50 protein-coding genes and 1 pseudogene (1 of these 51 running past the window's edge) are annotated in these 57,671 nt (G+C 38.5%); 13 read left to right on the plus strand and 38 right to left on the minus strand.

Annotated features, from left to right (window positions below):
* Window positions 1-112: 112 nt before the first annotated feature.
* Both TR08_RS17000 and TR08_RS17005 read right to left on the minus strand, forming a co-directional pair.
* The gene (locus TR08_RS17000; RefSeq protein ID WP_045520141.1) at window positions 113-427 is read right to left on the minus strand and encodes a DMT family transporter; all 315 of its coding nucleotides are present in this window, start codon (window positions 425-427) and stop codon (window positions 113-115) included.
* Window positions 427-789, minus strand: a complete 363-nt coding sequence (locus TR08_RS17005; protein WP_045520142.1) for a DMT family transporter — start codon at window positions 787-789, stop codon at window positions 427-429. The genes TR08_RS17000 and TR08_RS17005 overlap by 1 nt, the downstream gene beginning before the upstream one ends.
* 127 nt (window positions 790-916) lie before the next feature.
* Here TR08_RS17005 and TR08_RS17010 point away from each other — a divergent pair, with 127 nt between their 5' ends.
* Window positions 917-2,677, plus strand: coding sequence for an ABC transporter ATP-binding protein (locus tag TR08_RS17010; protein ID WP_045520145.1), 1,761 nt, complete (start codon window positions 917-919; stop codon window positions 2,675-2,677).
* Between the two features lie 26 nt (window positions 2,678-2,703).
* On the opposite strand, the gene TR08_RS17015 is transcribed toward TR08_RS17010, so the two are convergent.
* Entirely contained in the window at window positions 2,704-3,972 is a 1,269-nt protein-coding gene (locus tag TR08_RS17015) for an MFS transporter (RefSeq protein WP_081954528.1), read from the minus strand.
* A gap of 197 nt (window positions 3,973-4,169) precedes the next feature.
* Between TR08_RS17015 and TR08_RS17020 the strand changes: the two genes are divergently transcribed.
* Window positions 4,170-6,008: an LTA synthase family protein gene (locus TR08_RS17020; protein WP_045520147.1), complete on the plus strand. Its 1,839-nt coding sequence runs from the start codon at window positions 4,170-4,172 to the stop codon at window positions 6,006-6,008.
* A gap of 35 nt (window positions 6,009-6,043) precedes the next feature.
* Here TR08_RS17020 and TR08_RS17025 read toward each other — a convergent pair whose 3' ends face one another.
* The 6 genes from TR08_RS17025 to TR08_RS17050 all read right to left on the minus strand — a co-directional run bounded on the left by TR08_RS17025 (window position 6,044) and on the right by TR08_RS17050 (window position 13,236).
* On the minus strand, window positions 6,044-7,069 hold the full coding sequence (locus tag TR08_RS17025; protein WP_045520149.1) for a DUF418 domain-containing protein: 1,026 nt from the start codon (window positions 7,067-7,069) through the stop codon (window positions 6,044-6,046).
* 119 nt (window positions 7,070-7,188) lie between these two features.
* A complete protein-coding gene (gene sdhB, locus TR08_RS17030; protein ID WP_045520151.1) occupies window positions 7,189-7,941 on the minus strand; it encodes a succinate dehydrogenase iron-sulfur subunit in 753 nt (250 codons plus the stop codon).
* Window positions 7,942-7,943: 2 nt separating this feature from the next.
* A complete protein-coding gene (sdhA, locus tag TR08_RS17035; protein WP_045520152.1) occupies window positions 7,944-9,707 on the minus strand; it encodes a succinate dehydrogenase flavoprotein subunit in 1,764 nt (587 codons plus the stop codon).
* Between the two features lie 24 nt (window positions 9,708-9,731).
* Window positions 9,732-10,346, minus strand: coding sequence for a succinate dehydrogenase cytochrome b558 subunit (locus TR08_RS17040; protein WP_045520155.1), 615 nt, complete (start codon window positions 10,344-10,346; stop codon window positions 9,732-9,734).
* Between the two features lie 76 nt (window positions 10,347-10,422).
* The gene (aspA, locus tag TR08_RS17045) at window positions 10,423-11,883 is read right to left on the minus strand and encodes an aspartate ammonia-lyase (protein ID WP_045520156.1); all 1,461 of its coding nucleotides are present in this window, start codon (window positions 11,881-11,883) and stop codon (window positions 10,423-10,425) included.
* Window positions 11,884-11,922: 39 nt separating this feature from the next.
* Window positions 11,923-13,236: an anaerobic C4-dicarboxylate transporter family protein gene (locus tag TR08_RS17050; protein WP_045520157.1), complete on the minus strand. Its 1,314-nt coding sequence runs from the start codon at window positions 13,234-13,236 to the stop codon at window positions 11,923-11,925.
* Window positions 13,237-13,597: 361 nt separating this feature from the next.
* Here TR08_RS17050 and TR08_RS17055 point away from each other — a divergent pair, with 361 nt between their 5' ends.
* Both TR08_RS17055 and TR08_RS17060 read left to right on the plus strand, forming a co-directional pair.
* Window positions 13,598-14,860, plus strand: coding sequence for a sensor histidine kinase (locus TR08_RS17055; RefSeq protein WP_045520159.1), 1,263 nt, complete (start codon window positions 13,598-13,600; stop codon window positions 14,858-14,860).
* 5 nt (window positions 14,861-14,865) lie between these two features.
* Complete coding sequence (locus tag TR08_RS17060) at window positions 14,866-15,777, plus strand: response regulator (protein ID WP_045520448.1); 912 nt, start codon at window positions 14,866-14,868, stop codon at window positions 15,775-15,777.
* 355 nt (window positions 15,778-16,132) lie between these two features.
* Here TR08_RS17060 and aroD read toward each other — a convergent pair whose 3' ends face one another.
* From aroD to TR08_RS17075, 3 genes are all read right to left on the minus strand, one after another.
* The gene (gene aroD, locus TR08_RS17065) at window positions 16,133-16,897 is read right to left on the minus strand and encodes a type I 3-dehydroquinate dehydratase (RefSeq protein ID WP_045520160.1); all 765 of its coding nucleotides are present in this window, start codon (window positions 16,895-16,897) and stop codon (window positions 16,133-16,135) included.
* Between the two features lie 27 nt (window positions 16,898-16,924).
* Window positions 16,925-17,428 (minus strand): shikimate kinase, encoded by a 504-nt coding sequence (locus TR08_RS17070; protein WP_045520450.1) that lies wholly within the window; start codon window positions 17,426-17,428, stop codon window positions 16,925-16,927.
* Window positions 17,429-17,604: 176 nt separating this feature from the next.
* Complete coding sequence (locus TR08_RS17075; protein ID WP_045520161.1) at window positions 17,605-17,829, minus strand: hypothetical protein; 225 nt, start codon at window positions 17,827-17,829, stop codon at window positions 17,605-17,607.
* Window positions 17,830-18,132: 303 nt separating this feature from the next.
* On the opposite strand from TR08_RS17075, the gene TR08_RS17080 reads away from it, so the two are divergent.
* Window positions 18,133-19,323 (plus strand): MFS transporter, encoded by a 1,191-nt coding sequence (locus TR08_RS17080; protein ID WP_045520162.1) that lies wholly within the window; start codon window positions 18,133-18,135, stop codon window positions 19,321-19,323.
* A 42-nt stretch (window positions 19,324-19,365) separates the two neighbouring features.
* Here TR08_RS17080 and TR08_RS17085 read toward each other — a convergent pair whose 3' ends face one another.
* Window positions 19,366-19,794, minus strand: coding sequence for a DUF4395 domain-containing protein (locus tag TR08_RS17085; RefSeq protein ID WP_045520163.1), 429 nt, complete (start codon window positions 19,792-19,794; stop codon window positions 19,366-19,368).
* A gap of 155 nt (window positions 19,795-19,949) precedes the next feature.
* Here TR08_RS17085 and TR08_RS17090 point away from each other — a divergent pair, with 155 nt between their 5' ends.
* A complete protein-coding gene (locus tag TR08_RS17090; RefSeq protein WP_081954529.1) occupies window positions 19,950-20,768 on the plus strand; it encodes a PRD domain-containing protein in 819 nt (272 codons plus the stop codon).
* Between the two features lie 68 nt (window positions 20,769-20,836).
* Here TR08_RS17090 and nagE read toward each other — a convergent pair whose 3' ends face one another.
* Both nagE and TR08_RS17100 read right to left on the minus strand, forming a co-directional pair.
* Window positions 20,837-22,282, minus strand: coding sequence for an N-acetylglucosamine-specific PTS transporter subunit IIBC (nagE, locus tag TR08_RS17095; protein WP_045520166.1), 1,446 nt, complete (start codon window positions 22,280-22,282; stop codon window positions 20,837-20,839).
* 263 nt (window positions 22,283-22,545) lie between these two features.
* Entirely contained in the window at window positions 22,546-23,028 is a 483-nt protein-coding gene (locus TR08_RS17100) for a PTS sugar transporter subunit IIA (protein ID WP_045520168.1), read from the minus strand.
* Window positions 23,029-23,426: 398 nt separating this feature from the next.
* On the opposite strand from TR08_RS17100, the gene TR08_RS17105 reads away from it, so the two are divergent.
* The 6 genes from TR08_RS17105 (at window position 23,427) to TR08_RS17130 (ending at window position 30,007) form a co-directional block, all read left to right on the plus strand.
* The gene (locus TR08_RS17105; protein ID WP_045520171.1) at window positions 23,427-24,917 is read left to right on the plus strand and encodes a peptide MFS transporter; all 1,491 of its coding nucleotides are present in this window, start codon (window positions 23,427-23,429) and stop codon (window positions 24,915-24,917) included.
* Window positions 24,918-25,189: 272 nt separating this feature from the next.
* Window positions 25,190-25,669, plus strand: coding sequence for a glutathione peroxidase (locus TR08_RS17110; protein WP_045520172.1), 480 nt, complete (start codon window positions 25,190-25,192; stop codon window positions 25,667-25,669).
* Between the two features lie 12 nt (window positions 25,670-25,681).
* Window positions 25,682-26,122, plus strand: a complete 441-nt coding sequence (locus TR08_RS17115) for a MarR family winged helix-turn-helix transcriptional regulator (protein WP_045520174.1) — start codon at window positions 25,682-25,684, stop codon at window positions 26,120-26,122.
* A gap of 229 nt (window positions 26,123-26,351) precedes the next feature.
* Window positions 26,352-27,836 carry a spore germination protein gene (locus TR08_RS17120; RefSeq protein ID WP_045520175.1) on the plus strand — a complete coding sequence of 495 codons (1,485 nt, stop codon included), beginning with the start codon at window positions 26,352-26,354 and terminating at the stop codon, window positions 27,834-27,836.
* A 10-nt stretch (window positions 27,837-27,846) separates the two neighbouring features.
* Window positions 27,847-28,947 carry a GerAB/ArcD/ProY family transporter gene (locus tag TR08_RS17125; RefSeq protein ID WP_045520176.1) on the plus strand — a complete coding sequence of 367 codons (1,101 nt, stop codon included), beginning with the start codon at window positions 27,847-27,849 and terminating at the stop codon, window positions 28,945-28,947.
* On the plus strand, window positions 28,931-30,007 hold the full coding sequence (locus TR08_RS17130) for a Ger(x)C family spore germination protein (protein ID WP_052427494.1): 1,077 nt from the start codon (window positions 28,931-28,933) through the stop codon (window positions 30,005-30,007). The genes TR08_RS17125 and TR08_RS17130 overlap by 17 nt, the downstream gene beginning before the upstream one ends.
* Window positions 30,008-30,076: 69 nt before the next feature.
* On the opposite strand, the pseudogene TR08_RS17135 reads toward TR08_RS17130, so the two are convergent.
* The 6 genes and pseudogenes from TR08_RS17135 to TR08_RS17160 form a co-directional block, all read right to left on the minus strand.
* A pseudogene (locus tag TR08_RS17135) lies at window positions 30,077-30,352 on the minus strand (GntP family permease); the annotation flags it as partial.
* A gap of 12 nt (window positions 30,353-30,364) precedes the next feature.
* The gene (gene dmpG / locus TR08_RS17140; RefSeq protein WP_045520178.1) at window positions 30,365-31,381 is read right to left on the minus strand and encodes a 4-hydroxy-2-oxovalerate aldolase; all 1,017 of its coding nucleotides are present in this window, start codon (window positions 31,379-31,381) and stop codon (window positions 30,365-30,367) included.
* 22 nt (window positions 31,382-31,403) lie between these two features.
* Window positions 31,404-32,291, minus strand: a complete 888-nt coding sequence (locus tag TR08_RS17145; RefSeq protein ID WP_045520180.1) for an acetaldehyde dehydrogenase (acetylating) — start codon at window positions 32,289-32,291, stop codon at window positions 31,404-31,406.
* A gap of 59 nt (window positions 32,292-32,350) precedes the next feature.
* Window positions 32,351-33,124: an IclR family transcriptional regulator gene (locus tag TR08_RS17150; RefSeq protein WP_045520185.1), complete on the minus strand. Its 774-nt coding sequence runs from the start codon at window positions 33,122-33,124 to the stop codon at window positions 32,351-32,353.
* Between the two features lie 193 nt (window positions 33,125-33,317).
* Window positions 33,318-33,587 carry an iron-sulfur cluster biosynthesis gene (locus TR08_RS17155; RefSeq protein WP_045520187.1) on the minus strand — a complete coding sequence of 90 codons (270 nt, stop codon included), beginning with the start codon at window positions 33,585-33,587 and terminating at the stop codon, window positions 33,318-33,320.
* 45 nt (window positions 33,588-33,632) lie between these two features.
* Entirely contained in the window at window positions 33,633-34,469 is an 837-nt protein-coding gene (locus TR08_RS17160; RefSeq protein ID WP_045520189.1) for a TetR/AcrR family transcriptional regulator, read from the minus strand.
* 95 nt (window positions 34,470-34,564) lie between these two features.
* Here TR08_RS17160 and TR08_RS17165 point away from each other — a divergent pair, with 95 nt between their 5' ends.
* Window positions 34,565-37,648, plus strand: coding sequence for an efflux RND transporter permease subunit (locus TR08_RS17165; RefSeq protein ID WP_045520191.1), 3,084 nt, complete (start codon window positions 34,565-34,567; stop codon window positions 37,646-37,648).
* A gap of 66 nt (window positions 37,649-37,714) precedes the next feature.
* Here the strand turns inward: TR08_RS17165 and TR08_RS17170 are convergent, their stop codons facing one another.
* The 17 genes from TR08_RS17170 to TR08_RS17250 all read right to left on the minus strand — a co-directional run.
* The gene (locus TR08_RS17170; protein ID WP_045520193.1) at window positions 37,715-38,908 is read right to left on the minus strand and encodes a nucleoside transporter C-terminal domain-containing protein; all 1,194 of its coding nucleotides are present in this window, start codon (window positions 38,906-38,908) and stop codon (window positions 37,715-37,717) included.
* Window positions 38,909-39,009: 101 nt separating this feature from the next.
* A complete protein-coding gene (locus TR08_RS17175) occupies window positions 39,010-39,975 on the minus strand; it encodes a quinone oxidoreductase family protein (RefSeq protein WP_045520194.1) in 966 nt (321 codons plus the stop codon).
* Between the two features lie 387 nt (window positions 39,976-40,362).
* Window positions 40,363-41,064, minus strand: a complete 702-nt coding sequence (locus TR08_RS17180) for an ABC transporter ATP-binding protein (protein ID WP_045520196.1) — start codon at window positions 41,062-41,064, stop codon at window positions 40,363-40,365.
* Window position 41,065: 1 nt separating this feature from the next.
* The gene (locus TR08_RS17185) at window positions 41,066-42,100 is read right to left on the minus strand and encodes an ABC transporter permease (RefSeq protein WP_045520454.1); all 1,035 of its coding nucleotides are present in this window, start codon (window positions 42,098-42,100) and stop codon (window positions 41,066-41,068) included.
* Window positions 42,101-42,299: 199 nt separating this feature from the next.
* Window positions 42,300-42,686: a hypothetical protein gene (locus TR08_RS17190; RefSeq protein ID WP_081954531.1), complete on the minus strand. Its 387-nt coding sequence runs from the start codon at window positions 42,684-42,686 to the stop codon at window positions 42,300-42,302.
* Between the two features lie 110 nt (window positions 42,687-42,796).
* Entirely contained in the window at window positions 42,797-44,197 is a 1,401-nt protein-coding gene (locus TR08_RS17195) for a sensor histidine kinase (protein ID WP_045520198.1), read from the minus strand.
* Entirely contained in the window at window positions 44,198-44,869 is a 672-nt protein-coding gene (locus tag TR08_RS17200; RefSeq protein WP_045520200.1) for a response regulator transcription factor, read from the minus strand.
* A 5-nt stretch (window positions 44,870-44,874) separates the two neighbouring features.
* On the minus strand, window positions 44,875-45,393 hold the full coding sequence (locus tag TR08_RS17205; RefSeq protein WP_045520201.1) for a DUF1456 family protein: 519 nt from the start codon (window positions 45,391-45,393) through the stop codon (window positions 44,875-44,877).
* A 57-nt stretch (window positions 45,394-45,450) separates the two neighbouring features.
* Entirely contained in the window at window positions 45,451-46,158 is a 708-nt protein-coding gene (locus TR08_RS17210) for a M48 family metallopeptidase (RefSeq protein WP_045520202.1), read from the minus strand.
* A 252-nt stretch (window positions 46,159-46,410) separates the two neighbouring features.
* A complete protein-coding gene (locus tag TR08_RS17215) occupies window positions 46,411-48,048 on the minus strand; it encodes a glycerol-3-phosphate dehydrogenase/oxidase (RefSeq protein WP_045520204.1) in 1,638 nt (545 codons plus the stop codon).
* 156 nt (window positions 48,049-48,204) lie between these two features.
* A complete protein-coding gene (gene glpK, locus TR08_RS17220) occupies window positions 48,205-49,695 on the minus strand; it encodes a glycerol kinase GlpK (protein WP_045520207.1) in 1,491 nt (496 codons plus the stop codon).
* Window positions 49,696-50,086: 391 nt separating this feature from the next.
* Window positions 50,087-50,716: a YesL family protein gene (locus tag TR08_RS17225; protein ID WP_052427495.1), complete on the minus strand. Its 630-nt coding sequence runs from the start codon at window positions 50,714-50,716 to the stop codon at window positions 50,087-50,089.
* A gap of 467 nt (window positions 50,717-51,183) precedes the next feature.
* A complete protein-coding gene (locus TR08_RS17230; protein ID WP_081954532.1) occupies window positions 51,184-52,101 on the minus strand; it encodes an ROK family protein in 918 nt (305 codons plus the stop codon).
* Window positions 52,088-53,887, minus strand: a complete 1,800-nt coding sequence (locus TR08_RS17235) for a class I mannose-6-phosphate isomerase (RefSeq protein ID WP_045520208.1) — start codon at window positions 53,885-53,887, stop codon at window positions 52,088-52,090. Before TR08_RS17235 ends, TR08_RS17230 begins: the two co-directional genes overlap by 14 nt.
* 262 nt (window positions 53,888-54,149) lie before the next feature.
* Window positions 54,150-56,027, minus strand: a complete 1,878-nt coding sequence (locus TR08_RS17240; protein WP_238579166.1) for a DUF5054 domain-containing protein — start codon at window positions 56,025-56,027, stop codon at window positions 54,150-54,152.
* A 160-nt stretch (window positions 56,028-56,187) separates the two neighbouring features.
* Window positions 56,188-57,402: a Gfo/Idh/MocA family protein gene (locus tag TR08_RS17245; protein WP_052427497.1), complete on the minus strand. Its 1,215-nt coding sequence runs from the start codon at window positions 57,400-57,402 to the stop codon at window positions 56,188-56,190.
* A gap of 15 nt (window positions 57,403-57,417) precedes the next feature.
* Window positions 57,418-57,671, minus strand: the end of a protein-coding gene (locus TR08_RS17250) for a hypothetical protein (protein ID WP_045520211.1). The gene runs 1,969 nt beyond the window's last position; only the last 254 of its 2,223 coding nucleotides appear in the window; its start codon lies off the right edge, out of view; it ends in the stop codon at window positions 57,418-57,420.

Here is a 57,671-nt window from a genome sequence, read left to right on the forward strand (position 1 = left end):
ATAAAGCAAAAGGGGGTCAATCGCTCGACTAATATCGAGCAATTTACCCCCTGATTGTTAAAAGCGGACTTTTTCAGTGCCCTCATTGTTCGAGAGATGTTTTTTCCTCTTTTTAATGAACGAGCTTTAAACCAACTACTGAAAAAATAATACCTAGAATACACGCTAAGCGAAGCCAGCTCTTCGATTCTTTAAAGAAAACCATCCCAACTACCGCTGCCCCTACTGTTCCGATACCTGTCCATACCGCATAGGCGGTTGATAATGGAATCGTCTCCATAGCCCGAACGAGCAGCTGAAAGCTCATTACAAAGCCAGCTATTAAAATTAAATTATTTATCAAGTTATTCTTTTCCGCTGTCCTTTTTATACCGATAACTCCAACCACTTCAAATAATCCGCCTATAATGAGTAATAGCCAATCCATTAACTCTCACTCTCCTTACTTGTTAATTTCAAGCCAATGATACACACCAACAATAGTAAAATAAGAGCAATCCTTAATGGACTGACCGAACCATTCTCAAAAACCATTTCAACAATGACTGTCCCAATCGTACCCATTCCTGCAAATACAGCATACACGGTGCCCACAGGTATAACTTTTGCCGCTCTAACAATTAAATCAAAACTTAATAAGATTGCAATTAAAACAACAAGGGACGGAACTTCTTCATATTTAAACCCACTTGCCCAGACTACTTCAAGAATTCCAGCAAGAATAACGTACAACCACGCTCTTGTTTCATTCGTCGCTTTCGATTCAGTTATCGCTTTTGATTCATTCATCGTTTTGTTAATTCCTCTCTTTATTTTCCTTGCTCCATCTTATCAGAATTTCATTTGCATATCATTCAATATGAAAGTATCATTTCTAATTGAAAACATCCTTTTCTAAAGATTGGAGTTATACCTAATGAACCAAAACAAAGATGGCTTAAAGCCATTTGTTTCCCTTATTTTATCTACTAAAATCCCAAAGCTTGCGTTAATTATAGGATTAACCGCAAGTCTTATTACAACTCTTGCGGGCCTTCTTGTTCCAGTCCTAACGAAAAACTTAGTAGATGGTTTCTCAGTGTCCTCCTTAAGTGTTCCGCTCATGATTGGGATCGGGGCTGCTTTTCTTTTTCAAGCCATCATCAGCGGCATTTCTATTTATCTGTTAAGTTTTGTCGGGCAAAAAATTGTCGCCCGGCTGCGTGAACGTATGTGGGTAAAATTAATCCGTTTACCCGTCAGTTATTTCGATAAACAATCGAGTGGTGAAACAGTCAGTCGGATTGTTAACGATACAAGTGTTGTCCGCGACTTAATTTCGAATCATTTCCCACAATTTATTTCAGGGATTATTTCGATTATCGGAGCCATCGTAATTCTACTTATAATGGATTGGAAAATGACACTATTAATGTTAATATCCGTTCCTCTTACATTAATTCTTATGATGCCACTCGGAAGGAAAATGGCAAAAATCTCCCGTGGTTTACAAGATGAAACAGCTGCCTTTACTGGACATATCCAACAGACACTTAGTGAGATTCGCTTAATGAAATCGTCAACAGCAGAGCAGCATGAAGAAACAAAAGGATTATCAGGAATCGGAAATTTGCTGGGATTTGGTTTAAAAGAAGCACGAATTACTGCCTTAATTGCTCCGATTATGTACCTAGTTGTCATGATTGTAATCGTGATGATTATTGGGTACGGCGGTATGCGAGTTGCCAATGGATCCATGTCGACAGGTTCCCTTGTTGCCTTCTTACTCTACCTATTTCAAATTATTTTTCCGATTACAAGTTTCGCGATGTTCTTTACCCAATTACAAAAAGCAAAAGGTGCAACAGAGAGGATTATTGATATTCTCGAACTGCCATTAGAGGAAGGACAGGATGGTATTGAAATCGATATTACCAATAAACCCATTCATGTACAGAACGTTTCCTTTGCTTATAGTGAAGAAGAACCGGTAATTGAGAATGTTTCGTTTGAGGCACAGCCTGGGGAAATGATTGCTTTTGCTGGTCCAAGCGGCGGTGGGAAAACCACGATGTTCGGATTGATTGAGCGGTTTTACGAACCCACTGCAGGCAGCATATTGGTGGGTGATACCCCGATAACCGAGTTATCTGTAGAAGCATGGCGTAGTCAAATAGGCTATGTTTCACAGGAAAGTGCGATGATGGCCGGTACGGTTCGCGAGAATTTATGTTACGGCTTACCTGATGGAATCTCAGATGAACGTCTTTGGGAAGTTGCAGATATGGCGTATGCGAGTGAATTTATTAAATCCTTTGCGGATGGATTAGACACAGAGGTTGGTGAGCGCGGAGTAAAACTTTCTGGCGGACAGAGACAGCGTATTGCCATTGCGCGTGCTTTTCTGCGCGATCCCAAAATTTTAATGATGGACGAAGCGACTGCAAGCTTGGACAGCCAATCCGAAGGGATTGTTCAGCAAGCTTTATCCCGACTAATGGAAGGCCGTACTACCTTTGTAATTGCTCATCGCTTATCAACCATCGTCGAAGCGGATAAAATTATTTTCATTGAAAAAGGCCGAGTCACTGGAATCGGCACCCATCACGAGTTAACACAATCACATAATTTATACCGTGAATTTGCTGAGCAGCAATTAGCAAGTGGAGATCAAGAAATAATAAAAAAGGTGCATTAAGCTGAGCTTGATGCACCTTTTTTACTCTAATGCTGAGGTTGCTTATCAGAAATTGAGACATTCGGTCTTTCCTCTTTTACTTTGAAAAGCGGAACAACTAGTAAGGAACCAATCAGAAATAATATACCGGAAACAGTATAAACACCGGATAAAGTCAGAGGGATTTTCAGAATACCTGCCACCGACATTCCTATCACCATCATCCCCATAAACAATGGACTAAGTACTCCATTTACACGACCAATAAATGCTTCTTCTGAATATTTTAGAATGATCGTGTTAATTCCAATATGAATACATGGGAAGAAAATACCGTTCAATACTTGTAATACGAGCGTTACCACAAAGCTTGTCGACCAGCCAACCCCAACTGTAAACACCATGCTTGCAAAAATCCCGATTGCAAGAAGCTTTTGAGGTGAGATTTTCTTTGAGAAAGCCATGACGACCCCACCGCCAACTAGCATACCAATACCATTTGCCATTAACAGCCACTGCAGAGATTCCTTTGGCATTCCGAGTTTTTCAATGGTTATGAAAATCATTAACGGTGAAATTAACCCCACAGCTAAACCACAAACGGCAAAAATACCACCCATTGATTTCAGCACTTTTTTTGACATTACATAGCGGAAACCATCTGCCAATTCTTTCTTAAAATTATTTTGAACCTCTGTCTTTTCCTTCTCCAAATCAGGTGGCAGGAACATTAACACAAGTCCAGAAAGCAGGAACATGGCACCCATGACACCAATAGAAATGTAAATTCCATACTTTTGATAGACTAGTGTTCCAATCACAGGACCAATGACCATGAATATTGCCATTAACGATTGGAACATAGCCATGACGGATTGCAGCTGCTCACCAGGTACATGCTGCTTTAATAGTTTCATTGCTGAAGGCATGGAAAACTGTGATAGAATAGCTGAAACAAGCGTTGCTAAGAATATTGCCTGCCATGAGCCAAAAAGTAGTGCTAACAGTACCAATCCTATCGAAACTGCAGACAACATATCGCACCAAACCATTGTAAGCTTCGGCTTCCATCTGTCTGCAAATGTCCCGCCAATAAATGAAAAAATAAATATAGGAGTAAACTCAACAACTGAAATCAATGAAACATATACCGGATCATTATCGGTAATATCCGTAACATATAGTAAAATGGCAAAGTTTCTTATCCAAATTCCTAACTGAAGCAGAAAGTTTGAACTCATAATGGCTAATACAATTCGATTTGAAAATATACTCCCTGTTGGAATCGATGGCGTCCCCTCATTATTAACCTGCATAGTATGCCTCCCATTTGTTCTTTATAGAGTTATTTTTGCCAAAATTCTGCATAATCATATCATATTGGAAAATTTATTTCACCGGAATATTAAGGTTTCAGAAAAAATTAATATTTATTTCATCTTTTATTAGTTGATAGAATTGTAGATGTTTTGATAAGTTTAAGTGAGAAGAGTATTTTTTAGAGGTGTTTTTTATGAATAAGATTTCGAGTGCTGGTTTTCTTCATCCAATTGTATTACTTTTGGTTGTTCTGTTTATAAAAATTTATGCCTTTCAGGTTGTAGTTTTTGAAAACACATCGTTCTTTCATGTTTTACTTGTTGAGTTTCCAATGTGGGCTCTTGTTTTATCAGCCTTCATGATATTTTTTAAAAAACGGACTTGGTTGGCCATTTGGCTTTATAACTTATTCTTGTCGGCTCTGTTCGTTGTCGTTGTTTATTATACACGGTATTTTTCAACCGTACCATCCTATTACGATGTAAAACAAATCTATCAATCCAACTCTGTTGGAGGCACCGTTGCCTTGCTTGGAAGTCCTTATGACTTTTTATTTTTCTTAGATGTTGTGTTAGTCCTCCCACTTATTTGGTTTTTCAAGAAAAACACTGCATCCTTTGTTTCAGCAAAAAGATTTGCTATTGGCTTTGGCTGTATTGGACTAATTATGACGATTATCGCTTTTCACTATCCTTTAATTGATGTATCATACTTTGCAAAAAAACATGGCTATATCCAATCACAATTCGTTCAAGCCTACGAAAACAGCCTTGGGACTGCCTTTGCCAGCCAGGAGCACATGTCTGAAAAAGAGCTTGAAAAGCTAAAAGGCAATACTTATGTTCCTGCTGCTGAACACAGCACCTTTGGAATCGCAAAAAACCGCCATGTTTTTATTATTCAATGGGAGTCATTGCAGGAATTCACCATCAACCAAAGGATTAATGGACAGGAAATCACACCAAATTTAAATGCACTCTTGAAAGAAAGTGCCTATTTCGATAATGTTTATCAGCAAATCGGAGCAGGCAATACATCAGACGCAGAATGGCTCATGCATACCTCCTTATATCCAGAAGGCATGGATCCGACGGTTAATACCATTGAGGGTACTGAGATTCCTTCACTTGTATGGACTTTAAAAAAGAATGGCTACGGTACTGCAACCTATCATGCTGATGATATTACGTATTGGAATCGTGACAAATTATACCCAGCACTTGGATTTGATTATATCTATACCAGTAACGAGATTCCAAACGAAAAAGAGATTGGTTTTGGTCCGGCGGATGAAGTGCTGTTTAACTTTGTGGATGAACAGCTTCCAAAGCAGTTGAAAACGCACGAGAAAATGTATTCTAATATTATTACGCTCACAAGTCATACACCGTTTGAAATGCCTGAAGAATATGAGTTTCTAGACTTACCAGAAAACTATAAGGAAACGTATGTAGGAAATTATTTTCAATCTGTTCGCTATACGGATGAACAAATTGGGTTATTCATTAATCAGCTAAAGAAGCTAGGTATCTATGATGATTCTGTTATTTTGATTTATGGGGACCATTCAGGTCTTCACGGTGCACCTGTTACCGATAACGACAAGCTCCTTTTAAAAGAAGTTTTAGGTCATGAATATAATATGCAGGACCGCTTCGTTGTACCAGTGCTATTTACAGCACCTGGACTATTTAATGGTGAAACCTATTCCCATCTCGGGGGTCAAATCGACCTGATGCCGACTCTATTAAACTTACTTGGCATTGAGCACGATACGCAAATGATTGGGCACAATCTTTTTCACTACAAAAAGAACCTGCTTGGGATGCGGTATTACTTGCCAGGGGGATCGTTTATCAGTGATAAAACCTTTTACACGGCACCAAGCGCAAAGCTTCCTGCCTCAATCTATGACCGAAAAACCATGAAGAAAACAAAGAATACCAACCGACTTCAAGAAAGAATCGATAACACCTTATCCATCATGCAGTACTCGGATTATATCCGCAAAGAACAAACAGAAGATAAGTAAAAGACCTGCATGCTATTCATGCAGGTCCTTCTTATTTAATGTACTTCTTTTACTCGTTTCCTCATTGGTGGAATCTCTAAGTACGTGAGCACACGCCAAATCCACTCCAGTGGTCCAAATTGGTAAAAACGGAGCCAGATTGTGCTAAAGGTAAGCTGGATGATATAAATCGTTAGACAAACGATAAGCGATTGGAGATAGGATAATGCTTCAAACAAGTTGAATACATTACCAGCTAAATAGATAAAGACAGTTTGAAAAATATAGTTTGTTAGAGCCATCCGGCCATAATTTTTCAAAGGGGATAACAGCTTTTGCACAAAAGGAATTTGCAAAAGTAAAATTAGGATCCCAACATAAAAAGCTGAAACAAGTGGTCCAATCATAATTCCTATACTTAAAAATTGATAAGTAGCTTGATCTACTCCTGTATAAAAACCAAATGGATTTGATGGAGCATGTTGATATTGATAAATGAGTCCCGCTGTACTAGCGATTAGTAAAATAGCGGTAAAGATTGACACCTTTTTTATTTTCTCCGCCAATCTTTCAAATAGGCGGTATTGACCAGCAGTTATCCCCAACAGCATTAACGGTACAACCATAAACAGTTTAAATGACTGTATACTTAGGACGATTAGGAGGATTAACCCAGTGGCTAGGTTAATTTCTTTTTTCACTTTGTAAAACGGGAGTAACAAGAGCCCGGTAACCGCATAGATCGTTAATGCCTCACCCGGGTGGTATTTAACATGGAACCAGCCTAAGATAAATAATGCAGCGACTCTTCGTAAAAATAAAACGTAGCCATTTTTCCCCTTTGCGTTCGCTCTTGAGATAAATAGATAAAAACCAACCCCAAACAAAAATGAGAAAAGTGTATAAAACCTGCCCTCAACAAATAAAAATAGGAACCGTTGGTAGGAAGCATCCGCTGTGCCAGGTTCAGGCACTTTAACTGCCAATAGCGGCAGGATATTTACTTGGATTATTCCCAGCAGCGCAAAGCCCCTTAAATAATCCAGAATATCAATGCGTTTATTACTTTCCGTTGGCTTCATAAGATTCACCTCTACCTAATCTTATCAAAATAAATAGGCAGCTGGAATTAATTTCCCCGGCTGCCCTATATTTTGTAATTTTATCTCAAATATAATCGTATGGTGACAGGAACTGCTTTTTATCCAAAGAAGTTTTTAAATGATTGAAGTGTGACCTGGCGATTTAAAGCGGCAATTGATGTGGTAAGTGGAATTCCTTTTGGACATACCAGCACACAGTTTTGTGAGTTACCGCATGAGGTGATTCCTCCGTCTCCCATCAACGCAGCAAGCCTATCTTCTTTATGCATTTCACCGGTAGGATGTGCATTAAATAACCGAACCTGAGACAATGGTGCCGGTCCAATGAAACTAGAATTCTCATTTACATTAGGACATGCCTCAAGGCAACATCCACAAGTCATACATTTTGATAATTCATATGCCCATTGTCGAGTTTTTTCTGGCATTCGAGGTCCTGGTCCTAAATCATACGTGCCATCGATTGGGACCCATGCTTTTACTTTTTTTAAGGCATCGAACATCCGCGAACGGTCAACCGTTAAATCACGGATGACCGGGAACGTCACCAGCGGTGAAATTCGAATTGGGTGTTCAAGCTGATCAATCAAGGATGAACAAGCCTGACGTGGTTTTCCATTAATAACCATAGAACAGGCACCACATACTTCCTCTAAGCACACTGATTCCCAGATAATCGGAGTGGTTTTTTCTCCTTTGGCATTCACTGGATTTTTCTGAATTTCCATTAAGGCTGAGATGATGTTCATATTCGCGCGATAAGGAACCATAAATTCTTCAGTATACGGGGCAGACTGAGAATCTTTTTGTCTAGTAATAATAAAATGAATTTTCTTCTCTGTTCCAGACATCTTTATTTGGCTCCCTTCTTCGCTTTTGTATAGTCACGCTTACGCGGCTCGATTAAAGAAATGTCTACTTCCTCATAATAGAGCTCTGGCAAATTTGATACCGGATTATATTTAGCCATTGTTGTTTTTAACCATTCCTCATCATTACGATCAGCAAATTCTGGTTTGTAGTGAGCACCACGGCTTTCATTCCGGTTATATGCTCCTTTTGTGATGACATGTGCTAAATTAATCATTCCCTCTAACTGGCGAACAAATGACGTACTTGAGTTGCTCCATTTTGCAGTGTCTTCGATGTTAATATTTTTATAACGCTCAGTAAATTCCTGAAGTTTTTCATAGGTATATTTTAATTTCTTATTTTCTCGCACAACGGTAACGTTCGCTGTCATTAACTCACCTAACTCCTTATGGAGCAGATATGCGTTTTCCGTTCCGTTCATCAATAAAATAGATTCGTATTTTCCAACGTCTTCTCTAACTTGTTTTTCAAAGATAGAGCTAGAAACTTGATCAGTCGTTTTTTGGAGTCCGTTTATATATTCTAGCGCTTTGGGACCCGCTACCATCCCGCCGTATACTGCAGATAATAATGAATTAGCCCCTAGTCGGTTTGCACCATGCTGAGAGTAATCACATTCACCGGCAGCAAATAGTCCAGGAATATTCGTTTTCTGGTCAATATCCACCCATAGACCGCCCATCGAATAGTGTACACCAGGGAAAATTTTCATCGGAACCTTCCGTGGGTCATCACCCATGAATTTCTCATAGATTTCCATTATTCCACCGAGTTTTATATCTAATTGTTTCGCGTCAATATGAGAGAGATCAAGATATACTTTGTTTTCCCCGTCGATACCTAACTTCTGATTCACACATACATCGAATATCTCACGGGTTGCAATGTCACGCGGAACGAGGTTTCCATATGCGGGATACTTTTCTTCTAAAAAATACCAAGGCTTCCCGTCCTTATATGTCCAAACCCTGCCTCCTTCACCACGAGCCGACTCACTCATGAGGCGGTTCTTATCATCTCCGGGAATCGCAGTAGGGTGAATTTGAATGAATTCTCCGTTTGCATATAAAGCACCTTGTTGATAGAGTCTAGCTGCTGCATATCCAGTATTTATTGTCGAATTTGTCGATTTTCCAAAGATGATTCCTAGTCCGCCACTTGCCATTATCACAGCATCAGCTGAAAATGCCTTCATTTCCATCGTCCGCAAATTTTGAGCAGTTATCCCACGGCAAACACCTTCATCATCTATGATTGAAGAAACGAATTCCCAGCCTTCATACTTTGTCACTAACCCTTGTACTTCAAAGCTGCGGACTTGTTCATCAAGTGCGTAAAGGAGCTGCTGTCCAGTTGTTGCCCCGGCAAATGCTGTTCGATGGTACTGTGTTCCCCCAAAACGGCGGAAATCTAATAAACCTTCCGGAGTTCGGTTAAACATAACCCCCATACGGTCAAACATATGGATAATTTTCGGTGCTGCTTCACACATAGCTTTTACTTGAGGTTGGTTGGCCAGAAAATCCCCGCCATAAACCGAATCATCAAAGTGCTCCCATGGAGAATCGTTTTCTCCTTTTGTATTTACCGCTCCATTGATGCCACCTTGTGCACAAACTGAATGGGATCGTTTAACCGGCACAACCGAAAATAAATCTACCTTTGTTCCTTTTTCTGCTATTTTAATAGCAGCCATTAACCCGGCCAAGCCGCCTCCTACAATTACAATATTACCTTTGCTCATTTGTCTGTCCTCCCTATCTAATGCTTAAGCAAATGCCAGGATTGCACGGATCCCGATAAAAGATAATGCGATAAATAATCCGAATGAAATGTATTGTGTAACTTTTTGTGATTGCGGTGATACGGTGAATCCCCATGTAATCAGGAAAGTCCAAATACCATTTACAAAGTGATAAATACAGGATAGAATTCCAATGATATAAAGTGATAACGAGATAACATTATCGACAATTCCGGCCATTAAATGATAATCTGCTTCTACTCCGCTAAACTCGACCTGAACTTTCGTTTCCCAAACATGCCAAATGATAAAAACAAAAGCAATTAAACCGGTCATTCTTTGTAAGAAAAATTTCCAATTTCGAAGATTACCATACCTTTTCACGTTGTTTTTGGATTGACGGGCAATAAAGATACCATAAATCCCATGGAACAAGAGAGGGATAAAGATGATAAACAGTTCTAGAAAATATTTAAAAGGCAGATTTACCATAAATCCAGCTGCTTTGTTATATGACTCGATTCCCCATGTAGCGGTGTAATTGACAAATAAATGGACCGTCATAAACACCCCAACTGGAATGATTCCTGACAGCGAATGCAGCTTACGGTAAAAATGCTGATGATTTCCACGCTCCATATGTTGAAAAACCTCCTTGTGATGCGATTTTAAACAGAGCGCCAAGTACCTAAGCTAGGCGCCCTGCAAATTATGACTACACTAAAACTAATTCCTTGGCTTCTTGTTGCTGCTTTTTATTAAGTAATTCTTTACCAGCTATACCTGGATTGGTCATTTCAAATGGGTGTAATATCGTATCTAGTTCACTTACTGATAAGACACCTCTCTCTAGAACAATTTCTCTGACTGGTCTCTTAGATTCAATTGCCTCTCTTGCAATACTTGCTGCTGTTTCATAGCCAACGTGTGGGTTGATTGCTGTAATCACTCCGACACTATTATTTACGTAATCTTCCATTCTTTCTTTATTAGCAGTAATTCCGCTGATACAATGTTCACGGAATACTGTAAATACATTTGTCATAATCTTAATCGATTGCAATAGGTTATAAACAATCACCGGTTCCATTACATTTAATTCAAATTGACCTGCTTCTGAAGCCATACTAATTGTCAAGTCATTTCCAACTACTTGGAAGGCACTTTGATTTAATACTTCCGCCATTACAGGGTTTACCTTCCCTGGCATAATAGAGGATCCTGGTTGACGTGCAGGAAGATTTATTTCTCCTAATCCACAGCGTGGTCCAGAGGTCATCATCCGTATGTCGTTCGCTACCTTAGACATGTTTAACATACATATTTTAAGTGCAGCTGAAACTTCAATATAAGCGTCTGTATTCTGAGTTCCGTCCACAAGGTCTTCTGATCCCTTTATTGGATAACCTGTCAATTCCGCCAAGAACTGAACTGTTTTTTCAATATACTCCGGTTCTGCATTCAAGCCTGTTCCAACAGCCGTAGCCCCCATATTAATCTCGTATAAATTTTCACGTGAGGCGCGAATTCGCTTGATATCTCTCCTTAATACCCTTGCGTAAGCTTCGAATTCTTGACTCAATAGAATAGGTACGGCGTCCTGCAGGTGGGTTCGTCCCATTTTGATGATTCCATCAAATTCATTTGCTTTTTTCATAAATTCGAGATGAAGGTCTTCCATGACCCTTATTAGTTTTTCCAATGTCATTAGAGTTGAAAGATGAATTGCAGTTGGAAAAGCGTCATTGGTGGATTGTGCCATATTGACATGAGTGTTTGGGCTAATTACTTTATAATTCCCTTTAATCTCCCCAATCATCTCGAGGGCACGGTTCGCTAGGACTTCATTTGTGTTCATGTTGATGGAAGTACCTGCCCCGCCTTGAATTGGGTCAACAATAAACTGGTCGTGCAGCTTTCCTTCAATTACTTCATTAGCTGCAGCCATAATTGCATTCGCTATACTCATATCCAATTGCCCTGTTTCTGTATTCGCATATGCTGATGCTTTTTTCACCATCGCCATAGCCCGGACCAACGCCTCATCAATTCGATATCCTGTGATTGGGAAATTCTCGACTGCTCGCATCGTTTGGACGCCATAATACGCATTAATTGGAACTTTTTTTTCACCAAGGAAGTCTTTTTCAATACGGAAATTATCTGAACAACTCATTCTGGTCATCTCCAAATCAATTTTGTTTTTAAAAACTAGTTACAAAATAATTGTGCTTAGCAGGATACCAATTGTAACGGCCCCAACAGTAGCAATTAAACCTGGTACCATAAAGCTATGGTTCAAAATATATTTACCTATTTTAGTTGTACCAGTGCGGTCAAAGTTTATTGCAGCGACAACTGTAGGATAGTTCGGAATGAAGAAGTATCCGTTAACTGCCGGAAACATTGCGATCAGTAATGCTGGGTTAATACCTAGTGTTATACCAAGAGGCATTAAGGTACGAACTGTTGCGGCCTGACTATAAAGCAAGATAGAAAGTGCGAATAGGGCAAGAGCAAACAACCATGGAGCTGCCGTTACTAAATCAGATATTGATCCTGATATTAATGCCATATTACCTTGGAAAAACGTATCTCCCATCCAAGCAATACCAAAAATGGCAACAACCGCTGCAGCACCTGCTTTAAATACACTTCCTGATACAATTTCTTCAACGTTTGGTTTACAGAAAATGATAATCAATGCTGCAATGGTGAGCATAACAATTTCAATGGCAGCTGGCATGGTCATCCGGGTAAGCACACCATCGATCGTCCAGGCAGGACGTAATTCCTCAAAGGATCCTAACAAAACAACGAGGACAGCTGCTAATAGGAAGAACACTACTGAAAGCTTTGATCCTTTATTAGCTTTGTACTCCTTTTTATCTTTTCTAATCGGAGCTAATCCTGCTTCCAAACGCTTCAAGTATTCAGGGTCCTCATTAAGCTCTTTCCCCATTTTGCTTGATACGAATGCTGCAATCATACAGGCAATAAAAGTAGACGGAATACAGATCATTAAAATATCAAGTAAATCAATCTTGAAATCCGTCAACAAGGCAAGAAGGGCAACAGTTGCTGCTGAAATGGGACTAGCTGTAATAGCCTGCTGCGAAGCAATTACTGCAATCGACATTGGTCTTTCAGGTCTAATCCCTGATTCACGTGATACTTCTGCAATCACCGGTAAAACGGAATAGGCAACGTGACCCGTACCAGCACAAAATGTAAATACGTACGTAACTATTGGAGCAATAAATGTGATCCACTTCGGATTTTTTCTTAAAGCCTTCTCAGCAATATGGACAAGATATTCCATCCCACCAGACGCTTGCAGGGCACCGGCTGCAGTAACAACGGCTAAAATCATTAGCATAACATCGATCGGAGCGGATGTAGGCTGCAATCCAAACACGAAAACGAGAATGGCTAAACCCACCCCACCCATTACCCCAAGTCCAACCCCACCTAGCCGGGCTCCAATGAAAATACATGCTAGTATTATTGCAAATTGAATCCAAAACATGTCGATTACCTCCATACGGTAAAATGATTTTTCTCAAAAAGCCTAAAAAAATAACCTATAAATTCTCTCACCAACTTTCGTTCAAGGAAAAATTGTGAAGTTATTCACAAATTGTTTCGCATTTTTTGAAATCCGCCTCATCTGCGTGTTTTAAATAGAATATAATTGCCTAGCGAGCAGGAATAGCAATATCTTCATTACTCCCTCTGCTCATATTGAGCATAACGATAGCCCTACTAAAAACTACTAAAAACTACAAAAGCGGATAGAAACTTAATAAATTTGACACTTTTTATAAGAAATTTCTCTGCAAAAACGTTTAAGATGTATGTGACCGAGTAGACTTTTTGGAAGTGATAACTTGAACGAGAAACTATTAGCCTTTTTATTCATTATTATCGCTGTTCCAATTGCTGGAGAATTAAAGTTCTATCCAATTGATGGTGATATTAGAGTTAGTTTAGGGACGCCACTTTTTTTCTTTATCTTATTATGGTTACGAAAAATTCATCCTATCCCAGCGGGAATTGTTGCTGGGTCAGCAGTTGTCCTTTTTCGTATGTTCCTGTACAGTATTCAAACTGATTCCCTACAGCTAGTAGAGGCATTTTTTCTCCATATCCCTGTTTTTTTCTATTATTTTGTATATGCTTCACTATTCTACATCTTTAAAATCTATACATTTTATGAAAGGCCCTTCTTTATTGGTTTGATGGGTGTAGTGACGGAAGTAATTGCAAGTATGGTTGAAATTACAATTCGCGCCTTTACTTCTCATATACCTATTGCTCTATCGACCTTTTTAGTGATTGGTGGAATTGCTATCATCCGTAGTTTCTTCGTCCTCGGCTTTTTCAATATTCTCATCTTAAGGGAAACAAAACTTGCTGAAGGGCAACAGCGACAAAGAAATGAAGAAATATTATTATTGATTTCTAATTTATATGTAGAAATGATTCAGCTGAAGAAATCAGCGAAGAATGCAGAAGAATTGACTAGTACTTGTTACGTACTATACCGGGATTTAAAAGCTGCCCAAAATAATAAGGAAGCAAAAGCTGCCCTCAAGATTGCTGGGCAAATGCATGAAATTAAAAAGGATCATCAGCGTATTTATGCCGGCTTATCAAAGTTAATGGTTAAGGAAAATTTAAATGAATTTATGAATATAAATGATATTATTACCATTATTATTTCAGCCAATAAAAGCTACGGTGAAATGTTGGAAAAATCAATTGAATATCAGGTACATATTTCGGGTAATCACCAACTTTACAACACATTTATACTCTTTTCACTAGTCAATAACCTTGTAGCAAATTCAGTTGAAGCTATTATTAAACAAGGACAGATCAAGCTTACGGTCTCAAAAGCTGGGGATACGGTCGAAATTATTGTTAGTGATAACGGTTCGGGAATCTCCAATAAGAACAAACCGTTTATTTTCGAACCAGGTTTTACCACAAAATTTGATGACACAGGCAACCCCTCCAATGGAATTGGTTTATCACATATAAAAAATGTGATTGAAACGATTGGCGGTGAGATGGAACTGCTAGAAACAACAGGGGAAACCATTTTCGGAATTCAGCTTCCAGAAGCAAGCTTAACAGAGAGAGGATGAAGGCTTTGAAATTCTTTATAGTTGATGATTCCGCGACAATTAGGGTAATGCTTTCCAACATTATTGAAGAAGAATGCCTAGGGACAATCGTTGGAGAAGTGGAAGATGGTTCAGAGGTCTACTCGGATATTCTATCCAATCAAGGTGTCGATATTCTACTCATCGATCTACTCATGCCAAACCGCGATGGAATTGAAACTGTTAGGGAAATTTCTCCCTTCTTCCAGGGAAAAATTATTATGATTTCTCAGGTGGAAACAAAGGATATGATTGGTGAAGCCTATGAACTTGGGGTTGACCACTATATAACAAAGCCGATAAATCGTCTCGAAGTGGTAAATATTCTAAAAAAAGTATCCGAACATCTACGAATGGAAAGATCGCTTAGTGACATTCAAAAATCATTAAGCTTTTTAAGTGACGGACAAACACATAAACCTAAAAATGATTTCCGCACTCATCAAAATCGGATTATCAACTCAGGAAAGAATATCCTCTTAGAGCTTGGAATAATTGGCGAGAGTGGAAATAAGGACTTACTAGACATTTTAGCAATATTAGAAAAATTGGAGAAGGATGGAATCCGAGAAACCCCGCCATTAAAGGAATTGTATGAAAAAGTGATTGAAAAAAGGCATGGGTCATCTGTTTCACCAAAAATAGTTAAAAAAGAAATAAAAGCAGGTGAGCAGCGTATCCGTCGAGCAATCCATCAAGCATTAGAACACATCGCCTCACTTGGATTAACAGACTATACCAATCCCAAATTTGAAAATTACTCATCCAGTTTCTTCGACTACAGCCAAGTCCGAATAAAAATGCTGGAATTAGAAGGTAAAAAACACGACGAGAATTATCACAGCCGCATCAATATAAAAAAATTTATCCAAGCCTTATACATGGAAGCAAATGGATGAAATTTTGACTGAAATGGGACCTATCTTTCTTTAAACTAATAGAAGGGCAGGTCCATTTATGTAGAATTAATATTAGTGTTGAAGGAAATCTATAATTTTACATACTCTCATATGCCAAACAAGCTTGGATTATTTTTTGCTTTCTTTTCCACTGATACTACTCCTTTACATTGAAAGTCCCATTGAGTTACCATTTCCTTCACGCGAAATGTATCATTTTAACACCCAAGTATTAGAAATTTATTAATTTATGCAAAAAAAATAGACAGCAATGAGGATGTCTCATGACTGTCTGTAAATAAAGGGCAAATACCTTAGTGAACAAGGTATCTCTCAATTGTAAAAAAGCAAGCGATTATAAGTTCCTATTAATTACTGATAAAATGTTACGTAACTCGGTGACAGGTACCTGTCCAGGAGCAGAGGCTTTCTTGGCAGCACCAAATGTCAATGCAGATCCAAATACCTCTCCTGCTAAACGGCTAATCACTCCCATACCCGCCATTGACATGGTGATAATCGGTCTATCAGCGTATTGATCGTTCATAGTATTAGTTGCATCTAATAACGTCAAAACATCAGCCGTGCTATTTGGCATGACGGCAATTTTAGGCAGATCGCCACCCAATTCTTGAGCCTTACGTAAACGAGATACAATCTCTTCCTTTTCCGGTGTTTTGTCAAAATCATGATTCGAAATAATGACATACACATTGTGACTATGTGCCGCAGAAATGAGCGATCTTATCTCTTCATCATCATTAAATAGTTCAACATCAACAATGTCAATCTGGCCACTCTCCGCTATCACCTTATTTAATTCAAAGTAGTATGCCGTGCTGACTTCCTTTTCACCGCCTTCTTTTGCACTACGGAATGTAAAAACCAGCGGTGTATTATCTAGGATGGAACGTATTGCACTCAATGCTTCTATTACTTTATCCAAATCCTCCACATGCTCAAAAAAATCAACCCGCCACTCTACAACATCTAAGTCGACAGTTTTAAGCAATGATGCTTCTTCTATTAATTCTGTTATTGTTTCCCCAACCATTGGAACACATATTTTAGGTGCGCCTTCTCCTATTGTTAATCCTCTAACCTTAACCGTTTTTTTCATCTTCTCCCTCCACTCCACTGGACCCTTTTACTTGGTTTCGTGCAACTCCCAAGATAATTTCAGGGTTTTTACAATGCTTTCAGCTAACTCATCCATATTTTGATTGCTTATTTCAATCGTTGAGTGATAGTTATTTTTATAGATTTCTTTTCGTTTGTAAAATAACTCTTCTATTTCATCCATTGTCTTACCTTGCAGGACTGGACGGCTGTCAATAATCGAACTTAATCGATTTTTCCAAGCATCCCAGGTAATATCTAAATAAAATACAATACTAGTAGAGAGGCATACCCTTCTGATTTCTTCCTGAAGGAATGCTCCTCCACCAACAGAAATAATCTTTAGTTTATAGTCACATAAATTCTGAATTAATTCTTTTTCCTTTTCTCTAAAGGCCTTTTCACCAATTTCAGCAAATATTTTTGGAATCGGCATGTTGTACTCTTTTTCAATTTCTTCATCGATATCAATAAAATCTCGGTACAGCTTTTTAGCTACTAGCTTTCCAATCGTCGTTTTTCCTGCACCCATAAAACCGATAAATACAATATTTTTTTCTCTCAGCGAACTGTTTGACAACTTATTCCAACTCCCACGGTCAATTCATTTTGTTATAATTATAAGCTTTCTCCCTTCACAAAACCAATTAAAAATAGGTCCTATCAATTGGATAGAACCTATTTCTCTTGGGGCTTGTTATGTATCGCTTACACTAATTTAATTTTGTCTTGTGGCTCGTCTAGTTTCATACGTTCCAGTTCTAGTCTCATTCTTTCCGTTTCTATTATATAATTTTGATGTTTAAGTTTCTCTAGCTCTAGTTCCCCTTGAATCATTTTGAATTTGATTTTAGACTGTTTCTGAAAATGGCTTGTTAAAATAGCAATGATCGGAATCGAGAATACCATAATAACCGCGATTGTTCCCGTCATATGACTCCCTCCTTTGTTATCAAGAAGCTGTGTACATTATCCTTAAGTTAAATAATACCAAATTCTAGTTATAGTTTGTACAGAATTATCAAAAAATAAAACGCATGGAAAATGACTAGTCCATGCGCTACACATGTTTCTTGGGTTTATTGAGCAAATGCTTTATGGAGTAGAGGGGATGACTCTTTTTTCTAAAAACTTTCTCTTTGACAAAAGACTATATGCCTATATAAGATAGTAAGCAGTGAAAAAGTTCACACCATGAATATAGGTGTAATTCTTTATAAGAAAGGTGGCTTAATGATGACAGGAGAACAAAGAAAGAAAATCACCATGTTGATGATCAACATGTTTATTGCAATCGGGAGTTTTGGAATCATCATTCCCATTTTACCAGCCTATTTGGAATCCATTAATCAAGGCGGAACTGCGGCTGGACTGTTCATTGCCATCTTTGCCGGAGCCCAGTTTGTTTTTTCTCCTATTGCTGGTAAATGGACGGATCAATATGGACGTAGAAAGATGATTATCTACGGACTAGCAGGTCTTACCTTGTCTATGTTTATTTTTTACGCTTCTAATTCAATTTGGGTACTATATGCGTCTCGTGCAGTTGGTGGAATCGGCTGTGCTATGCTTGTACCAGCAATCTTTGCCTATATAGCAGACATTACAACCATAGAGCAAAGGGCGAAAGGAAACAGCCTAGTATCAGCAGCGATGTCCCTTGGGATTGTCGTGGGTCCTGGAATCGGTGGATTTTTAGCGGAGTTCGGTTTAAAGTTTCCCATATTAATATCAGCACTTGTCTCTCTTGTTTCTGTATTGTTTTCCGTACTCCTATTAAAGGAAAGCAGCACTGTTCAATTTGGAGAGGGAGCGGAAATGCACCCAGATGAGTCCATGGCACGCAAAATAGCACGATCAGTGAAAATGCCTTATTTCATTCCACTTATCATTACACTCGTGATGAGTTTTGGCTTAATTGCCTACGAATCGGTTATAGGTCTATACCTTGATAATCAGTTTCAGTCATCCGCGAAGGATATTGCGATTATGGTTACAGCAACAGGAGTTGTTAGTGTCATTGTTCAGCTCTTTGTTGTTGATAGGATTGTTAATCGATACGGAGAAAGAGCAGTATTGAATGTCTTTATTGCTGTCGCCGCAGTTGGCTTTTTATTATCACTTTACGCTTCCAACTATGCCTTTTTCTTTGTTATTTCTTTATTTATTTTCTTATCAACCTCTATCCTTCGCCCTGTGTTAAATACATTGATATCTAAGCTTGCGGGTAACGAACAGGGTTTTGCTATGGGAATGAATAATGCTTATATGAGTATCGGAAACGTAATTGGACCCACACTTGCAGGATTGCTTTATGATGTTAAAATTACCTATCCATTCGTTTTAGGATTCGTATTATTAGTAATAACCCTATTCATAACCTTCACATGGCAAAAACGATCACTTAAAGCAAAAGCAGTTATATAGTATAAGAAAAGACTGATGCAGCAGCCCGCATCAGTCTTTTTTTTACGATTTAATTGTACTTTTATATTTATACATCTTCCACTGGTAGTGAATAAAACAGCCAATGCAAAATCCGAGGATCGCTACAAAGGCAGCTATTGTAACCATGATTGTGAACACATACCCCACTGTGTTCCAACCAAGTAAGAAGCTTATGAACCCAGCACCCAAACAAAAAACTGATAACTTTTGATTAAATTGCTGCTGTTCCCAGTCCTCCTGAATATAATCTTCTGGTTTTTTCTTTAGAAAGAGCTTTGCAATATTCATGACTGGATTATATTTAAAAACAATTCCGGAGATTCCTGCAAGTAATGGAACTATTAAAAACCATCCCTCACCGAAAACCAGCGTTAATACGGCACTAATAACAATCACCCACTGGTTAGTTCTCACAAGCGGCCTTGGTAAAGAACGTACCTTATCAGTCAATTAAAACCCACCTTCCTCATTGGATTAATTGGTTTGTATAGCTATAATTTTATCCTCTTTATGCTGTTTTGTATAGCTTTGTTTTTTTATGGTAGACCCATTTTGTTTTAAATTGTAATATGGAAGTAATGGGCGTAACAAGGAGCTGGCGTTTCGTGAAAATAAAAAAAATCCTCAATAACAATGCCGTTGTAGTTTCAGATAACAATGAAGAAAAGATAGCAATTGGTGCGGGAATTGCCTTTGAAAAACGAAAAAATGACATCATCAATCCAAGTAAAATTGAAAAGCTATTTGTTATGAAGGAAAATGAGAAATTCCAACAGCTTCTTCAACAAATACCTGAAGAACACTTTTCCATCTCGGAGGAAATCATCTCTTATGCGGAAGAATGTTTAGGGCAAAAATTAAATGAGCATATCCATATTGGCCTTACAGACCACTTGTCATTTGCCATTGAAAGAGCAACGGAAGGAATTCATCTAAAAAATAAGCTTTTTCAAGAAATAAAAATCCTTTATAAAAAAGAATTTGATATTGGAATGTGGGCAATTAGACATATTGAAAATAAAACACAGGTTAAAATGCCCATCGATGAAGCCGCCTATATTGCTCTCCATATTCATACTTCCAAGCCGCTAAGCGGAGATATGAAACAAACATTAAGGCAGACCGCCATCATTGGGGAAATGATTCAAACCATTAAAGAATGTTTAAATATAGAGATCGAAGAAGATCACCTTTCATATCAACGATTGATGACCCATCTCAGGTTCACTCTATCAAGACTAAGTCATAATCAGCAACCAATCATGGATGACGAAATGCTGACAATGCTAAAAAACAAATTTCCTATTGCCTACAAAAGTGCACAAAAAGTTGCCAAGCTTCTTGCGAAAAACCATGGTATTCATCTTCCAGAACAAGAACTCGGTTACATTACGATTCATATTGAAAGAATCAGAAACCGCTAATAAAACTAGCTGAAACTAGACAAAAAACCGCATGGACCAGATGGTCCATGCGGTTTTTCATTGACTCATTATTTTTCCTTGCGGATTTTTGCAATTTCATCTGCTACGAATTGTACATTTGTACCGACAATAACTTGAATACTGTTTTTACCTACAATATTAATTCCAGGTACACCAGTAGATTTAATCTTCTTCTGATCTACTGCACTCATATCCTTAACTTCTAAGCGTAAACGTGTTACACAATTATCTACAGATGTAACGTTTGCATCTCCACCTAAGCCTTCATAAATCTTAGCTGCCATCCCAGCAAATTTATTACCTGCTGATTGGGCTTCCTCAGTCTCTTCATCAATATCATCTTCACGACCAGGCGTCATTAAGTTGAATTTTGTAATGATAAAACGGAATAAGAAATAGTAGATAACCGCAAACACTAAACCTTGAACGAGTAACATATATGGTTGGTTTGCAATTGGAATTTTCAAGCTTAACACAAAGTCAACCAATCCTGCACTAAAGCCAAATCCTGCTGTCCAATGGAACGTAGCTGCAATCGCTAATGAAAGACCTGTTAATAAAGCATGTGTTACATAAAGTGCTGGAGCAACAAACATAAACGCAAACTCAAGCGGTTCTGTAACCCCAGTGAAGAATGAAGCTACACCTGCAGCCATCATTAAAGCAGCCACTTGTTTTTTCTTAGATGTCTTAGCAGTATGGTACATGGCTAAGGCAGCTGCAGGTAAACCAAACATCATAACTGGGAAGAAACCAGCCTGATACATTCCGGTTACACCTTTTTCTCCTGCACTTTTCCAGAAGTTACCTATATCGTTAATTCCCGCTACATCAAACCAGAATACAGAGTTTAAGGCGTGGTGTAAACCGATAGGAATTAGTAGTCTGTTGAAGAAACCATAAATGCCTGCACCGATTGCTCCTAATTCACTAATACCTTTACCAAAAGAAACTAGTCCGGAGAAAACCCATGGCCAAACAAAGAACATTACTAAAGATACAGCTAACATCGCTACGGATGTCATAATGGGAACAAGTCGTTTTCCACTAAAGAAGGATAACGCATCCGGTAACTTCACATGACTGAAACGATTGTACATAATGGCAGCAATAATACCGGAAAGAATCCCCGTAAATTGTGTTCCAATTTTTCCAAAGGCTGCGTTAACAGCTTCTGGATCAACACCTTGAAGCAAAGCCACTGAGTTTGTCGATAACACAGTAGTAATAACCAGATAAGCAACCAATCCACTTAGTGCCGCTGAACCATCTTTGTCTTTTGACATGCCCAACGCTACCCCAACAGCAAAAAGGATAGCCATGTTATCAATAATGGATCCACCTGCTTTAATTAAGAAAGCTGCTACCGGACTTCCAGCTCCCCAGCCTGCTGGGTCAATCCAATACCCGATACCCATCAATATAGCTGCTGCAGGCAAAACTGCCACTGGCAGCATTAAGGAACGGCCTAGTCTTTGAAGATATTTCATCATTTTTTATTCCCCCTATTCTTTTAATAAAACATTGAACAAAGCTTTCCTGCCAGGTTTTGCTCAATTCTCCTTTACTAGGAATCAATTAATTCATTCAAGCTTAGAACAGCTGCAAAAAATAATAATAAGTGCTTGGTAGCTTGGAATCCTCATTATCAATCCCATTTTTGCAAATTGAGTTTCTCATGACTGGTCAACATTTCTACACGATAATCATTTATACTGTTTGAAGCCTACCACCCCCTTTCCTATGAGGATTTCCTTTAGGACCTTGAGATCATTACAGTTTCACCTTGGACTGCACTCACTTCCTCTGTGAGAGTAAATTGCCTTTTTTCCTCATGGCTATTTGTAATCACGATAGGTGTTATCGTGCTTTTTGCATGTGTTTGGATGTATTCCCAATCAACCTCGATAAGCAACTGACCAACTGAAATCTTATCGTCTACATGAACTGCTACTGTAAAACCATTTCCATTTAAAGCTACTGTTTCTAACCCAACATGTATAAGGATTTCTGTCCCATCATCCGCTCGAATACCAATAGCATGTTCCGTAGCAGCGATGAGAATAACCGTTCCATTGACAGGAGAATGAATATTTCCAGCCGTAGGTATCACGGCTATCCCTTCCCCCATCATCTTTTGACTAAATACAGGATCCGGAACCTCCTCTAGCGGAATAATGGCTCCATTGACTGGTGCAACTATTTGTAATTTTTCCTTTTTAAAAAAACTAAATACCATTTAAAGTACCCCTTTACTTAAAAGAATAAATAAAAAAGGCATGGGGGCACAATAAAAGGGCAGAATTAGCCTTTTTATTTTACCACCATGCCTGATCGTATCAGTAACATGTGATCATTATTACTATTAATACAATCATACCATTTAATAAATAAAAAAAACAAGTGTAAGCGATATCATTTTGAATCAAACTTTCGAATTATTTCTTATCGTTTTCATAATAGTTCATTTTTTCAAAATAGAATTATTATTTTAAAAAAACTTTCTTTTTATCTAAATAATACCTAATTTCCCGTTATACCAATGTTTATAACTGTATAAATCTTATTTACCAAAAATAGTTTTTGACAATTGAAAACAATCAAAAGTATTATAATATAATAAAGGGAGGTAGAATTATGTCGAATTATAATAGGCAGAAAATTGTGGAAAGTGTCCCTCAAAAAGGTTTCTTTGGACACCCAAAAGGTTTATTCACTCTTTTCTTTACAGAATTCTGGGAGCGTTTCTCTTACTACGGAATGAGGGCAATCTTAGTCTACTATATGTACTATGAGGTTTCTAAAGGCGGATTAGGGCTCGATGAAAATCTGGCACTTTCCATTATGTCCATTTACGGATCACTAGTTTACATGTCAGGGATTATCGGAGGCTGGTTAGCCGACCGGATATTCGGTACCTCAAGAGCGGTATTCTACGGTGGAATCTTGATAATGTTCGGTCATATTGTTCTTGCAATACCTGGAAGCGTTGCAATGTTCTTTGTATCCATGGTATTGATTGTTCTTGGAACAGGTATGCTTAAGCCGAATGTTTCTACTGTAGTCGGTGAAATGTATAGTGAAACAGATGAACGTCGTGATGCTGGTTTCACCATCTTCTATATGGGGATTAACGCGGGGGCATTCTTATCACCATTAATTGTTGGAAGTGTGATGGATTATAGCTTCCACATAGGTTTTGGTATTGCGGCTGTTGGTATGTTCCTTGGTCTTGTCATGTTTGTTCTAACTAAGAAGAAAAATCTTGGCTTAGCTGGTACCACTGTTCCAAACCCGTTAACAAAAGCTGAAAAGAAGAAAACTTTCACATTTATTGGATTGGGTATTGTTATAATAGCTGTCCTATGTGCTGTATTAATTCCAATGGGAGTTCTTACATTTGCTAGCTTTATCAACATTGTTACATTCTTAGGTATTATCATTCCAACTATCTATTTTGTTGTTATGTATCGAAGCCCTAAAACTACAGCTGTGGAACGTTCACGTATTATTGCTTATATTCCACTTTTCATCGCAGCTGTTATGTTCTGGTCTATTCAAGAACAAGGCTCAACAATCCTTGCAAGTTATGCAGACAAGCGTACTCAATTAGATTGGATGGGAATTAACATTTCTCCAGCATGGTTCCAATCATTAAACCCGTTATTTATTATCGTATTTGCACCTATATTTGCTTGGTTCTGGCTTAAATTAGGAAAGCGTCAGCCAACAGTGCCACAAAAGTTCTCATTATCATTATTATTTGCTGGTTTGTCATTCCTAGTAATCCTTGTTCCAGCTTATCTTGGCGGTACAGATTCATTAGTAAGCCCAATATGGCTTGTCCTTAGTTATTTAATTGTTGTATTTGGTGAATTATGTATTTCACCTGTAGGTTTATCTGCAACAACAAAATTAGCTCCTGCTGCTTTCTCAGCACAAACGATGAGTTTATGGTTCCTAGCAAGTGCAGCAGCGCAAGCACTCAATGCGCAAGTCGTTAAGTTTTATTCACCAGAAAACGAAATGGCGTACTTTGGCGTTATCGGTGGAGCAGCTATCGTATTAAGTATTATCCTTTTTGCATTGTCTCCGAAAATTCAGGGCTTAATGAAAGGTATTCGCTAAGCGATTCTAATACTTAAACTTTAGGCTGTGTTAAATTTGTCTGTTTATCTGCGCTCCAGGCACTTCGCTTTCCGCGGGCGGTCCGCGCAAATCAACAGAGTGCCAATATCAACATTTAGCATTAACACAGCCAAACTTTAAATAAAGCAGTATCCCATAAAAAAATGGGATACTGCTTTTTTATTTCTATACTTGTTCTTTAAAATTAAATTGTGTATGATTTAATTGTACACGATTTAATTAAAATACCTATCCATGTAGGAGGAATAGTAATGAAAACAGTCTATGATTTTACTGTAAAAATGTCGAATGGTGAAGAAAGATCTCTTAAAGAATACGAAGGTAAACCCCTAATTATTGTTAATACTGCCAGCAAATGTGGTTTTACCCCTCAATTCCAAGGTCTTCAGGAATTATATGAAACTTACAAGGATAGTGGGTTAGAAATTTTAGGATTCCCTTGTGATCAATTTAATAATCAAGAATTTGACAACATCGAAGAAACTACACAGTTTTGCCAGCTAAACTACGGTGTAACCTTTCCAATCCTTGCAAAAGTGGATGTAAATGGTGATAAAGCAGATCCTTTGTTCACTTACCTAAAAGAACAGAAGAAAGGATTACTTTCTAAAAACATTAAATGGAATTTCACAAAATTCCTTGTGGACCAGAATGGTCAGGTTATTGAACGTTATGCACCAACAACGGAACCAGTTAAAATGAAGGATGATTTAGAAAAATTATTATCTTAATAGGTGATTACCATGGAAGACTTCATGACATTAAAAAATCAACTTTGCTTCGCCGTATATGAAACGGCTGGTGAATTTAATAAATTATATTCCAGTGTGCTCCAGTCCTTTGGTTTAACCTATCCTCAATATTTAGTCTTATTGGCTTTATGGGAAGACGATGGGGTGACACATAAAGAATTAGGGGAAAAGTTGAATTTAGGCACTGGGACTTTGACTCCTATGATTTCACGCATGGAAGCAAATGACTGGGTAAGAAAAGAACGTTCTAAAGAGGACGAAAGAAAAGTTTATATCTATTTACAAGAGAAGGCTATAGAAGAAAAACGAACCATTACCAAAAAGGTCGCCGAAGTAATCCAATCCTGTCAAATAGAGCTCGAAGAATATGAGCAGTTAATGCAGCAGTTGAATACTTTACAGAAAAAAATGAGAGAACGAAAAACTAATTGAGTTTTATTTAAAAGGCTGTCCAAGACTGGACAGCTATTTTATTTCTTATTATAAGAAATTCATATCTTTCTCGTTGAGTAAGCCTCATCTTATCCAAATCAAACCTATAACTCTCCAAAATCATTTACTATGAGTTATTTCCTTTATGAAATTGTTATCTATTTAGAAACATAAACTTACCAATTATGGAAACAATATAGCTAGTCTCTTCTATAAAAGGAGAATAAGTATGTTTAATCTATTTAAAAACAAAAATGCCGAGAAAGAAAGTTTGGACAAGATTTTAGCCAAATCCGATGATTATAAATGCATTGATTATTTTAACCAAAAAACAAACGTCTCTTTTACTCTAAAGTTTTTAACTACATTAATTGACGAAAAAACCGTTCAAGAAAGTATTCTCCCTTATTTATTGGAAGAGAATTTTAAGGAAATAGATGACGCAAAAGAGATTATCCCACTAGCTGACATTCAAATTTCGGAGGACATCTCACAAATTGAAGATAAGCTCTTTACCGGATCTGTCCTATTAACTGTAAATGGTAAAGAAAACAAGTTTTGTTTTTTAGGAGCCCGGAAAGAAATCGGGCGAAACGTGAGCCTCCCAGAAGTTGAATTCAGCGTAATCGGTCCAAAGGAGTCCTTTGTAGAATCACTTGATCAGAATCTTAATCTAATAAGAAAAAGAATTCCAGTTAAAGAATTAATCATGGAAAAATTAACGGTCGGAACACTTTCTAAGACAAAAGTAGCTATTCTTTACATAGATGGGATTACAAATCCCGAGAATGTAGATACAGTCCGGCAGCGAATTGAAGACATTGAATTTGATGAGATTACAGATAGCTCCTATATTGTTCAAATTATTTCAGATAATCAAAATTCACCATTCCCACAGCTTCTTGACACGGAAAGACCAGACCGAATTTCTGCCATACTTGCAGAAGGCAAAGTAGCCATTTTTGTTGATGGGTCACCACATGCATTAATTGGACCCACTACACTGGTAGAGTTTTTCAGCTCATTTGAGGATTATTATTTAAACTGGATTCTATCTTCCTTTTTTCGCTTGATTCGACTATTTGCCGTTGTGTTTTCTATTTTGGTTACACCCGTATATGTGGCAACACTTAGTTATCATTATGAATTAATACCGCAAGACTTAATGAATACCTTAGTAGCCTCTCGTAGAGCCATTCCCTTCCCCCCTATTTTGGAGGCATTATTTCTGGAATTAACGATTGAGCTTTTACGAGAAGCAGGAGCAAGATTGCCGACAAAGGTCGGTCAGACAATTGGTATCGTTGGCGGGATTGTTATTGGAACGGCTAGTGTCCAAGCTGGTCTTACGAGTAACATTCTATTAATTTTCATTGCCTTAGCAGCACTCGCTTCCTTTACAACCCCAGTCTACAGAATAGGCAACACGATTCGATTAATGCGCTTTCCATTCTTACTTTTTGCAGAGTTATGGGGACTCCTGGGAATAGTGGTCTGCTTTAGTTTTTTATTGACCCACCTTATTCGACTTACTTCACTAGGAAGGCCTTATTTAGAACCTTTGTACCCTCCTAGGATGCAAGACCTTAAAGATGCTTTTATACGGTTATCTTTTGATAAACAAAGAAAACGACCATTCCTGCTGAACACAAATCAACCTAACCGTTTTCATAAAAAGGCTGCAAAGGACAAGAAAGATATAGAAGATGAATAGAGGGATCATTATGAATTCTAACGTTCCAAATAGTAAAAAGATATCTCCTTTTCTCGTATTTTTCCTCATTCATACCATGCAGTCAGGGGTAGGTATTCTGGGATTTCAAAGAATTATCGCTAAAACCGCAGGATATGATGCTTGGATGTCCATCATTCTAACGGGTTTGGTTGTCCATATACTTTTGTGGATGATGTTTAAAATGCTAAAAATAGCAGATGGAGACATCACTTCGATTCATACCTTTGTACTTGGAAAAAAAATCGGGAAAATCTTTAGTAGCTTTTTTATCCTTTACTTTTGTTTATTTACCATAACCGTCCTGCGCAGCTACATAGAAGTTGTTCAAGTATGGATGTTTCCAGAACTAAGAACATTTTGGTTTACTCTTGCCTTGCTTATTTTAGCTATCTATATTGTGTTTGGGGGTTTTAGGACGGTAGCAGGGATTGCCTTTTTTTCGATCATTTTACCATTCTACATTGATGTATTGTTTGTTGTGATCATTCCGTATTCTGACTTTACCAATCTCCTTCCAATTTTCGATCATTCGGTAAAGGAGTTACTGCTTGCTAGTCGTGATATGTCGTTTACCCTATTAGGATTTGAAACCTTATTATTTTTTTATCCGTTTATTCAAAACCCAGAGAGGAGTAAAAAGTGGGCTCACTTTGGCGCATTATTTTCAACAATGCTTTGTATCTATTTGGCTATTCTAGCCTTTGGCTTTTTTCCGGAGGCACAATTGCAAAAAAACACATGGCCTACATTAGCAATGTGGAAAATTATTAAATTACCTTTCGTTGAACGCTTTGAATATATTGGAGTTTCAAACTGGGGTTTAGTGATATTACCCAATATATGTATTTGTTTATGGTGTGCAAGTCGATTAGCCAAACAGCTATTTTCCATTCGCCAAAAAACATCGGTTACAGCCATTGCCATTCTTTGTTTAATAGCCACCAGTTTGATATCAACAAGAGGACAAATTGATTTACTGACAACTTATACTGGAAAGGTTGGTTTTTACTTCAATTTCATATACGTTCCATTATTGTTTGCAGGTACGTTAATAGCGAAGAAGGTGAGAAATCGTGAGAAGCATACTTAAATTGATTACCTCTGTTTTCCTAGCCCTTAACCTAATTGGCTGTGTCAAGAAAGAGGTATTAGATGATATTAGCTTAATTGAAGGAATAGGCTTCGACTATATTGACAAAAAAAACATCCTTGGCACAGCTGTCATTCCCGTTTACCTGCCTGATCAACCACCTAAAAAAACTACCTTCTCGACAAAAGCTGAGATTAGTAAGTCCATTCTGCAGGATATTCAACGACAAACAGCTGATCCAATTGCAACCGGAAGCCTTGAGGTGCTCTTATTTAGTAAGACCTTAACCGAAAAATTAGGAATTCTGCCATTGGTTGACGCCTTTCAAAGGGACCCATCAATTGGGTCTGATCTCTATTTAGCTGTGGTAGACGGAGAAACGAAGGAATTACTTGCTGGACAATATGGAATAAGAGGAAATGCCACCTATATTTCAAAGTTGATGGAACATAATATCAAAAATGAAGATCTGCCACAATCAAATCTGGAACTGTTTCTTGGTGATTTTTATCAAGAAGGAAAAACGCCCTTTATTCCGCAGCTGAAACAAATTGGAAAAAACAAAATGAAAATTAGTGGGATAGCTTTACTCAAACATGGAAAAATGGTTGATCAAATTGCACCTGACAAAATGTTTTTTTTCAAGCTGCTTGTAGACAAATACAGTGAAGGTATGCACCGGGTCAAAATAGAAAGTGGGGAAGCGGCCGTACGAAGCATTCATTCATCCCACAATTTCGAATTGACAAAAAGAAACCCTGCTGAAGTTACGATTCATTTAAAGGTTAATGGAAACATCGATGAGTTTACCGGTCAAGAGCTCACACCTAAAACGATACAGGAATTACAAAAACAATTCGAAAAGGACATTCAGAAGGAATGCCTTAAATTGATACAGCATTTTAAAGATAAACAAATAGACCCAGTAGGAATTGGTCATTTTGTAAAAACACAGACGAGAAATTTTGATTTTAAGAATTGGAGAGAGAATCAGTATAAAGACCTTGTAGTCAAGATAAAATCAGAGGTAAAGATTACAGAATCAGGGGTCATTGAATAAAAAAAGCAAGTAGACTTGTCCATTTTAGACTATGTCTACTTGCTTACGATCGTTATACCATTTTGTGACTTAAACGATTCCAGTTAAGAGATAAACTGCAATGATGAAGAAAGCAGCAATTGTTTTAATAATAGTGATAGCAAAAATATCACGGTAAGACTGTTTATGTGTTAAACCGGTAATCGCCAATAAGGTAATAACGGCGCCGTTATGCAGCAGTGTATCCATACCTCCGGAGGCCATGGAGATAACACGGTACATAACTTCAAGCGGATTATCGAACTGATTTGCTAGTTCAATATATTTATCTGACATCATCCCAAGAGTGATCGCAATACCGGCAGAATTTCGTCTCTTTTAGCGATTCTTACTTTTTGCAATTTCAGCAGCAACTTCAACGATCATATCCTCTTGACCACCCACGACTTTACGTTTGCCTAATTCAATTAAAATATCACGCGAATCTACGCCAAATTTCTCAGCAGCACGTTTTGAATGTAAGGCAAAGCTTGAGTAAACACCTGCATAACCAAGCGTTAAACTATCTTTTGTAATTTCTTGTGGTACTGGTAAAAGTGGTGAAATGATGTCTTCAGCTAAATCCATCATTTTATATAAATCTACCCCAGTTTTTATTCCCATTCGTTCACAAACGGCAACCAGTACTTCTGTTTGCGTATTTCCGGCACCTGCTCCTAAGCAGCGAACACTGCCATCAATACGTGTAGCACCTTCTTCAATTGCTACAAGCGTATTCGCCATCGCAAGTGATAAATTGTTATGACCATGGAAACCAATGTTAATGCCTACAGATTGTTTAAGTGCACGAATTCGTTCGCGAACTTGACCTGGCAGCAGGTAACCTGCTGAGTCTACTACATAGACTGAATCGGCTCCGTAGCTTTCCATTAATTTAGCTTGTTCCACTAATTTGTCAACTGGAGCCATATGGTTCATCATTAAGAATCCAACCGTCTCCATGCCTAGTTCCTTTGCATAGGCAATATGCTGTGGAGCCACGTCCGCTTCTGTAACATGTGTTGCGATACGAGCCATCTTTGCTCCTAGATTTGCCGCTTCTTTCAATTCGTGCAAAGTACCAATACCAGGCAATAACAGAACTGCGATTTTTGACTTATCTGCAACAGAAACTGCAGCTTCGATTAATTCCAGTTCATTTGTACGAGAAAGACCATATTGTAATGATGACCCAGCTAAACCATCACCGTGAGATACTTCGATATATGGGACATTTGCGTCATTTAATGCTTTAGCCACTTTTAGTACTTGATCCACTGTAAATTGATGAGAGACTGCATGACTTCCGTCTCGTAAAGCAACCTCTGTAATCAGAATATCTCTTTCATTTGTCATTTTATTTACCCCTTTCTACGGCTTAAACTGTTTCTTTCTTTAAAAGATTTTTAGCAAACTCTTCGGCAATTTTTACTCCTGCAGCTGTCATAATATCAAGGTTTCCTGAATATTTTGGCAGATAATCTCCGGCACCTTCTACTTGAATGAAGATGGTAACTTTATTACCTTCGAAAATAGGCTCTGTACGGAGCTGATAGCCTGGCACATAAGATTGAACGACTTCTGTCATTTCAGCAATGGATTTTCTGATACCTTCTTCGTCCATTGTTCCTTCTTCTACAAGCGTATACACTGTATCGCGCATCATGATTGGAGGTTCAGCAGGGTTTAATATCATAATTGCCTTCCCTTTTTTAGCTCCACCGACAACTTCAATCGCACGGGAAGTTGTTTCGGTAAATTCATCGATATTAGCACGAGTTCCAGGGCCAGCACTTTTACTTGAAATCGTTGCAACGATTTCTGCATATTCTACTGGGCTTACGCGTTTTACGGCATGGACCATTGGGATTGTTGCCTGTCCGCCGCATGTAATTAAATTAATATTTTCTTTTTCTAAATGCTCGTCAATGTTAACAGCCGCGCAAACATAGGGACCAACAGCTGCCGGAGTCATATCAATTACTTTAATTCCTGCTTCTTTTAACACTTTTGCATTATAAAGATGAGCTTTTGCCGAAGTTGCGTCAAAAACAATATCAGCTTCTAATTCTGGATCTGCAAGGAATCCATCAATTCCAGTGTCTACCCCTGCATAACCCATTTCTCTTGCACGGCGTAAACCATCTGAATGCGGGTCAATCCCAATTACGGCAGTTAACTCTAGTAATTCAGAGCGACCAAGTTTAATCATTAAATCTGTACCAATGTTCCCTGAGCCAAGAACAGCAACTTTAACTTTTGACAAAATAATTCTCCTCCTAGAAATTACTTTATTTTTGTATGTTTTCTTACTCTAGCTTCTTTTTAAAAGACATTACCTTTATTACCTAAAGATGTTGAAATCTCAGATGCAGCTCTCTTAATCCCCGCTATTACTTTAGGCTGCTTTTCTTCATCAAGTCTCATTTTAGGTGCAGCACAGCTAATTGAAGCGATTACATTTCCCTTATGATTGAATATCGGTGCGGCTATACATTTCAGTCCCAACTCGATTTCTTCATCGTCGACTGCATAGCCAGTCTCACGAACAGAAACTAAATGTTTTTTTATTTGATTTACATCTGTCATTGTGTGCTCTGTAAATGCTTCTAAACTTGCGGATGATAATAGCCTATCGACCTCTATTTCACTTAAATAAGCAAGTATTGCCTTACCCACTCCTGTACAATGAACGGGTGCTCTTTTTCCAATATGGGAGTAAATAGTAAGAGCTCTTGGACCCTCTACTTTTTCAATATAAACAACTTCATCCCGCTGTAATGTAACTAAGTGAACGGTTTCATTTAATTCATCCGCTAAATCTCTAATAATGGGTCTTGCTATGTTTCCAATATCGAGATGTTTTCCAACAAAGTTACCTAATGTGAAAAGTTTAATCCCCAGCTTATACTTCAAATCCTCTGGATTTTGTTGAAGATACCCTCTATGTTCCAAGGTTTTAATAATTCCATGAACGGTACTTTTTGATAATTGAAGCTTTTCACTTATCTCTTTAACACTTAGTTCTGGACTTGTGGTCAAAAACAATTCAAGGACATTAGCTGCCCTTTCAATCGATTGAATTAAACGTTCAGACATTATCTTCCTTCTTTCGTTCGTCATTGTCGAACATTGTTCGTAAATTTGCTATTGGATGTTTTTATACTAACTCGCTTCTAATAGTATGTCAATAATATTAAATTCATTATTCTGAAAAACCAGACTATTTCATTTCTACAAAAATAAAAAAGAGCTCATCTTTTATAATGAGCTCCCATAAATCCATCGAACATTAAATTACTTCAAACTGTTTAAAACCTGTTTGATCCGGGATAAAATCTAGTTTTTTATCTCGAAAATAATGGCATTCACCTTTGTCGATGATGAAATGAAGTTTATCCTTTACTATTTCATTATCATTATCTTGAATAGAGCCTTCTAAAGTTAATTTCACTTTCATAAAACAACTTTTACGCATTTGTAATCGGATAAACTTAGTTGAATCTGATAATTCCAGCCTATTTTGTATTTCTGCTTTAGCTGCTTCTGTTAGAACGAACACGAAATCAACCCCTTTTTACATACCTTGTCGTCCTCACAACTAATTTTAAACCATGAAGTAGTTCCGTAGTAAATAAGAAATCCATTTTGTCTGTGGATGATTTCGAATATTTTCTACTAATCCCTTCACAATCGCTCTTGGTAACGTTGGGGCAAGCAGCTCTTGTTTTAACAGAATTAATGATTCTTGTTCAATAGACTCTTCCATTTCTACTAGTTCTTGTTGAATAATTTCAAGAATCTGTTCCTTTGTAACCTCTTCACCCAGTGGTTCGTCGAACATCTGGATAAGATCTTTTGTAATAAAGGGGACTGTGGTATTTCTTGCAAGCAGATTTGTTTTTTCCACTAACGATTGTGATAGCAATTTCAAATCTAACGGTACGTTATAGAATAAAAACAGCTGTGAATACATACTCATAAAGCCCTTAATACAAAATACCAAATCATACTTTGTATCTCTTACCTCTTTTTCTTCATACAGTCGTTCCACCATTGATAAAATGGTCTTCTCCATTAATCGGTCGTAGTAACGCATTTTTATTATGAATTCTTCATCAAAAGATCGCGATTGCTCCTTGATAAGAATTTTTCCAAAATCAGAATGCTTTTGAAAAGAGTTAAATATCGCATAATAAAATTCATATAGAAGATTTTGATCACTGGCGACATTTCTGACTAGATAGTCAATATCAGAAGTGAATTGAATCATAAAGTGGTCAACTAAGGCAAAGATCAATTCATCCTTTGACTTAAAAGATAAGTAAAAAGCGCCTTTGGAAATACCGCAATGTTCTGTTATTTGTTGCACAGATGTGGCTTCAAAACCCTGTTTAGCAAAAAGCTCAATTGCTTTTTCCATAATTAATTGTTTTTTCATCATTATTATCGCTCCTAAGTACAATCATTGACAATTGACCGGTTAGTCAGTATTATAAATACTTGAGTTAGATAAGTCAATTAAGGGTAGGTGTAACGGTGAAAGGCTTAGTCAATTTTGTTTTAAAAAATAAACTTGCAGTATGGTTACTAACGATAATTATTACGGTTTCTGGAATTTATTCAGGCACACGAATGAAAACAGAGACGATTCCAGACATTTCAATTCCATACTTAATGGTAATGGGTGTATATCCTGGAGCAACTCCCGAGCAAGTAATGGATGATATATCTATGCCTTTAGAAAAGGCTGTAGAAGGACTTGAAGGTGTTAAATCTGTATATTCAAATTCGTACTCAAATATGGCTAACATCCAAGTAGAGTATGAGTACGGGGAAGATATGGATGAAGCAAAACGTGCATTAGAGTCGGCAATTGACGCTGTCAAGCTTCCAGAAGGAGCTCAAGAACCGGTCATTACTGCTATTAGTATGAACATGATGCCGGTCGTTGCTTTAAGTGTGAGTAATTCCAACGGAGATATCGTAGACTTAACATCTACCGTAGAGGAAATATTACTACCTAAAATTGAAAAAATCGACGGTGTTGCGTCTGCTACCATTACGGGCCAGCACATCGAAGAGGTTGAACTTACTTATAATGAAAATAAAATGGCTGAATATGGTCTAACAGAAGACACAGTTAAGCAAATGATTCAAGCAAGTAATCTAGCTGTTTCATTAGGGCTGTTTGAATTTGAAGAAGGCGAACAGGCTGTTTCTATTGATGGCAAGTTTATGACAGCTGATGAATTAAAGGAAATGCTAATACCTGTAACACCATCAGCAACGAATCCTCAACCATTTGTGAAACTTAGCGAGATTGCTTCCATTGACGTAGTGGGTCGAGTTCAGTCCGTTTCACGTACAAACGGAGAAAATGCGATCGCTATTCAAATTGTCAAAGGGCAGCAGGAAAACACTGTGGATGTTGTAAACAGTGTTAAAGAACTAATCAAAGACGAAGAAAAGAAAATTGAAGGTCTTAAAATCGATGTAACGCTTGACCAAGGTGCTCCCATTGAAGAATCAGTTTCAACTATGGTTGAAAAAGCGCTATTTGGCGGTTTGATTGCGGTATTAATCATTCTATTATTCTTGCGTGACGTTAAATCAACGATTATTTCAATCGTATCCATTCCCGTTTCCATTTTTATGGCGTTACTGTTTCTAAACTGGATGGATATTACATTAAACATCATGACGCTTGGTGCGATTACAGTAGCGATTGGTCGTGTAATCGATGACTCGATTGTTGTAGTGGAAAATATATATCGACGTCTACATCTAAAAGAGGAAAAATTAACTGGTCGTGCACTTGTACGTGAAGCGACAATTGAAATGTTCAAACCAATTATGTCATCAACACTCGTAACAGTTGCGGTATTTGCACCTCTTATCTTTGTTGGCGGTATGGTCGGTGAGCTATTCATGCCATTCGCATTAACAATGACGTTCGCACTTGGTGCTTCGTTGCTAGTTGCGATAACAGTCGTTCCTGCACTAGCTCACTTCTTATTTAAAAAGAAGCTATATAGTGAAAAAACAGAAGGCAGTCATAAAGAAGCTGGTAAATTAGCTACTTGGTACAAAGGAGTCCTTAAATGGACACTTAACCATAAAATCATTACTTCCATTATTTCTATTGTACTTTTAGTCGGAAGCTTGGCGTTAACACCATTAATCGGTTTTAGTTTCATGGGCAGTGAAGAAGAAAAAGTGATGTACTTAACATACACCCCAGGAACAGGCGAGCTTAAAGAAGATACATTAGCAAACATAGAAGTAGTCGAAGAAGAAATGCTTAAACGTGATGATATTGATATCGTACAAGTATCCGTTACGGAAAGTGGAGATCCAATGGCGGCGATGATGGGCGGTGGCGGAGATGGTGCATTAATGTACCTCATCTTCGACCCAGAAATGGAGAACTTCCCAGAAGTGCGCAAGGAAATTGAAGAATATGTATTTAATATCGGGCAATCAGGCGAATGGAAGTCACAAAACTTTGCTCCTACTTCGATGTCAACAAACGAAGTAAGCTACACCTTCTATAGTGAAGATTTAGATAAACTAAATAATGCTGTAGGTATGGTAGAAGATGTGATGAAGGAAAATAAACGTCTAGAAGATGTTTCTTCTAGTGCAGAAGATGCTTATGTTGAATATACATTCCAAGTAGAACAAGATGAGTTGCTGCAATATGGTTTAACTGCAGGACAAATTGTAATGATGTTAAACCCTAATAAAACACAAGAAGTTTTAACTACGGTTGAAAAAGACGGTGAAACATTAGAGGTAATTGTTCAGCAAGAACAAGCAGCCCAGCCAAAGTCAATCGATGAAATGTTAAAAACAGAAGTTCCAACTGCTCTTGGTACGACAATGCCTCTTTCTGAACTTGTTACAGTTAAAAAGGGTACAACGTTGAATACACTTGCACGCAGTAAAGGTGAGTACTATGCTACAGTTTCAGGAACAATTATTGACGAAGATATTTCTAAAGCAACATCTGAAGTAGGTAAAGAAATCGATAAATTAGATTTACCTAAAGGTGTAACGGTTGGTGTCGCTGGTGTTCAGGCAGATATGACCGAAACCTTTACGCAGCTTGGTATCGCCATGCTTGCAGCGATTGCGATTGTTTACTTTATCCTTGTTGTAACATTCGGTGAAGGTCTCGCACCATTTGCGATTCTATTCTCGTTACCATTTGCAGTGATTGGTTCGTTTGTCGGTTTATTAATCGGCGGTGAAACAATTTCCGTTTCTGTCATGATGGGTCTATTAATGTTAATTGGTATCGTTGTAACAAATGCGATTGTACTCGTTGACAGGATTATTCATATGGAACGTGATGGTATGAGTATGCGTGAAGCTATACTTGAAGCCGGTGCAACTCGTCTCCGTCCAATCCTAATGACAGCAATCGCAACAATCGGTGCGTTAATCCCATTAGCGATTGGTCAAGGAGGAGGCGGTTTAATCTCGAAAGGTCTTGGTATTACAGTAATCGGTGGTTTAACAAGTTCAACATTATTAACATTAATTGTTGTCCCTATCGTTTATGAAGTATTATCTAAGATGTTCAAGAAAAATCGTAAAGAAATTGTAGAAAACTAATTTTAAAGCCCTGAAAGGTGACACTTCACTTTTCAGGGCTTTTTTCCTACTGATTTTTACTATCTATTACCAAACAAATAAACCAACAATCATTGCACTTAACAATGAAACAGCAATTCCGCTGACGAGTAGCTTCCATACGTTTTTTCCAATAATCGCAGATTTCTCTTCAGATAGCACAGAATTAAACGTTCCATAAATCATACCCACTGTACTAAAATTTGCAAATGAGGTTAAAAATGTTGTTGCCACAGCAACTGTATGCGGTGACAATGTATCCAATTGATTTTTCAGATCCATCATGGCGACAAATTCATTTGTTGCTAATTTTATACCCATTAACTGGGCTACATAAAGGGCATCCTTAACAGGCAAGCCGAGCAAGAAGGCAAAAGGGCTAAAGATATAAGAAAAGATCTTTTGTATTGTAAGACCATCAATAAACACCCCTAATATTCCATTAAGCGCAGCTGTTAACGCTACATATCCAATAACCATCGCTAAAATAACGATTACCATATTCATTCCGACTAACATACTGTTTGAAATGGTTGAGAAGAAGTCCTTTTTCTCCGATTTTGGAGGTTCATAAATGATATCTTCCTCTTTCGGCACTGTGGTTGGATTTAAGATGCTGACAACAATAAGAGCATTTAAACAATTCAATGGAATGGCGCTAAAAACATAAGTAGCTGGAACCATTGATAAATACGCACCGATAATCGAGCCGCTGATACTGCTCATACTCATAATTCCAAAGGTAAGTAAACGATAATCCTTTAAAACAGACAGTTGATTACGAATTACAGCTAACGCTTCCGTGTTTCCTAAGAACATCATTTGAATGGAGAAAAAGCTTTCTAATTTAGGCATTTTCGAAACCTTGGAAATAAGCCACCCTACTTTATCAATAATCCATGTCAAAATACCAAAATAAGATAAAATATCAAAAAAGGTCACAATAAAAATAATCGGCAGCAGCGCACTGAAGAAAAAGTCTATTGTCTCATTTGCCATTGCACTTGGAAATACAAACGCAATCCCTTCACTCGCACAGGCAATTAACCATGTAAAGAATGCAGCAATTTGATTAATCAGCCAGCTGCCAATATCTGTCCCCAACATAAACCAGGTAATAAGCAATTCAACCACAACAAGCAAGACAATTGCTTTCCATTTAACTTCTTTCTTTTGGGGAGAACATAAAAATACAACACCCATCACAACAAAAAAGCCTATTAGATTAATTATAAAATACATTAAAGCAACTCCTAGATGTAAATTTTCTAAATCAAAAAGCCCTTTTTCTCATTATTCCCAACAAAAGGGAAACAATGAAAAAAAGAGCTTCTTCAAACATTTTAAGGTTTTAATAAAACTTTCCCTGTGCTTTTTCGACTTTCTAGTAATGTATGTGCTTTAGCGCCATCTTTTAACGAAAAAATAGCTGGTTCTTGAACGTTTACTTTCCCTTCCACGATCCAATCAAATAATTGTTTTGAACGTGCTTTTCTTTCTTCTAACGAAGTAAGAACATTCCAAAGGTCCCCCCCGGTTAGTGTTTTCGAAGTATCCATAAGCATCCGAGGATCCACCGGAGCAGGGTCACCCCCTGCCATACCATAAAAAACAACAGTACCTCCAACTTTAGTAACCTCAAAGCTTTCCTGAAGAGTGGAACCCACAGAATCATAAACAACATCCACACCATATCCATTTGTTACATTCTTTACTTCCTCTATCCAGTTTTCATTGTATAAAAACACATGATCGGCTCCGGCTGAAAAAGCAGCTTTAGATTTATCAACTGATGATGTAAGACCAATAACTTGTCCGCCTAATATTTTCGCAATTTGAACAAGAATTTGACCAACTCCGCCTGCTGCCGCGTGAACAAGGATCGATTGCCCAGCTTTTACTTCAAAACTATCCTTTGTTAAGTAGTGTGCTGTTAAACCTTGAAGTAAGATGGATGAAGCTGTTTCAAAGGAGATATCATCTGGTAAGGGAATGGCCTTTTCTACAGGAACCGCAACCAACTCAGCATTAGCAAAGGGTACATCTGCAAATGCAATCCGATCCCCAACCTTTATAGTGGTAATTCCAGCACCAACCTTTTCCACGATTCCAGCACCTTCATAACCCAATATGTATGGAGGATTTCCTGCTAGATGATAATTCCCTTTTCGGCGGTATATATCTGCAAAATTTAATCCAATCGCCTTCATCCCTACCAAGATTTCATTTTCACTAATGACTGGTTCAGGGATATCTATATATTGTAATACCTCGGGTCCACCGAAACTTTTAAAGATTAGTGCTTTCATTCTTCTGCTCCTCGCATTCAAAAATATATTTCACATTGTATAGTTTTTCAGGAGTAGATACAAAAAAACCGCTTTTTAAAATGGGCGAGACGACAACTACTGACAATATATATCTTAATCAAACGTTTGATTAATTTTGCATAATCCCTTTAAAAAAATGAACTTTGAGTTATTTTCGGGGAAATTTTTGTCGTAAATTAGGCTTGGTTTTCCCTAAAAACCTTCAGTGGCAGTCAAAAAAAATAAGGTAATACAAACTATACCGTTTTTTGACAAATTATTATGTTAATCAAACGTTTGATTAGCAGAGGCTAAAGCCCTTCCAAATAAGGCTTTAACCCCTAAAACAGGTAAAATGAATGTCGTATTATAAGGCCAATCTGCTTTCTAGTTTTCTACTATAATGCCAACACCTTGCAAAACCTGTCCATCGCTCATTTTAATTATATGATCAGCAAATCCAAGCATTTCTTCGTCATGTGTAACCATTAGGGTAGTAATGTTCAGCGTTTTTGTTAAATCCCGGATTAAAGACATAACGTCCTTAGACCTTTTTGAATCTAAACTTGCAGTTGGTTCATCTGCGAAGAGAACTTTAGGTTTATGGATGATTGCACGAGCAATTGCAACCCGTTGTTTTTCCCCGCCCGACAATGAAGACGGATAAGCATTTTTCCGATGTCCCATTCCAACTAACCTTAGAATTTTATCAACTTCCTTTTTTTGCTCATGTTTCTTTAATTTCGATTCAGAAACATCCAGCATTAGCATCAGTTGTTCTTCTACTGTGAGAAAAGGAACAAGATGTGCAAATTGAAAAACGAAACCGAATTTACTTGCTCGTATTTTTCGGACTTGCTCTGAGCCCATGGCAGCCATATTTTCACCTTCGAATATTACTTGTCCATCTGATGCAGGTTGAAGCCCTGCAGCTATGGTAAGGAGTGTACTTTTACCCGAACCTGATGCACCCACTAATGCAGTTATCTCTCCTTCTCTAAGAGATAAATTAATTCCTTTTAGTATTTCTTCCTTCACTTCACCATTCGTAAATGTTTTTCTAACTTCATCAATCGTAAATAATGCCATATTAAACCTCTCCTTGTTGAATCGCTTGTAATGGCTCTACTTTTCTTATTTGTACACCTGATAGTGTAGCTCCAATAAATCCGATAATTAGGAAGACTACCGACAATTGAATTGTTGTTTCAGGCGTTAAACTAAAAGGCATTCCCTTAGGTGCAATCATATTAAAAACTTGACTGAATGTAACAGATAGGGCAAGTGCAATGACTGTAATAAAAACCATTTGTGTCCACATCATTTTGAACAACGTACTTGTTTTTACACCGATTGCCTTTAAAATACCGTATAAACCCATTTTTTGAACATTCATCATGTAGAAAAAAATAGCAAACAACATTCCGCTAATTATCACCAAAAACCAAACAATCATATTTAAAGACATCTGTTCTGCGCTATAACTCGGAATTGTGTTGAGAAAATCTATCTTTGTGAAAGATTGTAGTCCAGCGATTTCTAGTGAGGAATCTTCACCCGGTACGAAAACCAATTGCATTTCTTCGACTCGGTAAATTTCTCTGTAGTCCTCCATACTGATATATGCAACAGGTGCATGGCTGTACTTCTTTTGGTCGACAAAACCTTTTACAACAAAATTTCCACTATATTGATTATTCGTTAAGGTATCTCCAATCTTTATACCTTCATCCTCCAATGACCGATCAAGTACGATTTCACCATCTTTAACATGGTTAAATAACTTTGAATCAGTAGATGTAACAAAGGCGACGCTTCGCTGCTTACCCGTCTCATCATTTAAGAAGCCCATTTGAATGGATAATGCTACAGCATCCTTCTGATTGTTTAAGATTTTATCTTGTATACTGCTATCAATTCTTGATAGATTATAGGTTTCGTCTGCATCTTCATTCATAAAAAATTGTCCACTTGGTAAATCTTTAATTAATGCAGCGTTGTCTTGTGATAATCCATTTGCTAAACCAGATATAATAAACGTTAATAAACTAACGAGAAAAACGATTGAACCTAAAATCAGAAACCTTACTTTATTTTTTTTTATTTCTTTCCAAGCAATGTTCATCATAATTCCTCCCAATCTCTATTTGACCCCCTTAGTATATAATCGCTATGTGAACTGACAATGAACAGGAAGTTACATTTAAGACGTGTGCGAACTTTATCTAAAATCTTTTCTGTTCTACGCAAAAAGACCATTCTCGAGGAATGGTCTAAATTCTAGTTACATAGAATAGTTGCTAAGATTTCTGTTCTTTCTAATACTATTTGTTTGTTTTTTGAGTAAATACTAATAAGCAAAACAAACAGAAACTAAGTAGTAGTGTTGCTCCTCCGCCAATATAAACGATTAAGTTGACAGCTCTAGGCAGGAAATTGAAAATATTAAGTGCCATCCCAACAGTTAAACCGACAACACCAATTATCGCTGTATATACATGAAAAGCGGATAATAGTTTCGCAGTTGGTTGAAATACTCGATAGTAAACAGCCCATGAAAAAATCGAAAGCCAGCCGACAACGAGTATATGGGCATGGACAGGTTTAAAAGCATAATCATACGACCCTGCCATATGTCCTCCCATCGCGGCTCCAATTAAGCCGAAAATAGCTGATAACCTTAATAGCAAATTACTATATTTCATATTCATTATACGTTTCCCCTCATTTTTTCTATAAATAAAAAAATTCACCTTTTTCATAATTTCATAATGAGTGTACCTTATGAATATGAACGGAAGATGAATTTCAAATGACAATTCTATTGGTTACTTGTGTCTGGATCTTTGTATGGGAGAATAACTGTAAAAGTTGTGCCACTATCTTTACCACTTTCCACTACTATTTTCCCTTGATGCATTTGTACAATACTTTGAACGATTGAAAGACCCAATCCCGTTCCTTCCACAGCTTTAGACCTTGAAGGGTCTGCACGGTAAAAACGGTCATAGATTCGCTCTATTTGCTCAACTGCCAATCCGATTCCAGAGTCCTTAAATTGGACTTTAATGGAGTCAGATGTGTTCGTTAATGTAATGTCGATACTTCCATTCTCCACATTATATTTTATTGCATTGGTTAATAGGTTTTCCCACACCGAATATAACAAAAAAGGATCCCCACTCATTTTTGTCTCTGGAAGGGAGTAGCTTAGCATAAGTTCCCTTTCATTTATTCTCCAGCGATATTGCTGAATTACACTTATAATTTGTTCTGCCACATTGAATTCTTTTATGTCCATTAAATCCTTCTTACTTTCAATCGAAGAGAGAAGTAGCAGCTGTTTTGAAAGATTAGATAAACGATTGAGTTCTGAATGGATCACTTTTATGTGATTTTGCTTTTTCTCATTGGAAATTTCCTCATCATCTAATAAGTTCAAATACCCTTTTATATTCGTAATCGGTGATTGGATATCATGAGAGACATTTGATATAAGCTCTTTTCTTAATTGATCTACTTTAGCCAGCTTTCTTGACATGTTCATAAAGCTTGCAGCTAAGTCGCCTATTTCATCTTTTCGATTAATATCCAAATGAATGGTGAAATTCCCCTCGGATAATGTTTTGGTTGCCTGATTTAATTTGACAATCGGTTTTACTAAGTACTTCGAGCTTATTAAAACAAACAAAATACTTAAAAAAATGGAAGTAAGCAAAAGCCAAGCAAACAATAAATGCATCTCATTAAACATCAGTTTAATATCCGGACGGATGAATAGGGCATAATTCTGTTGTTTGTATGTAAAAGGAACTCCAACCGTGTTCTTTAATTCATTGGCAAAGAATCCAGTAACAAATGTCTTATGTGGAAATTGATTAATACCATGATAGATTTCACCAGCAAGAACAGCAGCAATTGCCTTATTTGAAAGGTTTCTTTCCCGGTATGAAGTCCCGAAAAAGTGTTCCCTTCCATCTTCATTTACGATATATATTTGATAACCAATTGACCCTATATGATCTAAGTATTCATTTAGATCAATGTTTGGATCTGTCTGAACATATTCTGAAATCTCTAATGCAAAATTCGTGATTTTATGATCATTTTGAGGTTTAAGTGAATGTTGATAATACAAATTTGAAATAACAAATGATAAAACTCCACTAAGCACCATAATGAATATAGTCGAAAAAGCAAACTTACCATAAAGAGATTTCATTTATTGGACCTCCAAAGAGTAGCCTACACCTCTAATGGTCTTGATGGAAACCACTTCAGTTACATGCTTAAACCTTTCTCTAAGACGTTTAATATGAACGTCAACTGTCCTTTCATCTCCTTCATATTCAAAACCCCATACTTCCTCAATCAATTGATATCGATTGAAAACCTGATTAGGATGCGAAGCTAAGAAATAAAGCAGGTCGAATTCCTTTAAAGGTAACATATACGTTTTTTGAGCTATTTCCACTTCATAGCTCTTTTTATTAATAAAAAGATTTCCTATTTTTATATTTGATTCATTCAATCTTCCGTATCTTCTTAGCAGGGCATTTACTCTAAAAAGCAATTCCTTCGGCTCAAAAGGTTTTACTAAATAGTCATCTGTTCCTGAGTGATATCCTTTTTCCTTATCCTCAATTTGGCTTTTGGCAGTAAGCAAAATGATGGGGATATCATTGAATTTGCGGAGTTCTTCGGTTAAGTGATATCCATCCATTTTCGGCATCATGATATCCACGATAGCCAAATCGCATAATTCTTTCTCAACAAGCCTTAGTCCTTCTATTCCATCTGGTGCCTCTAAAACCTTGTACCCTTCTTTCATTAATAAATCCTTTACTAAATAACGAATATGCTGATCATCATCAACGACTAGAATCGTCTTCATGGAACTCACCTATATACAATTGCTAATCCTTTCAAGAAATTTCTAGCGTATTTATCAAGGCACTGCTTATAATTCTTATGACCTTCTTTTCTTAATATGGCGCTTAATTCACCTTTTGTTACCGTAATTCCTGCTTTTTCAAATATATCGAGCATATCCTCACTTGTTAATGCCAGCGCTATCTTCAACTTCTTTAGTAGTATATTATTAACACTTTCCTTACTCCTTGAAGGTGTTGGTGTATCAGGTTGTCCAGGTTTTGGTTCTTGCTTACCTCTTTTAAAAGTAATAAAGCCATTTAAAAATGACTCTAACATACTATTCGTACATTTAATGTTGTCTTCATCCTCAGTAATATCATCATAATCAACTTCATCATCGTAGCTGTCTTTTGATTTTGTCAGGATTTTTAGCACTTCATCTTTTGATACTTCGATGCCGCCTAGTTTAAATATCTCAACCATATCTGTATTTTTTATATCTAGTGCATACCGTAATCGAACTAATATATCATTATTCTCCATTTATAACCCTCCAATAAGATTTCTATATGTATAGCACAAGTATATCCGTTTCAAATGTCAGACAGTCATTTTCCAACTGGATAATGCTAGCCAGTTCTCTTGCTGCTCATAGTCGGGAAGTATTTTACCAACAAGACGCCAGAAGGATCGATCGTGATTCAGATGGACCATATGGCACATTTCGTGAACGACTACATAGTCGATTACCTGCTGAGGCGCCATTGCCAGCTTCCAATTAAAGGTTAACTGCTGCTTCGAATCACAGGTTCCCCAGTTCGTCTTATTATCCGTAATCCGGATAGACCGTGGCTTTGTTTTAAAATTGCTTTGATAAGATTTAATACTCCTCTCGACTAACATTTTACATTGTTGATAGTAAAACCGTTTTAATGCTTGTCTTATTTTTTCATCCTCAAGTTGTTTCACAACTATATGTAACTTTTCCCTTTCAAACACAGCATAGTCTTGCTCAATATTCATATTTTGAGAAATCTGAATGGGATATTCTTTCCCTAAATAAAGGAAGCTTTCACCATGATCATAGGTCTTCAACTTTGGTCCAAGCGTTCTTTCCTTCATTTCATTTAATTTTTCCTGAATCCAATCCCATTTTCCCTCTAGAGCCTGTATCACTCGTTCATCGGACATTCCTTTAGGAGCCTGAACTTCAACATTTCCATAGTGATCGATAGAAATGCTCATGGATGTACGTTTTTTATATTTTATCTCAAAACGAATTGTTTGCCCTAAATAATTATGAATCATTCCATCACCTATAGTTATTCGTGATATATATTTCGCATTATGACAATTGATTAAATCAATGTGAAAAATAATGAAAAATTAGAGAAGCAATAAAATTCTACTCTAACCTTAATGTTTACATATTTTCATCAATTGTCTATACGAGCAATCACAACCAATTTATTTTATCACATGGTATAACTTTTTGTTGCTTACATCCCTTTTAAAGTAATAGGAATTATCCTTGCCACATGTTAAAGAGATTAACAAATATTATGTGTTTGTGATTTCGTTGTTAAAATCGATTTTATATTTCTCCATTTCGCTCTGGCTCCAGTTTAATTTTTCAGCCATATATGCTAGGACTGGTTCATGCCACTTTTTCACGGAATGGATATCAAACAAAAGGTCTCCGGTCCTTCTGAAATAGAAGTCCAATGGAGTGACAACCATTTCGTGTTTGATTCCGTAGACCAGTTTCGCGAAAATCACCATAGGCAAGCCGAATTTCTCTGCTTCATTTTTGTTGCGAGCAACTAAGTCAAAAACAACTGGAGCATTGGATCCATAGAACGAAGCCAGGTGCCTTGCCATTTCTTCTGATAACCCTGCCTTAACCCCTTGCTCTAGAGCTCCTTCGACAAACTGTTCAAATTTCTCCGAGCCGCCAAAATCCCCGCCGGATATTGGCAAATGTTTTGTTTTGCACGGGGCAAAACTTCTTCCTTCTTCTGTGGATAATTTTCCTGCTACTAAATCCACAATCGTTTCTGCCATTTTTCGATACCCAGTCAGCTTTCCACCAGCAATCGTAATCAGTCCAGACTGAGACTCCCAAATTTCATCTTTCCGAGAAATTTCTGATGGATTCTTTCCTTCCTCGTGGATAAGCGGGCGGATTCCTGCCCAGCTCGACTCTATATCTTCAGGTTTTGCATTAACAGCTGGAAACATATAATTAATCGCATTGATTAAATAATCTATATCGGCTGCGGTCATTTTTGGGTTCACTTTGCTCCCATCATAAAACGTATCTGTTGTCCCAACATATGTTTTTCCGTTGCGAGGAACCGCGAAAATCATTCTTTTGTCTGGCGTGTCAAAATAAACCGCCTGCTTCAACGGGAAACGAGACTTATCCATGACGATATGGACACCTTTTGATAAGATCAACATTTTTCCTTTCTTGGAGCCATCCTTTTCTCGAAGTGTATCGACCCAAGGACCAGTGGCATTTATGATTTTTTTCGCCTTGATGACGTACTTTTCTCCGGTTATTTGGTCGATGACAGCTACTCCGATTACCCTGCCGTTTTTTGTAACTAAATCATCTACCTTTGCATAATTTAGGGCTGTTGTCCCATTTGCAACTGCGGCTTTAAGTACTTCTATCGTCAGGCGAGCGTCATCTGTCCGATATTCCACATAGTAGCCCCCGCCTTTTAAGCCTTCCTGTTTAATGAGTGGTTCTTTTTCCAGTGTCTGCTCTTTCGAAAGCATGCTTCGGCGCTCGCTCTTTTTTACGCCTGCCAAAAAATCATACAACAGAAGTCCAATCGAAGTTGTAAAGCTTCCAAATGTCCCACCCTGATGAAATGGCAGCAGCATCCATTCAGGGGTGGTCACATGAGGTCCATTTTCGTAGACGATTGTTCTCTCTTTCCCCACCTCAGCGACCACCTTGACATCCAATTGCTTTAAGTAACGCAAGCCGCCATGAACGAGCTTTGTAGACCGGCTTGATGTTCCAGCTGAAAAATCCTGCATATCAAGCAACGCCGTTTTCAACCCTCTGGTCGCTGCATCGAGAGCGATTCCTGCTCCGGTAATCCCTCCGCCGATTATCAGCAGATCAAACAATTCTTCTTTTAACGTACCAATTATTTGATTTCGTTTAACATTCGTGAACATATCATTTTCCTCCTCAAACAGGAAAAGAGACCGCAAAGAACATTACCATTTTTGCTGGTAATACTTCGCGGTCTCTCCATTTCTCCTGCCATTATATTAACTTGTTATTAGTTTACCAAATTGCTTCATTAAATGAAATATTAATAATATGAATATTTATTTAAATGCCATTGAGGCTTTGACGGCTTTTTTCCAGCCACCATACAACTGACAGCGCTGTTCCTCCTCCATGTTCGGTTCAAATCTGCGGTCAATTACCCATTGCGCAGCGATTTCTTCCTGGCTATCCCAATAACCGACCGCAAGACCCGCAAGATAGGCTGCACCTAGAGCTGTCGTTTCATTCACGATGGGCCGTTCTACGGGAACATTTAAAAGATCGCTCTGGAAACCCATTATGAAATTGTTTTTGACTGCCCCGCCGTCGACACGAAGAGTTTTGAGTTTAATCCCCGCGTCTGTTTCCATGGCAGTCAATACATCTTTCGTTTGATAGGCAAGGGATTCAAGTGTTGCCCGGACAAAATGCTCCTTGCTCGTTCCACGTGTAATACCAAACACAGCGCCACGGACATCGCTATCCCAATAAGGAGTGCCTAGACCGACAAACGCCGGCACTACATAAAGGCCTTCAGTTGACTCAACTTTTTCAGCATATCTTTCACTGTCTTTCGCATCCTTCAGCATCCGTAAGCCATCCCGCAGCCATTGGATGGCAGAACCAGCCACGAAAATACTGCCTTCTAGGGCATACTCCACTTTCCCATTCAGACCCCAAGCAATCGTCGTTAACAGACCATGGTCTGATTGAACTGCTTTTTCTCCCGTGTTCATCAACATAAAGCAGCCCGTTCCATACGTGTTTTTCGCCATGCCTTCCTTAAAACAAGCCTGACCGAACAATGCTGCCTGCTGGTCACCAGCTGCCCCGGCAATCGGTACTTCTTTGCCGAAGAAATGGTAACGAGCTGTTTGAGCATAAATCTCGGAGGATGGTCTTACTATTGGAAGCATTGATTCCGGCACTCCTAAAATATCTAGAAGCTCACGATCCCACTTCAGGTCATGTATATTGAACATAAGTGTACGTGATGCATTGCTGTAGTCTGTTACATGTGCACGTCCGCCTGATAACTTCCAAATCAGCCAAGTATCGATTGTACCGAACAATAGCTTTCCTTCTTCAGCCTTTTGCCTTGCCCCCTCTACGTTTTCAAGGATCCACTTTACTTTTGTTCCAGAGAAATAGGCATCGACTAGTAAGCCCGTTTTTTCCCTAAAAAGATTTTCGTAGCCTTTTGTTTTCAACTCATCACAAATTCCACTCGTTTGCCGTGATTGCCAAACAATCGCATTATATACAGGAACCCCGGTATCTTTATCCCACACAACCGTCGTTTCCCGCTGATTGGTTATTCCTATTGCTTCTATTTGTTCAGTCTTAACATTTGATTCTGATAAAAGGCTGGCAATGACCGCTAAAATCGATCCCCAGATTTCGTTGGCATTATGCTCAACCCATCCCGGTTTTGGAAAATACTGTGTAAATTCCTTTTGTGCCACATGGACAATCTCGCCCGATTTGTTAAAAAGGATCGCCCTGGAACTCGTCGTCCCTTGATCCAGTGATAAAATAAATTTTTCCATCCCAATCCTCCCCCATGTACACAGTCTCATTTCGACTATACTTCATTACCCTGATTATTAAAACTCTTTTGTTAAATAATTCCATAGATCTTTTTGGGATGTAGTAACTCCATGTGCCCCGGCTTTCAGTGCATTCTCAATATCTGCAATATTTCTTCGATTTGATTAGAGCTGTAAACTGCCAAAAATGACCGCCATTTCCTCAGGAGAATTTAGGGAAAACAACATAAGTAATATTGATTATTTGATACCATAAAAAACGTAAAGACGGCGTCTTTTACGTTTTTTTTATTATTCAGCTTTACTATCTAATATGTTCATTATACAATATCGTTTCCAATGTCTATTACTGAATTTCGGTATTGAATATGCTTTTTGCGAACCTTGATGTTTAGGCAAAAAAGGTTTTCTGATGTGACTTTTTATTATCAAATGATGTAAAAACTCTATTTCCTATCCACATGATCGGATAGGCCAGCATTGGTCCCGCAAAAAGCACCGTTGGAACAGGAAGGAGATAGAAGACAGTTATTGTTGCCAAGAAAATGAAAAGAGCAAGTAAACTATATAACGGCTTAATAATACACATGAAAAATGATTGGATTAGATAGAAGAACGGTTTCAGTTCATAATGGACAAACGTTGAAAAAAAGAATAGGACACTTATGCTATAAAGTAAGATGATCAACAATAAAACGAAGTGTATAAAAGGAATACCGATATACTTTTGTGAAACATGTAAATCCACCGCTAAAAGAATTCCTATCACCACAATCACAAGTCCTAGAATATTTGCCTGTACAAAAGAATTCTTAAAGTTTCTAATAAAGAATTTAAAGGTATTAATTTCATGTTCCCTTCTTATCCATTTTCTCATTACGGCAAAAAGTGAAACAGTAGCCGGAAAAAATCCTAGGATGACTCCGCCTAACAAGGTAAACCCAAGCCATAACAGGTTTAAAAGCATGATTCTAAATAACCAATCCCCAATTACATTAAACTGATCAAACAACCTGTTCATAATGAACCTCCTAGTTAAAAGAAATGTATGTAGACTTAGGTGAAGACTACTTTGATAAGCAGAGACAACAATCAATTGTCCGGTATTCTCTGAGACGACTCGAAAGTTTAGGATACACCGTTACGCTCGAAGAACCTAAAGCCTCTTAATCCAGTTCACTTATTTACCATAGATCGATGAATTCGGCGCTCTCCCCTATTTTTTAATAAGAAAAGCGCAAGCGCCCTGGTCAGCGGCGTATGGCCTGGAGCGCTCCAACTGAGATAAAGGAAACACGGTGAGCGGAGCGAACCGATGTTGACTTATCGTAGGGCGGAGAGCGAAGGACACTAGCCGCTAGGGCGCTGGAGCTGGACATTTCTCAAAGTCGAAATTTTATACTTTCTTATCTCTAAACAAATGAGCTGCGTCCTCTTCAGTATTGCGTTTTTTCTCTGAATTACAGAAGTTAATTTTCATAGTAGTTATCATGATTTTTGAAAGAGCTGATAAACACCTTTTAATGCGCTAACCGACAGATCGGTTGTAATACGAACGGGAATGCTCGCAATCTGACATAAATTGAACAAATCTGCGCTTTTGGCAATTTGCCCGCCGATAAGTATGGCATCAGGTTGAAACGAATGGATAAAAGGGTTCAGAACCTCTTTTATCCTTTCACCGAACTCACAGAACAATTGTACTGGCAGCACTTCTCCTAAGTAGGCTCGTTCCGCCAAACATTTCACATCGTTATCCCCAACTACTATGTTCTTGATCCCCATCTCATGAGCAAGCTGAATGATTCCCCTCCGGGAGATGTAATCATCAATTATTCCGTCCCGGTAAGGCAGTCGGTATAACCAACCTTCAGGAGGAACCCCTTCGCCCTGTTTGACCAACCGGTTGCTGCTCACAAAGGCAGAGCCGAATCCTGTGCCTATCGTTAAACATATCGTTCTCGGATATGGCTTGCCTACACCGTAGCCACATTCACCTAACGCGAATAGTGCAGCATCATTTTCAATGGCAATAACCGGAGAATCACTCCATTTTCCTTGTAGCTCTGGTATTACGACAATTCTCTCCGTCAGTTCTTCTTTGAGATTAACACCGTACAACGATTCAAACTTATTTAGACCTCGTATTCGGCATATGCCGGATTCATATTCGAATGGACCGGGGAACGCAAATCCTATGCCCCGAATCGTCTCCCCCACTTGAACCCTCATCCCTAGATCCTTAACAAGAAAAGCAAAATGCTGCAGCAATTCCTCCCTCGTATCCTCCGACCGGGCGGGATACACCACGACAGGTTCTGCAAGGGTACCGTCGCTACGTATGATACCAGCTTTCACATATGTACCCCCTACATCAAAGGCCAATACGTTATTATGCATCTGCATCAACCAAGCTAACGTTCCATTTCCTTGATACGCCTGCTTTGATCAGTTTACACGGCGTGCTGCTCAAATTCACAATGGCATACGCACCAAAAGAGGCTGGTATGATATAAGACTCAGCATAACCAAATTCGACAAAAACATCTTCGGCATCCAATGAAATAATACGAACGCGATCTCCCTCAACCAGATTTAGTAGAACAAACTCGTCCTCTGTTTCGTCCTCCCATCGGTCTTCTAGATGGATGCGGTTTACATAGAAGAGCAAATCGTCACGTTCTCCAAGCACATACTCCTCATTGCTGCCTTGTTGCTTAAGGAGTTTCGGCTGATGAATCAAGTTATTTTGCACCCAATCGGTTTTCCGCGAGAAATCGATATTGTCGAATGCATACTCGAGGTTGATTGGACGCAATTTTCCATCCAAATCTTTACGCACGTAATCGTATATTTTGAATGTAAACCACCACGTCGTCGCAGATATTTCTAGTACGAAATTGTCCTTTCCTGAACAGTGGACAGTACCTGTCGGAATGAGATACAAGCCACCCTTCTCACTCGGCCATTCTTGCACGTATTCCGTAAAAGGAATCGGGTCTCCTGTCTCTTGGGATGTTTCTACCCCTTCTCGGAACGACTCCTCCGTGCATGTTTCCGTTAATCCGAGGTATACCTTGGCGTCGCCTTGTTTCTCCATAATGTAATAAGACTCCTGCTGTTCCATGAATCCATTGAAGTTTTCACGGAGGTAGGCCTGCTTTGGATGGACCTGACAGGATAGATTATCACCATCCATCGTATCTAAAAAGTCGAAGCGGACAGGAAAATAATCACCAAACAACTTAACATTGCGCTGTCCGATTATTTCCAAGTGAGAAAACGCCATTATGAGTAGAAATGGAATTTCAACAACATGCTCTCCCTTCGATACTAGCACCGAATTTTCTGGGGCGATTGGCTCAAAGTTCCATGCACAGTTGATCATGTCTGCAGGTAAATCAGCGATTCGCTTTAAATATTGTCCACCCCATACCCCTGGCATTAGAAACGGCTTAACACGCATCGGAAAACGTGCGATGTCGCGGATAACGGCCAGCAAATCACTAACGGTCAATAGGACAGGACAACTTGGGTCGTTCATGTCGACATACCAATCAAAAGCTTTCAGCCGCTCCTTACGGTATCCCTCCAGCAGCGGCCACTCAACAAAAAAGGAAATTTTGTATTTTTCCACTGCGTCGATATTCCAACTAAACCCAAAGTTAAGTAAGTTGCCTTTATGGGCTATTTCCTGGTATTCCCGTGAAACATCGAGAAACAGCGACGCATCGCAACAACCATCGGAAAGCCATAATGCACCAGGGCCAAAAACAACCAACAATAACCTCTCACTTGTTGTCTCAGTTAACCTTGCTATATACTCTGCAAAATTGTGCTGCGCTCTGCTTTGGAAATACTCGTCAATCTTCTGCTCTGCAACATAGCCAAAAGCACGATTATCCGTAATGTTCTGACGGAAATGGTCCCTCAGCTCTGTTCCGGATTTTAAATAGCTATACGTGTCCACTGCTGCAAAGCGAAATCCGTGGTCTTCAGCAAGAGGGATCAAGCCCTTCAGTAGGGCATGAAAATCTGCACCATGTGTACCGTCTATTACAAGTGTGAAGACGTTGCCGCTTTTGCTTTCAGCCCGTGATATCACTCGCTGCAGGAGAGCACTATAACCTTCTTCAATGCCGTTTTCAAGAACAGCTTGACGAATCGGATTTAATGGTCTTTTTTCAAACATAACTTTTTCTTCCTTTCTCCTCAATACATTTTTCTTTTGTTCTAAAAAGTTAATTTGACCGCAACTTCAGTCTGAAACGAAATTTCATATCATCCTCGAACCACATCATAAAATTCGTGCCCCATACGTTGTTGTGCAAATTGAAATGAAATCCACCGGTTAACGGAGCGTAAGTGTTGTCGAATTGCAGCAAACGCGGTTCACCCGGACAAACAAGAGGAGCATCCAATGTTTCAATAACGGCCCTTCCGTCCGCACCTTCTTAGTAAAGACCGGAGTTAACACCATGCATATTCCGATTGCCGTTCTTCACAACAGACAACGGGGAGATCCGTTCTCCCAGTTTATCCATGAACCAGGCGTTCGGATTGTCGACAAGCGGTACAAAGGAAAACCAGCTTGCTTCCGGAAGGCGGCATGCTTGCTTATCGTTCCAATGTAATTCAATATCAACAATTGGCTCATCCTTATTGAACGTGTAGATCACAGCTAGCTTTTTAGGTGCTCCGTATTGTTCGCAAACCTCCTTCGGCAGCTTCAGTTTCGCCTGAACGATGTCACAATCGGTGTTTCTCTTCAGATGTAGCGATTTTAATACCGTCGGATATCGTTGATGTTTTGGCCTTGGCTTTACATATTCGATACCTGGTTTGCCGAAATCGCTGTCCGCCCAGCTGTGATGGAATTCTAGATTGGTCACGTATTCTTTGAAGAACCTGTCGTAACATTCTTTGCTGAATGTTTCATATTGGAAAATTCCCAGTCGCTTATTGTCATCTGCCCATTCCTTGCCCGATTGGTCAACAAGCCTGACAATCGATCCGTCAGCAGCGAAGCTTACTTGAAACTGTCCCAATTCGTAGTACTCGTTCATCTCAATTTCCGTCGTGTCCTGAACAAGCTGTGAGCACGCAGTAGTTTCAATGGAAGGCCGCGGGCTCAATTCTTCCAACGTTTGTCTTGCTTCGTTCGCCAACACTTCCGGCAACGCCCGAAGTGCTTCCTCAATATAATCCCGCTGTTCCTGCCACGAGCTTTCGTAGTCACCGTATGATCTACTCTCTTTTGCAGAATGGCGAAGGTAATCGTATTTTCTCAGCTTCGTATCATCTACAACATCGAGTGCTCTTGCTGCTGCAAAATCGGCAGCAGAGTAATTAGCAAAGTCAACGAGATAAACCGATGTATTCATTCCCCATGTATGCTCTGGTATCAGCATAAGACGATTGCAAAATTGTGCGTACTGCTCACTTGCGGGATCCAATTGACCAGTTGCATTCCATTTGTCTCTTAACCGAAGCAATTCCCGGTAGTGTGCCACTTTCCATGGATCGGAAGCAACGCCATGAATCCACGAATCACCGATTTCTTCATTTATGACAGGCAGCAAATGCTTGACTGTAAGAAGTTTTTCGGCAAACGCATCAAGTGTTGAAGCCGCAATCTCCGCCCCGGGATACTCCTGCTGCAATTGTGCGAACAATGCGCGAATTTCCTCCAAAGTGGAAGGCCCTCGATTGTCTCCTGTATGAGCAAAATATAATGCGTCTTCGAGTCCATCCATATGAAAAGGTTTGCCGTAGTCATCGGCATAATTGACGATAATCTCCGATCCATCTGCTGCACGCCAGACGAATACCATTGGTACCTTCGGATTTTTCGACACCGGATTGATACCTAAATGCAAATATTGAATATCGTGCTTTGCCAGCATTGGGACAATCGCTATCGTATGTCCAGGAACATCGGTCATTTTGGCAGCAATCGTTGTTTTTCCAAACTGCCGATCTAAATTTTTGGAAAGAGAAAGGCCGAATTCAAACAATGATGGATCCATAATTTCTGTATGGGTTGTTAACAGCAAACCATGCCAAACCATTCGCCTTTCACGGATCGCTTTCTCCATGCGTACTCGATTTTCCTCTGAAGCTGTCTGTAAAAATTCGTTAATCAACCAAGAACCAGTCGTCCATACGAAATTTACATTTCCCTCCTCGCGTGCTAACTGTTCGGATAACTCCATCGCCTGTGGAATAAAATCCTCCATATAACGTTTGATTACATTTTTTCCTAAATCCGTATATCCAATATCCAAATGAGTTTTGAAAATAACATGCACTTTTTTAATTATCTTTGTCACAAGTATCACTCCATTCCCATGGTAAACAAGTTAAGATAATAGATTAGATAATAAAAAATGAACAAATTGATTACTCACTCTTATATGATTTTATTGGGATGATCAAAAAAGGATTGTAATACGAGCTTCCCTTTACTTTCAGTTTCCCATTACCGGTTCTCTATAAAGTGACAGGATAAAATTGCTCGCTTTCAGAGGAAGCTTTTGCCTGCATACACACAAGAGTACTGCGGATCCCGTCCTTCAATGGAGCTACAGATTCGGTTGTTCTTCCTTGCATCAAGTGTACAAAATTGCGCATGAGCACACGATCACCGCCACCATGATGTGAATTTTGATCATTAAGACAGACAGTGGTTACTTTGTCACTCATATGGTCAAATACTTTGATTTCGCTTGTAAGAAAATCAAATTCCACGGTGCCTTTGTAACCGTACAGCCTTGCCCCACGCCTACCGGCGCCTTTACGGGCAAAGAAGTTCTGCGAATACATGACGTGCATGCCACTTTCGTATTTCACAATCATGCTTCCAGAGTCTTCGTTTCCGGTGTCTACTGCAAAGCTGCAATAATCGCTACGCGGAGTATCATTGCGCACATTAATGATATTGTAGGTGCTTTCCATGCAGGTTTCCCATCGTTCGCAATTACTGCAGCGCAAGCCGGCCGGCATATCGCCTTTGAAAATCTGCTTGGATTTCATGGCGCAAACTTTTATTGGTTGTTCTCCCAACAGGTAGTTGATGATATCAATATCATGGGTTGCTTTTTGCAGGAAAAGGCCATTAGAAACGGATTCATCACGGTACCAGTCATGGAAATATACAAAACCATAGGTTACGTCGTTGAACGCCTGTACATGCTCAACTTTTCCAATGATGTCGGCATCCAAAATGCGCTTTACTTCCTGCACAAGCGGTGAGACTCGCAGTGGAAAAGATACCACCGTGGGAGCAGTTGCAGTTGCTTCACACTCGGCTAGTATTCTTAGATCTTCCATAGAAGTAGCCACCGGCTTTTCCAAAAAGAGCGGGAGGTTGCGATTAAGCACTTTTTTAGCGAAATTAGCATGTGTGGTACAGTTCGTTCCAACGATCACACCGTCCAATTGCTCTTTGTCCAGCATTTCGTCAGCATCAGTATAAAAGGTAATGGAGTCTGGATTAATCTCGCATTTACGCATAAGTCCGTCGATTTTATCAATTCCCATCTGATGCATCGTTTCTTTAGAGCCATCTTTCTTCATTAGAGCCCGCACACGTTCGTGGTTGGTATCTGTTATAGCCTTAATGCGGACATCATATGGCAGTGCGAATAAATCATCCATCAACATGTCGATCCGCACACCATATCCAATAATACCAATATTCAACATTATAAAACCCTCCTATTATATTGTTAGTTCAATTTGTATCTCTTGTCCGGCTGAAAGTGGGATAGTCCTCATTTTATGAAAGTAATTGTGCGTCACATGGTTTGTGTTTGTGCGTTCATCTGCAAGCATTGTAACCGTTGTGTCGTATGTGGTGGGATTATATATTTTCAGCACAACAGATTCCGCATTCCACTGTGTAATAGAGCATTCTACATGGTCAAACACTTGTAAGAGGCGACTGGCAAAATCTACATATATCCCTGGTACTT

Source organism: Neobacillus niacini, from assembly GCF_000759675.1.
In the GTDB taxonomy this organism is placed as follows: domain Bacteria; phylum Bacillota; class Bacilli; order Bacillales; family Cytobacillaceae; genus Neobacillus; species Neobacillus niacini_A.

Excerpts from the sequence above, each read along its gene's own strand:
- glpK (WP_045520207.1), bottom strand. The coding sequence starts at position 49,695 with ATGGAAAAATTTATTTTATCACTGGATCAAGGGACGACGAGTTCCAGG.
- TR08_RS17245 (WP_052427497.1), bottom strand. The coding sequence starts at position 57,402 with ATGTTGAATATTGGTATTATTGGATATGGTGTGCGGATCGACATGTTG.
- TR08_RS17005 (WP_045520142.1), bottom strand. The coding sequence starts at position 789 with ATGAATGAATCAAAAGCGATAACTGAATCGAAAGCGACGAATGAAACA.
- TR08_RS17185 (WP_045520454.1), bottom strand. The coding sequence starts at position 42,100 with ATGAACATTGCTTGGAAAGAAATAAAAAAAAATAAAGTAAGGTTTCTG.
- TR08_RS17025 (WP_045520149.1), bottom strand. The coding sequence starts at position 7,069 with ATGAAGCCAACGGAAAGTAATAAACGCATTGATATTCTGGATTATTTA.
- TR08_RS17210 (WP_045520202.1), bottom strand. The coding sequence starts at position 46,158 with ATGATTCATAATTATTTAGGGCAAACAATTCGTTTTGAGATAAAATAT.
- TR08_RS17100 (WP_045520168.1), bottom strand. The coding sequence starts at position 23,028 with ATGGTATTTAGTTTTTTTAAAAAGGAAAAATTACAAATAGTTGCACCA.
- aroD (WP_045520160.1), bottom strand. The coding sequence starts at position 16,897 with ATGAAAAAAACGGTTAAGGTTAGAGGATTAACAATAGGAGAAGGCGCA.
- TR08_RS17000 (WP_045520141.1), bottom strand. The coding sequence starts at position 427 with ATGGATTGGCTATTACTCATTATAGGCGGATTATTTGAAGTGGTTGGA.
- TR08_RS17190 (WP_081954531.1), bottom strand. The coding sequence starts at position 42,686 with ATGAATATGAAATATAGTAATTTGCTATTAAGGTTATCAGCTATTTTC.
- TR08_RS17020 (WP_045520147.1), top strand. The coding sequence starts at position 4,170 with ATGAATAAGATTTCGAGTGCTGGTTTTCTTCATCCAATTGTATTACTT.
- TR08_RS17195 (WP_045520198.1), bottom strand. The coding sequence starts at position 44,197 with ATGAAATCTCTTTATGGTAAGTTTGCTTTTTCGACTATATTCATTATG.
- sdhA (WP_045520152.1), bottom strand. The coding sequence starts at position 9,707 with ATGAGCAAAGGTAATATTGTAATTGTAGGAGGCGGCTTGGCCGGGTTA.
- nagE (WP_045520166.1), bottom strand. The coding sequence starts at position 22,282 with ATGATGAAATATCTTCAAAGACTAGGCCGTTCCTTAATGCTGCCAGTG.
- TR08_RS17160 (WP_045520189.1), bottom strand. The coding sequence starts at position 34,469 with ATGATGAAAAAACAATTAATTATGGAAAAAGCAATTGAGCTTTTTGCT.
- TR08_RS17150 (WP_045520185.1), bottom strand. The coding sequence starts at position 33,124 with ATGTCTGAACGTTTAATTCAATCGATTGAAAGGGCAGCTAATGTCCTT.
- TR08_RS17200 (WP_045520200.1), bottom strand. The coding sequence starts at position 44,869 with ATGAAGACGATTCTAGTCGTTGATGATGATCAGCATATTCGTTATTTA.
- TR08_RS17120 (WP_045520175.1), top strand. The coding sequence starts at position 26,352 with ATGTTTAATCTATTTAAAAACAAAAATGCCGAGAAAGAAAGTTTGGAC.
- TR08_RS17070 (WP_045520450.1), bottom strand. The coding sequence starts at position 17,428 with ATGGGTGCAGGAAAAACGACGATTGGAAAGCTAGTAGCTAAAAAGCTG.
- TR08_RS17205 (WP_045520201.1), bottom strand. The coding sequence starts at position 45,393 with ATGGAGAATAATGATATATTAGTTCGATTACGGTATGCACTAGATATA.
- dmpG (WP_045520178.1), bottom strand. The coding sequence starts at position 31,381 with ATGACAAATGAAAGAGATATTCTGATTACAGAGGTTGCTTTACGAGAC.
- TR08_RS17170 (WP_045520193.1), bottom strand. The coding sequence starts at position 38,908 with ATGTATTTTATAATTAATCTAATAGGCTTTTTTGTTGTGATGGGTGTT.
- TR08_RS17125 (WP_045520176.1), top strand. The coding sequence starts at position 27,847 with ATGAATTCTAACGTTCCAAATAGTAAAAAGATATCTCCTTTTCTCGTA.
- sdhB (WP_045520151.1), bottom strand. The coding sequence starts at position 7,941 with ATGTCTGGAACAGAGAAGAAAATTCATTTTATTATTACTAGACAAAAA.
- TR08_RS17225 (WP_052427495.1), bottom strand. The coding sequence starts at position 50,716 with ATGAACAGGTTGTTTGATCAGTTTAATGTAATTGGGGATTGGTTATTT.
- TR08_RS17235 (WP_045520208.1), bottom strand. The coding sequence starts at position 53,887 with ATGTTTGAAAAAAGACCATTAAATCCGATTCGTCAAGCTGTTCTTGAA.
- TR08_RS17215 (WP_045520204.1), bottom strand. The coding sequence starts at position 48,048 with ATGTTCACGAATGTTAAACGAAATCAAATAATTGGTACGTTAAAAGAA.
- TR08_RS17050 (WP_045520157.1), bottom strand. The coding sequence starts at position 13,236 with ATGTTTTGGATTCAATTTGCAATAATACTAGCATGTATTTTCATTGGA.
- TR08_RS17015 (WP_081954528.1), bottom strand. The coding sequence starts at position 3,972 with ATGCAGGTTAATAATGAGGGGACGCCATCGATTCCAACAGGGAGTATA.
- TR08_RS17080 (WP_045520162.1), top strand. The coding sequence starts at position 18,133 with ATGACAGGAGAACAAAGAAAGAAAATCACCATGTTGATGATCAACATG.
- TR08_RS17115 (WP_045520174.1), top strand. The coding sequence starts at position 25,682 with ATGGAAGACTTCATGACATTAAAAAATCAACTTTGCTTCGCCGTATAT.
- TR08_RS17175 (WP_045520194.1), bottom strand. The coding sequence starts at position 39,975 with ATGAAAGCACTAATCTTTAAAAGTTTCGGTGGACCCGAGGTATTACAA.
- TR08_RS17110 (WP_045520172.1), top strand. The coding sequence starts at position 25,190 with ATGAAAACAGTCTATGATTTTACTGTAAAAATGTCGAATGGTGAAGAA.
- TR08_RS17180 (WP_045520196.1), bottom strand. The coding sequence starts at position 41,064 with ATGGCATTATTTACGATTGATGAAGTTAGAAAAACATTTACGAATGGT.
- TR08_RS17230 (WP_081954532.1), bottom strand. The coding sequence starts at position 52,101 with ATGCAGATGCATAATAACGTATTGGCCTTTGATGTAGGGGGTACATAT.
- TR08_RS17075 (WP_045520161.1), bottom strand. The coding sequence starts at position 17,829 with ATGACGGGAACAATCGCGGTTATTATGGTATTCTCGATTCCGATCATT.
- aspA (WP_045520156.1), bottom strand. The coding sequence starts at position 11,883 with ATGAGTTGTTCAGATAATTTCCGTATTGAAAAAGACTTCCTTGGTGAA.
- TR08_RS17105 (WP_045520171.1), top strand. The coding sequence starts at position 23,427 with ATGTCGAATTATAATAGGCAGAAAATTGTGGAAAGTGTCCCTCAAAAA.
- TR08_RS17010 (WP_045520145.1), top strand. The coding sequence starts at position 917 with ATGAACCAAAACAAAGATGGCTTAAAGCCATTTGTTTCCCTTATTTTA.
- TR08_RS17040 (WP_045520155.1), bottom strand. The coding sequence starts at position 10,346 with ATGGAGCGTGGAAATCATCAGCATTTTTACCGTAAGCTGCATTCGCTG.